Raw genomic sequence first — 55,784 nt, forward strand, 5'->3', positions numbered from 1 at the left:
CGGAACTCCGGCGGCTTGGCTGCAGGCATCACGGACTCCTCTCCCGAGGCGATCATCGCCTCAGATCAGGTGTCCGGGAAAGCGGGTCAGGCTCCGGTCGTGGACGAGGTGCGCCGCCGGGTCCAGCAGGACACCACCGGCCACCGTGGACGCAAGGGCGACCCCCTGTTCGCCATCCAGACCATCCTGCGCGCCGGCGCCGAGAACCTCACGGCCAAGCAGCAGGCCCGCCTGGCCCGGGCGATTAGAACCGACGAGGCGCACGAGGAGGTGTTCGTCGCCTGGCAGTGCGCCCAGCAACTACGAGCCGCCTACCGGGCCCGAGACCTTACCGAGGGCAGAGCGCTGGCCGAGAAGGTCATCGCCTCGTTCCACACCTGCCCCATCGGCGAAGTCGCGCGCCTCGGCCGGACCCTGCGCACATGGCGCACCGCGTTCCTGCCTACTTCACCACCGGGCGCTCGTCAAACGGCGGCACCGAAGCCATGAACGGCATCATCGAACTCCACCGCCGCCTCGCCCGCGGCTACCGCAACCGCGACAACTACCGCCTCCGCATGCTCCTCGCTGGCGGAGGACTCACCCCGTGATCCCCACCGGATCGGCGAAGAGCCCCATTGTGTAACGTTTCGATGAACAGGCTTGCGCGACAGGCGACACGATGCGATTGTTCGTGGCGAGCGGGGGACGGACCCCCGGAATCAGGGGGCAATGTTTGATGAACGGCCTTTGGCGAAGTGCGACCGCGGTTTCCGCCCTGTTCGCGATGGCAGCAATTGGTGGTGCGGCCAGCTCCTCGCCACGCGAGGTTCCGAGATCCGAAGGGCTCGCATCAACTCTGTTGGACGAGTCGCAATGCCCAGAAATCGGGGCAGTTGTCGACGTCGATGATCTCGCCGGCTCTGCCAGTCTTGAGTGCGACCACTCTGGGAGTAGCGTAATTTTTCCTGACGGCCGCTCCATGTTGATCCCTGACGAGGGCGTGCAAGTGATCGCTTCGGCCGCGACTGTGGAAGGCGAAGGCACGGTGTCGGATATCGTTGTGGAGAATCTTGGCGCAAGCGGTGTTGTTGCAGCCAAGATCGATTCCCACGGCGCCGACGGGGAGACGGTCGAAGCGTGGGGCCCCGATGCGGCCCAGGAGGACATGCTTCAAGATCTCACGACCACCACCGGCAATACGGGGGGTCCCTACACGAGCTGCAACGACGGGCTCTGGTCCCAGTCGGGCGCGCAGCGGGGACGGACGTACTCTTGGCGTTACAACGAGGCAGTTAGCTACGACGGGCTGTTCCCGGGGGTGCGCCGCGGAGGGGACGTTCTGACAAATGTCGTCAACGATTGCGGGTTCAACACGGCGCGGGTCGATCTGACAAGTTCGTACCTCGGCACGACGACCGCGGGTGCGAATATCTATGGGAACGCGACTTGTGCTCCGCGTGACGGCCAGAACACGCAGAACTTCGGTGTCCTGCCGTCGAACGTCCTCGGCGTTGCGTGCCGATGGACAAGCAGCACAGGCACACCTCTCGAGGCCGACATCGCGTATAACTCCACCAAGAAGTGGCACGCAGGGCAGGGCGCTTGCCCGGCGCAGCACTATCGCCTCAACGCGGTAGCCGCGCACGAGTTCGGCCATGTGTACGCTCTCGGACACGCCGGGACGTCCAACAACCTAATGCGGCAATCATTCTCAACCTGCTCGAAGGACGCCCGTGTTGGGTATGGCGACTTCATCGGACTCGATTATCTGTACTGAGAGGCTCTGCAGTGAATCAGAGAACCTGGAAGACCCCGAGCTTCTCCACAAGAACGCTCGCCCCTGCTGCCCTCTTGGTCGCAACCTTGGCCCTCTCTTCGTGCGCGCCAGATAAGGTGTGGCGCGATCCGCCGCTCACAGAGGAAGCAACCGATTGTCCGGCGTTGGGCGAACTTCAGCCCGAGGAGTTGGACGATCATCCGGGATGCAACTTGCAGGGTGTCACAGTCAGCGTCGGGGAGGTCGGCGGGGCCGTGGTTCCAGCAACGGGAGAAACCGTCGCTTCGGAGGCATACGGCGCTGATGGCTCCGTGAAAGGGTTCGAACTCACCAACTATGGGATCGACGGCGTTCTCTTGACTGTTCATGGAACGGCGGGTAGCGAAACGTGGGGCCCGAAGAGTGCTCTCGAGCGGGCCGCCGAGGAGGTCTCAACAAGTTAGCCTGAGTTCCACGCTGCCTACGACCGCGCCCCGCCCTTCACACATTCGAAGGGGGGTCGCGCTGGGGGCCTTCTGGTCGCTGCGGGGGTCGACATTGTCGTGCTGGTCCCCGCGTGGCCCCGGTTGCCCCGAGCACGCGGACCACTATGCTCCGGCGTCGGATCGCCGCGCGGGTGCGGCGCAATATGAGAGGCACGCCCATGACCACGACCCTGCGCGCCGCGCTGTCGGTCCTCCTCCTCGTCGGGTTCTACGTCCTCGCGCTCGGCGCCGTCGTCGGCCTCGGCGCCGCGACCGTGTGGGCGTTCTCGGAGCACGCCGGAGCCGGCGCCGCGAAGCTCGGTTTCGTCACCGTGGTCGTCGCGGTCGGCCTCGTCGTCGCGCTCGTGCGGGTCGCGCGGGCAGAGAAGCAGGGACCGGGCGGCGTGGTGCTCGCGGAGGCCGACGCGCCGGAGCTGTGGGCGACGGTCCGCGAGCTCGCGCAGGCCGCGCACACCCGCGCTCCCGACGAGATCCGGCTGGTCGCCGACGTCAACGCCGCCGTCAGCGAGGACACGCGCCTGCTCGGGCTCGTCGGCGGGACGCGCCGCCTGTACCTCGGCGTCCCGCTGCTGCAGGGCCTGTCCGCCGCGCAGCTCCGGTCGGTCCTCGCGCACGAGCTCGGCCACTACTCGCGTTCGCACACGCGCCTCGGGCCGCTCGCCTACCGGGGTCGCGAGGCGATCATGGCGACGGTCGGGCAGCTCCAGGGGAACGTCGTCGGCTGGCTGCTCAAGCAGTACGCGAAGCTCTACGTCCTCGTCTCGGCAGCGGTCAGCCGGCGCCAGGAGCTCGAGGCGGACGAGCTGTCCGTGCGCGTCGCGGGTCGCGCGACCGCCCAGGCGGCGCTGCGCGAGGTCCCGGTGATCGACGCCGCGTGGGGCTTCTACACGAGCCAGTACGTCGGGCTCGGCTGGGAGCACGGCCTCGCCCCGACGCCGGCGGGCGTCTTCGGCGGCTTCGACGAGCTCCTGCGGGGCCGGGCGGGCGACCTCGCCGAGCTCCGGTCCGACGACGCGCCGTCCGAGCAGTCCGCGTGGGACACGCACCCGTCGATCGCACGGCGCGTCGCCGCGATGGACGGCATGCCCGACGGCGGAGTGGCCACGACGGACGAGCGTCCTGCCGCCGCCCTCGTCCCCGGCTTTGCCACCTGGTCCGAGCGCGTCGCGGTCGAGGAGGTCGCGTTCGGCACGCGTGCCCAGCTCCCGTGGGACGCGCTCGTTGCCGCGGCGATGCCCATCCACGACCAGCGCACCGCGGACACCCTCTACCGCGCGGTCGGCCGTGCCGTCGGCCGCCCGCAGGGCGATCTGGCGACCCTGCTCGACCTCCTCGGCGCCGGCCGCCTCGACGCGGTCGCGCGCGACCTCGTGCCGGGGGCACCCGCCACCGAGGCGCGCGAGGCGATCACCGGCGCGATCTCCTCGGCCCTCGCGGCGGCGGCCGTCCGGTCCGGCGCGGCCCGGTGGCGCGCGTCGTGGACGGGACCGGCGACGCTCGAGACCCCCGACGGCACCGTCCTCGACCTGGCGGCGGTCGCGCGTCTCGCGACCGACCCGGCGACCACCGCGGAGGCCCGCTCCCGGCTCGACGCCCTCGGCATCGACGTCGCGGGCGCGGTCCAGCAGACCGCGCAGGCGACCGCGCACGGCGGCGACGTCGTCGGCGGACTCGCGAACGTCAAGGTGGACGGGACGTACCACGACGTCCTCGTGCTGGACGTCGGCCTCGTCCTCGCGCCGTGCCCCAAGAAGACGGAGGGCGGCAAGGCGCGGCTCGTGGAGCTCGTGCGCTCCGCGCCCGTCGCCGACCTCGCCGCACGGTACCGGTACGTGCCGTACGAGCAGATCGCCACGGCGGTGATCCGCAAGGTCACGCCCGCGCGCGTCGACCTCACGCTGCACGACGGCACGACCCTCACGCTCCACGAGACGTGGTCGGGAGAGCGGCTCACCAAGGACAGCGACGAGGCGCTCGTCGCGCACGTCGCGCCCTACGTCCGCGAGGGCGAGCCGGACGCCGTCCCCGCGGGCTGAACCAGCGCCGCCGGGCGGCCCGCCCGGCCCCGCCGAGAACGACACAGCGCGCGGACGAGAACGACCCTGGTGTCGTGATCCGTCGGATCACGGCACCAGGGTCGTGCTCGGCGCGGTGCGGGCGTCAGGCCAGGGGCTGGCGGTCCGCCCACGCGGTGAGGGTGGTGCGCGGGCCGGTGAAGAACGGCACCTCCTCGCGCACGTGGCGGCGCGCCTCGGTCGCGCGCAGCTCGCGCATGAGGTCGACGATGCGGTGCAGCTCGTCGGCCTCGAACGCGAGGATCCACTCGTAGTCGCCGAGCGCGAACGACGCGACCGTGTTGGCGCGCACGTCCGGGTAGTCCTTCGCCGCGAGGCCGTGGTCGCGCAGCATGGTGCGGCGCTCGGCGTCGGGCAGCAGGTACCAGTCGTACGAGCGCACGAACGGGTAGACGGACAGGTAGTCGCGCGGCGCCTCGCCCGCGAGGAACGCCGGAACGTGGCCCCGGTTGAACTCGGCGGGACGGTGCAGCGCCGCGTTCGACCACACGGGCTCCAGGTGCGCCCCGAGGCCGCTCGCGCGCAGGCGCTGGTAGGCGCCCTGGACGGACTCGATCGTCGGACCGTGCCACCACACCATGAGGTCGGCGTCCGAGCGCAGGCCGGCGACGTCGTACCAGCCGCGCACGACGAGGTCGCCGTCCGTCGCGGCCGGGTCGTCCCCGCCGCCGACGGCGGTCAGCGCGTCGGCCACGAGACCCGCGCGCTCGTCCGCGTCGGCGGGCAGCGGCGCCGCCGTCGCGAAGACGGACCACATCGCGTAGCGGATGGTGGTGTTGATCTGCTCGTGGTCCGCGGGGACGCGCGCGGCGTCGTTCATCGGGGGTTCCTCCTGGTCGTGCGAGATCGTCGGTACGGGGCTCAGCTGTGGATGTCCGTGCCGCACAGCACGGGGACGCCGCTCGGCTCGCCGTCGCGACGCAGGCAGCAGCCCGGCGCGCACACCGACCGGAACGCCGGGAGGTCACCGACGGTGGACTCCTCGACGTCCTCGCCGCGTGCGAGGGCCGCGCGCTCGACGAGCAGGTCGACCAGGCCGCGCACGAACGGCTCGCGCGTGCCGACGGTCCCGGCGCGGACCGCGGTCATCCCGAGCCCCGTCGCGGTCTCCATCGCCTCGGTGTCGAGGTCGTAGGCGACCTCCATGTGGTCCGACACGAACCCGATCGGCGAGAGCACGACGTCGCGGACGCCCTCCTGGGCGATCTCCTCGAGGTGGTCGTTGACGTCGGGCTCGAGCCACGGCTGGCTCGGCGGGCCCGAGCGCGAGCAGTACGCGAGGTCCCAGGCGACCTCGTGGCCGAGCCGCGCCGACACCTCGGCGACGATCACGCGCGCGAGGTCGAGGTGCTGCTCCGAGTACGTCGCGTGCGAGACGCGCGACGCGGCCTCCATGGTGTCCGGGATGGAGTGCGTGACGAACACGAGGCGCGCGGCCGCGCCGTCGCCGCCCTTCTCCGCGAGCGCCGCGTAGCCGTCGAGGACGGCGTCGACGTTCGCCTGCGCGAAGCCCGGGTGGTTGAAGTACGAGCGCACCTTGTCGAACTGCACGCCCGTCGAGCCGTCGGGCCCGAGCTGGCCGCGCCCGTCGAGCACGACCGCCAGGTCCTCGCGGTACTGGCGGCAGCCGGAGTACGACGAGTACGCCGAGGTCACGAGCGCGACCGCGTTCTTCGCGCCCCGCGCCTCGAGGTCGTCGATCGCGTCGGTCGTGTACGGCTCCCAGTTGCGGTTGCCCCAGACCACCGGCAGCTCGACGCCGCGGCGCGCGAGCTCGGCCTCGAGCGCGGCCTTGAGCGCGAGGTTCTGCTCGTTGATGGGGCTCTTGCCGCCGAACCCGTAGTAGTGCTCGCCGACTTCCTCGAGGCGCGCGTCGGGGATGCCCTTGCCCGCGGTGACGTTGCGCAGGAACGGCACGACGTCCTCGGGCTTGTTCGGGCCGCCGAACGAGTAGAGCAGGAGCGCGTCGTAGGGGCGCAGGTCAGGGGTGGGACCGGGGTCGACGGCGCTCGCGGGGGCAGCGGCGGGCTCTGCGGCCCGGCCCGTGTCGACAGCGACGTCCTGGGGGGAGAACGGGGGCATGCTCCCGATCATGGCACCTGCTCCGGGGCCCGCCCGCCGGGAATCGGACCGGGCGGACGTGACATTGACGGGACAGAGTGTCACCTCGTCCGCTTGTGTCCCCGCAGCCCCTAGACTCGGCCCGCTCGCTCCTCGGGCCGGGCACCGGGCACCGTCGCCCGCCGCGCAGAGCCGCCCGAGCCGGACCACGTGGAGGTGGAGCGGTGGCGCTCCCGGAGATCACCGAGCGCGTCGCGCTCACCCTGCCCGACGGGAGCCTCGACCGCCGGTCGGTCGGCTGGGCGCGCCAGCCGCTCGTCGACACGTCCGGCATCGCCCGCGACGGGCTGCGTCGCTGGACCCGCCACACCGGCCGGAACAAGCGCTGGGAGTACTGGGGCGTCGTCACCCCGACCCACGTCCTCGCCCTGACGGTGTCGTCGCTCGACTACGCGGCGGTGCACGAGGTGTGGGTCCTGGACCGGGAGACCGGGCGCACGTTCGGGGCTACGGCGACGGTCGTGCCGGCTCGGGGCGTCGAGCTGCCCGGCTCGCTCGGGGACGGACCCGCCCGGGCGCGCGCGAAGACCCTCGCGATCGACGTCGACGAGGTGGACGGCGGCACGCGCCTGCGCGCCCGGACCCGGGACGTCTCGTTCGACGTCGTGGCGGAGCTGCCGCCGGGGCACGAGCGGCTCGCGGTCGTCGTGCCGTGGAGCGACTCGCGGTTCCAGTACACGGTCAAGGACGTCGCGCGCCCGACGCGCGGCACGCTGTGGGTCGACGGCCGGACCGTCGACGTCCCCGCCGGGTCGTCGTGGGCGGTGCTGGACCACGGCCGCGGGCGCTGGCCGTACGACGTCCGGTGGAACTGGGGCGCGGGGTCGGGCGAGAGCCACGGGCGGGTCGTCGGGGTCCAGGTGGGCGGCCGCTGGACGGCCGGCACGGGCTCGACCGAGAACGCGGTCCACCTCGACGGGAGGATCCACCACCTCCCCGGCGAGCTCGCGTGGGACTACGACCTCGCCGACCCGCACCGGCCGTGGCGCGTGACCGGGGGCGGGCTCGACGCGACGTTCGAGCCCTTCCACACCAAGGTCACGCGCACGCACCTCGGCGTCGTGTCGTCGTCGACGGACCAGTGCTTCGGCACCTGGTCGGGCACGTTCACCCCGCCGGGTGGCGAGACGTCGGACGGGCACGACGCCGGGACGGTGCAGTTCGACGGGCTCGTCGGCTGGGCCGAGGAGGTCCACAACCGCTGGTGAGCGCCGGGTGACCCGACCCGGGTTGCCAGTGCCGACCCTGTGCCTAGCGTGGACTGCGACCGGCGGCACCGACGCCGTCGGGCGCGGCCCGCGCGCGACGGCGAACCCGTCCCCTCCGCGGCCGTGCCGGCACCGGCAGCGACGCCGGTGGGAAGGGGAGGCTCATGCAGTCACGACGAGGACAGCTCCGGGCGGGCACCACGGGGGTCGCGGCGGCCGCGGCGCTCGTGCTGCTCCTGCCGTTCGGCGGGAGCGAGCGCGGCGACGGCCAAGGCCACGGTCAGGGCCACGGGAACGACCGCGCCCGCAACGTCATCTTCATCCAGGGCGACGGGCTCGGCCTGTCGCACCGCGAGCTGATCCGGCTCGCGACGGTCGGCAAGGACGGGCAGCTCGCGATGGACTCGCTCGAGCACGCCGGCTGGACCACCACGGACTCGGCCGACCCCGAGGAGGCGGTCACCGACTCCGCCGCGGGCGCGACCGCGTTCGCGTCCGGGGTGCGGACGTACAACGGGGCGGTCGGCGTCGACGTCGACGGCAACCCGGTCCCGACCCTCCTCGAGGCGGCTCGCGGCGCGGGCAAGGCCACCGGTCTGGTCACGACGGCGCAGGTCACCGACGCGACGCCCGCGGCGTTCGGCGCGCACGTGCCCGACCGCGGCGACCAGAGCGAGATCGCGCGGCAGTTCCTCGAGAGCTCGCGGCCCGACGTCGTCCTCGGAGGCGGTGAGGACTGGTGGTTCCCGGCGGGCGAGCCGGGCGCGTGGGAGGACAACCCCGCGAAGGACCCGACCGAGCAGAGCAAGGGGACCAAGGGGAACCTCGTCGAGCGCGCGCAGGACCTCGGCTACACCTACGTGAGCGACGCCGAGGGGCTCGCGGACGCGCGCGGGCGCAAGCTGCTCGGCCTGTTCGCCAACGAGGAGATGTTCGAGCAGCGCAACGAGGGCGAGGGCGACCTGTACGAGCCGGAGGTGCCGCTCGTCGACATGACGGCCAAGGCGCTCGACGTGCTGAAGCGCGACCGTGACGGGTTCTTCCTGCTCGTCGAGGAGGAGGCGGTGGACGAGTTCGCGCACCGCAGCAACGCGACACGGACGATCCAGGCGGGGCAGGCGCTCGACGAGACCGCCGCGCTCGCGCTCGACTTCGCGGCGAAGAACCGCGGCACGCTCGTGCTCGTCGTGGGCGACCACGCCACGGGCGGGCTCGCGATCGAGAACGTCGACCCCGCGGACGAGAGCGGCGAGGGCGCCACGACCGAGGACGGCCCGTTCGACCTCGCCGGGTCGGACCTGCAGTTCACGGTCGACTGGACCACGGGCGGCCACACGGGCGAGGCCACGCCGATCACCGCGCAGGGACCGGGCGCCGAGCGGCTCGCGGGCGCGCAGCGCAACACCGACGTCCACGACGCCGTCCTGCGCGCGATGCAGGGCCGGGGCCGCGGCTGACCACGACACCGCGCGCGGTCGAGCACGACAGGGGTGCCGCTGTCCGGCGGACAACGGCACCCAGGTCGTGCTCGGCGGGAGCGGGGATCAGCCCTTGACGGCTCCTCCCAGGCCCGCGCCCTGGAGGAACATGCGCTGGAAGACGAGGAACAGGCCGACCGGGATGAGCGTGGAGATCGCGAGCGCCGCGAGGAACACGCCGAGGTCGGTCGACGCCTCGATGGACGGCAGGCGCACGGACAGCGGCTGGATCGCCGGGTCCTTGAGGACGAGCAGCGGCCAGAGGAAGTCCTTCCAGGCCGCGATGACCGCGAACACCGAGACGACGCCGATGATCGGCTTGGACATCGGCAGCACGACCGACCAGAACAGCCGGTAGGGCCCGGCGCCGTCCATGCGCGCGGCCTCGAACACCTCGCGCGGGAGGCTGTCGAAGAACCGCTGGACGAGCAGCACGTTGAACGCGCTCGCGCCCGCCGGCAGCCACACGGCCCAGAAGCTGTTGATGAGCGACCGCCCGAGCAGCGGCGGGTCGAGGATCGTCAGGTACAGCGGGACGAGCAGCACGATCGCCGGGACGAACATCGTCGACAGGACGAGCGCCTGCACGACCTTCCCGTACCTGGGCCGCAGGACGGACAGCGCGTAGCCGCCCGTCGTCGCGACGAGGATCTGCGACGTCCACGACCCGACCGCGAGCCAGATCGTGTTGAGGAAGTACCGGCTGACCTGGACGTCGTTCCACGCCTTGTCGAGGTTGTCCCACGCGATGCCGTTCGGGAAGATCGCCATCGGCGTGCGCAGGATGTCCTGCGTCGGCGTGACGGCGTACTTGGCGAGCAGCAGCATCGGGCCGAGACCTGCGACGACGAGGATCACGAGCAGCAGGACGTGCGTGGTGCCCATCCCCCACCGGATGGACGGGCGGCGCCAGTCCGCCTCGGAGAGCGCCCCGCGGTCCTCGACGCCGTCGAGCGCCTTGCGCCGCCGCGCGCGCACCTTGCGGCGCTCGGACTCGCGCCGGTTGCGGCTGGCCTCGGCGGCGCGGCGCGAGGTGCCTGTGCCGTCCGTCGGGCCCGCCGGCGTGCTGTCGGCCGTCGCCGCGGAGTCCTGCGAGACGACGCCGATCTCGCTCGGGTTGTCGGTGGGCGAGAGAGTCATGACGTGCTCCAGGACCGGGTGAGCCGGAAGTAGAGGATCGAGAAGACGGCGAGGACGGCCGCGAGCATGATCGACAGCGCGGTCGCCGCCCCGTAGTCGCCGCCGAGGCTGTTCTGGAAGGCGTAGCGGTAGATGAGCAGCAGGATCGTCAGCGTCGCGTTGTTGGGCCCGCCGCCCGTGAACAGGTAGGGCTCCAGGAAGACCTGCGCCGTGCCGATCACCTGGAGGATCAGCGTGATGAACAGGACCCCGCGCAGCGCCGGGAGCGTGACGTGCCAGATCTTGCGCCACAGCCCCGCGCCGTCCACCTCGGAGGCGTCGTAGAGCTCGGGCGGCACGCTCGTCAGGGCGGCGAGGTAGATGATGATCGTCCCGCCCGCGCCGGCCCACGTGGCGGCGAGCACGAGCGACGGCATCGCGGTCGAGGCGTCCTGGAGCCACGGGTACGGGCCGAGCCCGACCCAGCCGAGGATCGTGTTGAACACGCCCGTCGGGCTGCCGTTGTAGAAGAACTTCCACAGCAGCACGGCGACGACCGGCGGGACGACGACCGGGAGGTAGGCGAGCGCGGAGTACAGCCCGCGCGCCCGGCGGACCTCGCGCATGAGCACCGCCGCGACCAGCGGGATCGGGTACCCGAACAGCAGCGCGAGGAACGCGAAGTACAGCGTGTTCTTCACGGCCTTCCACAGGAGCGGGTCGTTCAGCACCTGGCGGAAGTTGTCGAGCCCGACGAACGTCGGGTCGCTCACGAGGTTCGTCTCCTGGAAGCTCATGATCACCGCGCGCACGATCGGGAACCACGAGAAGACCCCGAAGATCAGGATGAGCGGGAGCAGGAAGACGAGGTTGCTCAGGCCGCCGCCACGGAACCACGTCACGGGGCTGCGGCGTCGGCCGTCGCGGTCGGCCCGCGCGTGGGAGGCGGGTCCCCGTCGCGGCGGGGCGGTGGTGGCGGTCACGGGCGAACGTCCTTCGGTGCGGTGGGAGGTGCCCGACGACGCGAGGTGCGTCGCGCCGTCGGGCACCGGCGGGGTACGGGTCGGCCGGCAGGGGGCGCTGCCGGCCGACCCGGGTCTGGGGTCGCGCGGCCCGGTGCGGACCGCGCGGCCTCGGGGCGTCAGCCCTGGTCGAGCAGAGCCTGCGCCTCGGTGTTCGCCTGCTCCAGCAGCGCGTCCACGTCGGCGTTCTCGTCCGTCAGGACGGCCTGGACGACCGGGTCGAGCAGGGCGTAGATCTCCTGCGTCTTCTGCGACGGCTCACCGACGAGCGGCAGGTCGAACATCGTGTCCGTGTAGCTCGTCATCTGGTCGAGCGGGACGTTGATGTAGTCCTTGATCCACTCCTGGTTCTGCTCGTACTGCTCCTGGGAGAACATCGGCAGGACCGGGGTGCCCACGGGCTGGTTGTTCGCGACGAGCGTCTCGGCGTCGGCGACGGCGCGCTTCTCGTCGACGAGCTTCCCGAGGTAGAAGAAGTCGATCCACTTGATCGCGGCCTCCTTCTTCGACTCGTCGACGTTCGCCGGCATCGCGGCGAGCGTGCCGCCGGTGAGGACGCCCGCGTCGTCGCCCTCGAGCGGGAGCGCCGCGAGGCCGTAGGTGGCGGGGTCGATCGCGTTCGTCTGGACGAGCGACGTGAAGACGTCGGAGCCCGACGTGTACATCGCGACCTGGCCGGCCGCGAACGCCTGGTTCATCGTGCCCCAGTCGAGGAGGAAGTTGCTCCCGAGGGAGTTGTCCTCCCAGCGCATGGCCTTGAGCCACTCGAGCGCTTCCTTGGTGCCGTCGTTGGTGAGCGTCGACGTGGCCTTGCCGTCGTCGGCGACCTCCTGCGTGCGGCCACCACGAGCGAACGTGTTGACCGTGAGCTGCCAGCCGCCCGTGTTGTTCTGCGACATCTGCATGTAGCCCGCGACGCCGGGGTTGGCGTCCGCGATCTTCTTCGCGGCCTCGCGGACCTCGTCCCACGTGGCCGGCGGCTGGTCGGGGTCGAGCCCGGCCGACTCGAACAGCGCGCGGTTGTAGTGCAGGCCCACGCCGTACACGTTCTTCGCGGGGATCGCGTAGACGTGGCCGTCGGCGCCCGTCCCGGCCTCGATGATGGCCGGGTTGAACTTGTCGGCGTAGGGCAGGGTGCGGAACTGCTCGTCGAGGTCCGCGAGCTGGCCGTTCTCGACCAGCGTCTTCGCGTCGGTGAACGGGATCTCGAAGACGTCGGGCAGCGTGCCGCCGGCGAGCTGGGGGGCGAACGTCGTCGCCTTCCACTCGTACTCCTCCGGCACGATGTCGATGTCGGGGTTCGCGGCCTCGAACTCCTCGACCTGGGCGTTGAAGGCGTCGATCGCCTCCTGCTCGGAGCCCGGGAGGAGGGAGACCACCTTGAGGGTGACCTTCCCGTCGCCGTCCGAGCCGCTGCTCTCGTCGTCGCTGCCCGAGCCGCCGCTCGAGCACGCGGCGAGCGTGCTGATCGCGAGCGCCCCCGCGAGGGTGAAGGCGATCGCCTGACGTGTGGACTTCATCGTCACTCCTGTGTTCCGGTGGTGCTGGGTGTGTGCTGGGTGGGTGCTGGGTGTCCGGGCCGACCGGCTCGCGGCCCGGGGACTGTGGCGGTCAGGCCTGACGGCTCGTGCGCGGCGTCATGCGCGCAGCCAGACCGCGGTGTCGGGGGCGAGGCGCGTCGGTGGCTCCGACGCGTCCGCCCCGTGGGGGGTACCGCTGTGCAGGAGGACCTCGGCGTCCGCGGGCAGCGGCACGTCCTCGGCCCCGAGGTTGACCACGCACGTGACCGCGCGGTCGTCGTCGCCGCGGGTGTCCCCGCGGACGAAGGCGAGCACGTCGTCGCCGAGCGCGACCCCGCCGAGGGAGTCGAGCCAGCGGAACGTCTCGCCGTGCAGCGCGGGCTCCGTCCGCCGCGTCGCGAGGACATGGCGGTAGAGCGCGAGCATCGACGTCTCGTCGTCGGCCTGCGCCTCGACGGACACCTCGCCCCAGCCCGCGGGCTGGGGCAGCCAGGGCCGCGCGCCGCCGTCGGGCCCGAACCCGTTGCTCGTGCCGCCGCGCGTCCACGGGAGGGGGACGCGGCAGCCGTCACGGCCGGGGTCGACGCCGTCGGAGCGGAAGTGCATGGGGTCCTGGATCGCGTCGAGCGGCAGGTCCTCGACCTCGGGCAGGCCGAGCTCGTCGCCCTGGTAGAGGTACAGCGACCCCGGCAGCGCGGCCGAGAGCAGCGCGGCGGCGCGGGCCCGACGGCGCCCGGTCTCCAGGTCCGTCGGCGTGCCGAAGCGCTTGGCCGTGAACGCGAACGAGCTGTCCTCGCGGCCGTACCGCGTCACCGGGCGCGTCACGTCGTGGTTCGAGAGCACCCACGTCGCCGGCGCGGCGACCGGGGCGTGCGCGTCGAGCGTCGTCTGGACCGACTCCCGCAGCGCCTTCGCGTCCCACGGGCGCGCCATGAAGTCGAAGTTGAACGCCGTGTGCATCTCGTCCGGGCGCAGGTACTGGGCGAACCGGGCACGGTCCGCGAGCCACACCTCGCCGACGAGCACGCGCGGCTCCTCGTAGGAGTCGGCGACGACGCGCCAGCCGCGGTAGATGTCGTGGAGCTCGTCGCGGTCGACGTGGGGGTGCTCGCCCGGGCCGGGGTGGGCCGGGACCTCGGGCAGGGCCGGGTCCTTGACGAGCTGGGCCGCGGAGTCGATGCGGATGCCCGCGGCGCCGCGGTCGAACCAGAACCGCAGGATGTCCTCGTGCTCGCGGCGCACGTCGGGGTGGTTCCAGTTGAGGTCCGGCTGCTCGGGCGCGAACACGTGCAGGTACCACTCGCCGGGGGTGCCGTCGGGGTTCGTCGTGCGCGTCCACGTGCTGCCCTGGAACTCCGAGACCCAGCGCGTCGGGATCTGGGACCCGTCCTCGCCCTTGCCCGGGTGGAACCAGAAGCGCTCGCGCTCGGGCGATCCCGGACCTGCGGCGAGAGCGGCCTTGAACCACTCGTGCTCGGACGAGACGTGGTTGGGGACGACGTCGATGATCGTGCGGATCCCGAGCTCGCGCGCCTCAGCGATGAGCTGCTCCGCCTCGGCCAGCGTGCCGAACTGGGGGTCGATCGCGCGGTAGTCCGCGACGTCGTAGCCGCCGTCGGCCAGCGGGGACACGTACCAGGGGGTGAACCAGATCGCGTCGACCCCGAGGTCGCGCAGGTAGGTGAGGTGCTGGCGCACGCCCGCGAGGTCGCCCGTGCCGTCGCCGTTGCCGTCCGCGAAGCTGCGCACGTACACCTGGTAGATCACGGCGCTGCGCCACCAGTCGGGCGACGCCGCCCCCGGCGCCCGCACCGCCTGCGCGAGGGTCGCGTCGGGGGTGGGTTCGCCGTCGGCGACTCGGGGGTGATCGTTGCTCACCGCGTCCTCTTCCGTGAGTTCGTGGGCCGCGCGACCCGGGGGCCGCGCCTCGCCTGCTGCTGCGCACTGCGTTCGATCCGACCGGGGGACTCCCCGGGACGGTCGTCGTGCACCGGGTGCCGACCGCGCCGTCGTGGACGACTGTAACTAGACGACATGATCCGCGCAAGAATCTGACAGTGCCGTTATCGAAACGCTATCTCTTGACGTCGAGAGAACTACCGACGCTTGCGGGAGCGCCCTGGGCGCCGCGCGCCGCACCGACCACGGACCCCGAGCGCGCCGAACCCGGGGATATCGGCGGACTCGGCCCCCGTCGTGCCGACAACCCCGGGTTCGGCGACCGCGGGAGGGCACGACGACGAGGGCCCCGGTCCGGCGCGCGCGAGCGGCCGGGCCGGGGCCCTGGAGGAGTGGGTACGGACTAGGAGGCGGTGGCCTCACGGCCGGCGGTGTGCGCGGCGGCGGTCGAGCCGCGCACGACGAGCTCGGGCTCGAACAGGAGCTCGTCGCGCGAGACGTCGGCGCCCGCGATCATGCTCGCGAGCAGGTCGACGGCGGCCCGGCCCATGGGCTCGATGGGCTGGCGGACCGTGGTCAGCGCCGGGTCGGTGGAGTTCATGAGGTTCGAGTCGTCGTAGCCGACGACGGAGACGTCGCTCGGGACGTCGAGGCCCGCCCTCCGGACCGCGCGGACGGCGCCGAGGGCGAGCGGGTCGCTCGCGCACACGATCGCCGTCGCACCGGCCTCGAGCAGCCGGTTCGCGGCCGCCTGCCCGCTCTCGAGCGAGTACTGGCTGTGCACGACGAGCGCCGGGTCGAGCACGTGCCCCTGCCGCTCGGCGAACGCCTGCGCCGCGGCGAGCTTGCGCTCGGACGGCACGTGGTCGGCCGGGCCGAGCAGCAGGCCTACCTTCTCGTGGCCGAGCGAGAGCACGTGGCCGAGCGCCTGGTTCATCGCGACGAGGTCGTCGCACGAGACGCGCGGGAAGTCGAGGTCCTCGATCGAGGCGTTCATGAGCACGACCGGCAGCCCGAGCTTCTCGAGGCGGCGGAAGTGTGCGTGGTCGGCCAGGCGCTCGGCGTAGAAGCCACCCGCGAAGATCACGCCCGACACGTGCTGGCCCAGGAGGAGGTCGATGTACTCGGCCTCGGTGACGCCGCCCGCGGTCCGCGTGCACAGCACCGGCGTGAAGCCCTGCTGCGCGAGCGCACCACCGATGACCTCGGCGAACGCCGGGAAGATCGGGTTGACGAGCTCGGGGAGCACGAGTCCCACGAGGCGTCCGCGCTCGCCGCGCAGCTTGGTCGGCCGCTCGTAGCCGAGCACGTCGAGCGCGGTGAGCACCGCGTCGCGCGTCGCCTGCGACACCCCGGGCTTCCCGTTGAGCACGCGGCTCACCGTGGCCTCGCTGACACCGACCTTGGTGGCGACCTCCGCCAGACGTCTCGACATGCCGTCGACTATACGCGCGGTTGCAAGCCGCTTGCGTGAATCCGGGACCGCCGAACGCATGCTTGCGTCGCCCGACCCTCGCCGGGTCGCGAGTCCCCACCCCCGCCCCTCTCGCTCCCGCTCCCGCTCCCGCCGAGCACGACATGGGGGTCGCCATGACGCTCCTCCCGACCGCCATGTCGTTCTCGGTGCGGGTGGTGGCGTTCTCAGCGCTGGGCGGGGTGAGCGGGACGGGGAGAGGCCCGCCTTGCCCGGGGCGAGTGGGGAGTCGACGGCGGTTGCGGCTAGGCTCGTTCGGTGTCCTTCCAAAAGGTGCCCACGTCACGCTCCGAGTCCACGACGGACCCCTCCGCGGTCCTCCCCGCTCCGGTGGCGCTGACGCCCGGGGACGGCACGACCGTCGTCGCCGACGGGACGCGGGTCGTCGCCGACCCGGCGCTGCGCACAGCCGCGCGCTGGTGGCGCCGCGCCACGGAGGACGCCTTCGGCATCGACCTCGTGCCCGTCGACCCCGACGCGGACACCCCGGCACCTCGCCCCGCTGACGCTTCTCCGGAGGTACCCGCGCGGGGGTCCCACGTCGGCCAGGCCACGGTGACGTTCGCGCTCGACCGCGGCCTCCCGCCGTCGGGCTACCGCCTCACGGTCGACGCCGCCGGGGTCCGCGTGGACGCCGGTGACCTCGACGGCGCGCACGCGGCCGCGCAGACGCTCCGCCAGCTCGCCGGCCCGGCCGCGTTCCGCCGGGCGCCGGTCCCGGCCGCGCCGGTCCCGGCCGCGACGAGCGCGGCAGCGGACGACCACCACGGGCGGCTCGCGCTCCCCCACGTCACGATCACCGACCACCCCCGGTTCCCGTGGCGCGGCGTGCTGCTCGACGTCGCGCGCCACTTCCTCCCGAAGGCCGACGTGCTGCGGTTCGTCGACCTCGCCGCGGCGCACCGGCTCAACGTGCTCCAGCTCCACCTCACCGACGACCAGGGGTGGCGCATGGAGATCGCGCGCTACCCGCGCCTCACGGAGGTCGGCGCGTGGCGGCGCGAGTCGGGCGTCGGCACGTGGCGCGCCGGCGTCTTCGACGGTCGTCCGCACGGCGGCTTCTACACCCAGGACGACCTGCGCGAGATCGTCACCTACGCGCGCGAGCGGGGCGTGACGGTCGTGCCGGAGATCGACGCGCCGGGGCACGTCGAGGCGGCCGTGGCCGCGTACCCCGAGCTCGGCACGGGCAAGCGCCCGCACGAGGTCCGCACGACCTGGGGCGTGAGCACCGAGGTGCTCGACCCGTCCGAGGAGTCGCTGACGTTCTTCCGGCACGTGCTCGACGAGGTGCTCGAGGTGTTCGACGCGCCGTTCGTCGCGATCGGCGGCGACGAGGTGCCGACGACGCTGTGGCGTGAGAACCCCGCGATCGTCGCGCGTGCGGAGGCGCTCGGCCTCGACGACGTCGGCGGGCTGCACGGCTGGTTCCTCGCCCGGCTCGCGGAGCACGTCGCGTCCCGCGGGCGGCGGGCGGTCGTGTGGGACGAGGCGTTCGGTCCCGCGCTCCCCCGCGAGGTCGTCGTGACGTCGTGGCGCGGCTGGGCCGTCGGGGCGGACGCGCTCGCCGCAGGCCACGACGTGGTCATGGCCCCGGAGCAGGTCGTCTACCTCGACCACCGCGGCGGCGACGTCCCGGACGAGCCGGTGCCGGTCGGCTTCCTCACGACGCTCGACGACGTGTACGCGTTCGAGCCGCTGCCGTCGGGGCTCGTGGGCGCGCGAACGGACGAGGAACCGGGCACGAACGACGACCGGCCGGGCGTCCTGCTCGGCGGCCAGGCCGAGCTCTGGTCCGAGCACCTCGACTCCGCGCGCCGGGTCGACTACGCCGCGTTCCCGCGCCTCGCGGCGTTCGCTGAGGTCATGTGGTCGCCGGAGGCCGACCGCTCTCCGGGCTCGCCCGCGTCGCACGCGTTCCGCGAGCGCCTCGTGACGCACCACCTGCCGCGCCTCGACGCGTACGGGGTCGAGTACCGGCCGCTCGACGGCCCGCACCCCTGGCAGACCCGGCCCGGCGTCGCGGGCTGGCCGCGCGACCGCGCGGCCGAGCTCGCCGCAGGCGGCCTGCGCGGCGTCGGTGGCTGGGTCGAGGGCCGCGACGAGGACGAGGGCGGCCCCGCATGAGCGCGCTCGTGGTCCGCGGCGCCCGGCTCGTCGAGCCCGACAGCGGCGCCTCCTCCCCCGTGGACGTGACGGTCCGCGCCGGCCGGGTCGAGAGCATCTCCCCCGCCGGGTCCGCCGCTTCCGGGAGCGCCGACGTGCTCGACGCGGGCGGGCGGCTGCTGCTGCCCGGGTTCGTGGACGCGCACGTGCACGGCGAGGCGGCCGTCCTGGACGAGGACGTGCAGCTCGCGATGCTGCGCCAGGGCGTGACGAGCGTCGTCGTCGGGCAGGACGGCGTGTCCTACGCGCCCTCGCCCGCCCCGGGCGAGCGGCACACCGCGGGCGACGAGCCGTCGTCGGGCCTGCACGACGCCGCGGCCTGGGCGAGCGGGTACTTCGCCGCGATCAACGGCGAGCACCCCACGTTCCGCGGCGGGTCCGTCAGCGACCTGCTCGCGACCTACGACGGGACGACCCGGGTCAACGTCGGCTACCTCGCCCCGCACGGCACGATCCGCTACGCGGTCCTGGGCGCGGCGGCCCGCGCCGCGACGCCCGCCGAGACCTCCCGCATGCGCGCGCTGCTCACCGCCGCGCTCGACGACGGCGCGCTGGGGATGTCGACCGGCCTGGAGTACGTCCCGGCGACGTACGCCGACGAGGCCGAGCTCGTCGCCCTCGCGAGCATCCTCGCGGCCCGCGGGCTCCCCCACGTGTCGCACATGCGCGGCTACGAGGACAAGGCCGGCCCGGCGTTCGCCGAGCTCGTACGCGTCGCGCGCGCGTCGGGGGTCGCGACGCACGTCTCGCACTACCACGGCCCCGCCGCGGAGCTGCTCGGCTACGTCGACGACGCCCACGCCCAGGGCCTGGACGTCACGTTCGACTCCTACCCTTACCTGCGCGGCTGCTCCATCCTGTCGATGGTGTCCCTGCCGACCTGGCTGCCTATCGCGGACGTCGACGCGACCGTGGCGGCCCTGACAGATCCCGCCGTCCTCGACCGCCTGCACCGCGAGCACTTCCCCGCCCTCGCCGACCTGTGGCCCCGCGTCACGATGGCGGCGGTCCCCACGGGCACCGCCGCCGGTGCCCCCGAGGGCGGGCCCGCCGACACCCTGGCCTGGGCCGAGGGCATGACCCTGCCGGACGTCGCCGCCCGCCTGGGCCTGACCCCCGCCGAGGCCGCGGTGCACCTGCTCGTCGCGACGCGCCTGCGCGCCTCGTGCGTGTTCGCGCAGCCCCCGACCAACTCGCCCGAGTCCGTGCGCGCCCTGCTGCGCCACCGCGCGCACGTGGGCGGGTCCGACGCGATCTATGCCGGCGGACGCCCCCACCCGCGCGGGTGGGGCGCCTTCGCGCGCTTCCTCGCCGAGCACGTGCGTACGCTCGGGGACTGGACGTGGCACGACGCCGTCACGCACCTGTCGACCCGACCCGCCGAGCGGTTCGCGCTCGGCGGGCGCGGCATGGTCGCGCCGGGGGCGGTAGCGGACCTCGCGCTCGTCGACCCCGACCGGGTGCGCGACGAGGCGACGTACGAGGACCCGCGCCGCCCGGCGTCGGGCGTGGACGACGTGCTGGTGGCCGGCGTGCCCGTGCTGCGCGACGGCTCGCTCACCGACGCCCTGCCGGGCCGGCCGCTGCGCCCGGGCGCGGGCGTGCCGCCGGCGTGAGCCGCGACCCGTCCCCGTCCAGCACGTGAGCCCCACTCCCGAGGAGGACCCCATGACCGGCACGACGGACGACGCCGCGCGTCCCGCACCCGACCGACCCTGGGAGCGCGACGTCGTCGGGCCCCGGACCAAGGGGTTGCGGCTCGACGCCCCGGCGACCGTCGCGGACGTGCTCGCGGGCTCGCCGCGCGTCACGGACGGCGCCTTCTCCTGGCCGCTGCTCGCGCTCGACGACGCGACGCTCGACCACAACGTCGGCGTCGTCGCGCGCGTGTGCGCGGAGCGCGGGGTCGAGCACGCGCCGCACGTGAAGACCACGATGTCGCGCGCGCTCTACGCGCGGCAGGCCGCGGCGGGCGCTTGGGGGGCGACGGTCGCGACGCCGTCGCAGCTGCGCGCCGTGCGCGACTGGAGCGTCCCGCGCGTGCTGCTCGCGAACGAGCTGCTCGACCCGCGCGAGATCGCGTGGCTGCGGGACGACCTGTCGGGCCTCGACGAGGGAGCGCCCGACGAGGTGTGGCTGTGCGTGGACTCGCCGCACGGCGTCGACCTGCTCGCGCGCGGGTTCGCCGACGCGTCCGCCGCCGTCCGGGCGCGCCTCGGCGTGCTCGTCGAGCTCGGCGTCCCGGGCGGGCGCACGGGCGTGCGCAGCACCGCCGCCGCGCTCGACCTCGCGCGCGCCGTCCGCGCGTCGGGCCTGCGGCTGCTCGGCGTCACGGGGTACGAGGGCTCCGTCGCGGGCGGCACGACCGACGACGATCTCGCCGCCGTCGCCGCGTGGTGCGACGGGCTGCGCGACCTCGGTGCCGCGTTCGTCCGCGAGGGTCTCGCGGGCGTCGACGAGCCGCTCGTGCTCTCGGCGGGCGGCAGCTCGTTCCTCGACGTCGTGCTCGCCGAGCTGCCCGGGCCGGTCGCCGGCGCCGACGGTCGCGAGGTCGAGGTCCGCGTCGTCGTGCGCTCGGGCGCGTACGTCACGCACGACCACGGCTTCTACTCGCGCACCGACCCGTGGAGCCGCATCCCCGGCGCCGAGCCGCTGCGGGGCGCCGCGACCGTCTGGGGCCAGGTCCTGTCCGTCCCGGAACCGGGTCTGGCGATCTGCGGCATCGGGCGCCGCGACGTGTCGTTCGACATCGACCTGCCCGTCGCGCTGTGGCTGCGCTCGCAGTCCGACGACGGCTGGCTGCCCGCGCGCGAGCTCGCCGGGACGCGCGTGACCGCGCTCAACGACCAGCACCTCTATCTCGCGCTCGACGCCGGCGACGCGGGTGCCAGCCAGGTGACCGGCCCCGCGACCGCCCAGGTCCGCCCGGGCGACGTCGTCGGGTTCGGCATCTCCCACCCCTGCACGACGTTCGACCGCTGGCGCGTGGCCGCCGTCGTGCGCGGCGACGAGGTCGTCGACCTCGCGACCATCGATCTCTGACCATCGCCCGTGACCAGGCACAGGCACACCCAGCGACCCCGCAGAACCGAGAGGACATCATGACCAGCGAGAAGACCGCGATCTCGACCCCCGACGCACCGGCCCCCGCGCACACGTTCCACCAGGGCGTGCGCAAGGGCCCGTTCGTCCAGGTATCGGGCCAGGGCCCCGTCGACCCCGCGACGAGCGAGTACCTGTACCCCGGTGACGTCGCCGCGCAGACCACGCGCACGCTCGAGAACGTCAAGGCCATCGTCGAGGCGTCCGGCGCGACGTTCGACGACGTCGTCATGCTCCGCGTCTACCTCACGAAGCGCGAGGACTTCCCGATCATGAACGACGCGTACGGCGCGTTCGTCGCGCAGCACACCACGAAGGGCGTGCTGCCCAGCCGCACCACGGTGTTCACGGGCCTGCCGCGCGAGGAGATGCTCGTCGAGATCGACGCCTTCGCCATCACCGACTGACCCCGCCCCGCGCTGCGAGCGTGAAAAGGGCCCGGTTCTCGGTCGAGAACCGGGCCCTTTTCACGCCCACAGCAGGTCAACGGGTCAGAGCAGGTGCACGAGCAGGATGCGCAGGCCGAGCAGGACGAGCACGGCGCCGCCCGCGACCGTCGCCCAGCGGCCCAGGCGCTCGCCCACCCGCGCGCCGATCCGCACCCCGAGGCCCGACAGCACGAGCGTCACGACGCCCACGAGCGCGACGGCGGGGAGGATCGGGACGCCGAGCACCGCGAACGTGACGCCCGACGCCGCGGCGTCGATCGACGTCGCGATCGCCAGCGGGAGCAGCACGCGGTAGGCCACGCGGGGGCGCCGGGTGACGGGCGGCGCGAGCGTCGCGACGGCGGCCGGTGCGCCGAGAGCACCGCCGTCCGCGGCCGTGGCCTGCGCTCCCGCAGGTCCCTCCACGTGCTCGACGGCGAGCTCGGCCTCGTCCTGGAGACCCTCCTTGACCATGTGCGCGCCCACGAACGCGAGCATCCCGGCCGCGATCCACGGCGCGACACCGGACACCGCGTCGGCGAACCACGTCGAGAGCGCCCAGCCGGCGAGCGGCATGAAGGCCTGGAAGAGGCCGAAGAGGACCGCGACGCGCGCGGTCTCGCGCCACGTCGGGCGCCGCATCCGGGTGCCCTGCGCGAGCGCCACGGCGAACGCGTCCGCCGCGAGCGCGACGGCGATCACCACGAGCTCGAGGATTCCCACGAGAAAGCAGCCTAGAAAACGCCTTCTGAATGCGTCCAGGCACGTCGCGGTGACGCTGATCTCGGCATTTCCGGACGAGGTCGGCAGCATTCCTGGACGGGAACTCCCGCATTCCTGGATACGGGCGTCCGCAACCTCGGGTGCGGATGCCCGCGGACCGCGGAGAACCCGCGTGGGAGGCGACGCGTAGCGTGCCCGGCGGAGGTGACGATGCTCGCGACGATCGCCGTGGAGGGGTACCGGTCCCTGCGCAGCCTGGTCCTGCCGCTCGGCCGGCTCACGGTCGTGACCGGGGCCAACGGGACCGGCAAGTCGAGCCTGTACCGCGCGCTGCGCCTGCTCGCCGAGTGCGCCCTCGGGGGCGCGGTCGGGGCGGTCGCGCGCGAGGGCGGGCTGCGCTCGACGCTGTGGGCCGGGCCCGAGCAAGGCGGCAGCCGCGCGCTGCGTGACGGCGGCCCGGTGCAGGGCACTCGCCGGACCGCGCCCGTCGCGCTGCGGCTGGGGTTCGCGGGCGCGGCTCCGGGCGACCTCGGCTACGCCGTCGACCTCGGGCTGCCGCAGCACCCGGGGCCGGCGTTCGGCCTCGACCCGGAGATCAAGGTCGAGACGATCTGGTCCGGCCCGGCCCCGCGCCCCGCGACGCTCCAGGTCGAGCGGCGTGGACCCGCGGTCCGCGTGCGGGACGACGCCGGACGCTGGGTCTCCTCCCCCGCCCGGCTCCGGTCGTTCGACAGCGTGCTCACCGAGCTCGTCGACCCCGTGGGCGCGCCGGAGGTCGTCGCGGTGCGGGAGGTCCTGCGCTCGTGGCGGTTCTACGACCAGCTCCGCACCGACGCCGGCGCCCCGGCGCGCGCGCCGCAGGTCGGCACCCGCACGCCGGTCCTCGCGCACGACGGCGCGGACCTCGCCGCGGCGCTCGAGACCGTGCGGGACCTCGGCCGCGGCGACGAGCTCGACGCCGCCGTCTCCCGCGCGTTCCCCGGGAGCCGGCTCGCGGTGCACGCCGACGACGGGCGGTTCGAGCTCGCCCTCCACCAGCACGGGCTGCTCCGGCCGCTCACCGGCGCCGAGCTGAGCGACGGCACGCTGCGCTACCTGTTCCTCGTCGCCGCGCTGCTCTCGCCGCGCCCGCCCGAGCTCCTCGTGCTCAACGAGCCCGAGACGAGCCTGCACCCCGACCTGCTCCCGGCGCTCGGCGCGCTCGTGCACGCCGCGGCGCGGGAGACGCAGGTCGTCGTGGTGACCCACGCGACGCCGCTCGTCGAGGCGCTGCGGGACGCGACGGCGTCGGGAGCGGCCGACCTGCCAGGGCCCGGCGACCTCCTCGAGGTCGAGCTCGTCCGCTCGCCGTTCGGCGAGACGACGGTCGCCGGGCGCGAGGGCCTGCTCGACCAGCCGCCGTGGACGTGGCCCCGGCGGTGACACCGGCCCGCGGCCTCGGGCCCGCGGCCAGGGGTGGCCGTCAGCGCCGCGAGGCGACGTGGAGGCTCGTGACCGTCGCGGCGAGGTCGGTCAGCCGGGAGGCCGTGCGGTCGAGCAGCTCGTCGAGCTCGATGGGGCCGGGGGCGATGCTGAAGGCGGCCGCGATCCCGGCGTCGCGCGCCTGGTGGGCCGGCAGCAGGACGCGCCCTGCGAGCACGACGACCGGCGGGCGGTGCGGCGCCTCGGCGGCGAGCGCGCCCATCGCGTCGGCGACCTTGCCGTTGACCGACTGCGAGTCGAACGACCCCTCGCCCGTGACGACCAGGTCCGCACGGCGGATCGCGTCCGGCAGCCCGACGGCCTCGGCGACGAGGCGCGCGCCGGGCTCCAGCTCGGCACCGAGGACGCCGACCATCGCGGCGGGCACACCGCCCGCGGCCCCGGCGCCCGCGAGCTCCGAGACGTCGAACCCGGCCTCCTCGACGAGCACGCCGGCCCAGCGGCGCAGCGCGTCGTCGAGGAACGCGACGTCCGCCTCCTGGGCGCCCTTCTGCGGCCCGAACACGGAGGCGGCACCTCGCTCGCCGTGCAGCGGGTTGGTGACGTCGACGGCGAGGCGCCAGCGCACGTCGCGGGCGCGCGGGTGCAGCCCCGACAGGTCGAGGCGCGCGACACGCGCGAGCCCCTCGCCCCCGTCGGGCACCTGCGCGCCGGCGGCGTCGAGGAGCCGCGCGCCGAGGCCGGTGAGGATGCCCGCGCCGCCGTCGGTCGACGCCGACCCGCCCAGGCACACGATCACCTCGTCCACGCCCGCGTCGAGCACGGCCGCGGCCGCCGCCCCGGTGCCGAGGGTGTGCGCGTGCAGGGGCTGGAGCGCGACGTCGCTCACCTGCGGCAGACCGCTCGCCTCCGCGAGCTCCACGACGCCCAGCCGCCCGTCGGCGGAGACCCCGTACCGCGCGGTGCGCGGGCGGCCGATCGCGTCCACGGTCGCGACCTCGCGCGCCGGCACGCCCCACACGGCGAGGAGCGCCTCGAGCGTCCCCTCTCCGCCGTCGGCCATGGGGAGCTCGACGACCTCGGCGTCGGGGACGACGCTGCGGATCCCGGCGGCGACGGCGTGCGCGACGTCCGCGGCGCTCAGGCTGCCCTTGAACGAGTCGGGCGCGACGACGACGCGCAGCGGGCCGTCGGGGCGTGGCTGGTCGGGACCGGTCGGGGTGGTGCTCGGCGTTGAGGACACGCTCGCATCCTAGGCAGGCGGAGCCGCCCTGGTCCGCCCGGGAACGGACCGACCGGACGTGTTCCCCGCCACAGCGCTCAGGGCCGCTGCTCGGCCGTCCGCGGGTCCGGCACCGCGTCGGGGATGTCGCTCTGCGCCGCGCGCAGCCGCTCGAGGAGCTCGCCAAGCGTCGCGAGCTCGTCGTCGTCGAGCGCCCCGCCCACGTAGGTCGCGATCGCGCGCGCGTGCGCGCGGCCGGTCGCCCGCTGGAGGTCCCGGCCCGCCGGGGTGAGCCGGACGAGCGTGCCGCGCGCGTCGTCGGGCGCGGACGTCCGGTCGACCAGGCCTCGGGTCGCCAGCCGGTCCACCATGCGGCTCAGCGACGGCTGGCTGAGCAGGATGTAGACGTTGAGGTCGCGCAGGCGCATCCCCTCGTCGGGGCCCTTGGTGAGCGAGAAGAGCACGTCGTACTCGCGCAGGGTCAGGCCGTCCCAGACGGGGTCCGACTGCAGACGGCGCATGATCGTGACCTGCGCCCGGAACAGCGACTCCCACGTCTCGACCGCGAGCCGGGGGTTCGTGTGGCCGGGTCCGGTCACAGGCCCGTCGTCGTGATGGCCCTGCGCGACCATGACACCCCCGGACGGATCGATCGATGCGTTCGCATCGACCCTACCCGCTTGCGGAGAGGATCAGCGGCCGAGCCGGCGCTCGCGCTGGGAGTAGGCGCGCAGCGCGCGTAGGTAGTCCACGCGCCGGAAGTCGGGCCAGTACGCCTCGCAGAAGTAGAACTCGGAGTGCGCGCTCTGCCACAGCAGGAACCCGCCGAGGCGCTGCTCGCCCGACGTGCGGATGACGAGCTCCGGGTCCGGCTGGCCCTTGGTGTACAGGTGCTCCTCGATGTGCTCGACGTCGAGGTTCTCCGCGAGGTCCTGGAGCCGCGCGCCCGCGGCCGCCTGCTCGCGGAGGTAGGACCGCACCGCGTCGGCGATCTCGTGCCGGCCGCCGTACCCGATGGCCACGTTCACCTGGAGCCCGTCGACCGAGGCCGTGCGCTGCTGCGCCTCGCGCAGCGCGCCCGCGAGGCGCTCGGGGAGCAGGTCGAGGCGGCCCATGACCCGCAGCCGCCAGCGGCCCGAGTCGGCCAGGTCGCGCACCGCGTCCTCGATGATGTCGAGCAGCGCGGTGAGCTCCTCCTGCGAGCGCGAGAGGTTGTCGGTCGAGAGCATCCACAGCGTGACGACCTCGACGCCCTGGTCCTCGCTCCAGCCCAGGAACTCCGCGATCTTGTCCGCACCCCGGCGGTGGCCGGTCGCCGTCGACTCGCCGAACGAGCGCGCCCAGCGCCGGTTGCCGTCGAGGATGACGCCCACGTGGCGCGGCACGCTCTCGTGCGAGAGAGTCGCGGCGAGGCGACGCTCGTAGAGTCCGTAGACAGGGCGGGGCAGGCGCACGACGGTTCCTCGGCGGTGGAAGGACGGGTGTCGCCCGGCGGGCTGGTCCTTGACGGGACACGCGGGCCGAACCCGCACACGCTACCGCTCCACGTCGCCCGGACGGCAGGGCGGCGGCGGCGGTCCACGCCCCTGCCCAGGATCTTCACACCGCGGCGCCGTCCGAGGTCGTCTACCTACGCTGCCGTAACCTACGATGGCGTAGGTTGACCGGGACGGCGCCGTGCGCCGGCCCGTGGGACCGAGCACGACCCTGACCGCGCCCGATCCGGCCCGACCCCGAGGAGACGCCGTGGACCGACCGACCGACAGCGACCGCACCCCCAGCGCACCCGACGCCGGCGCCCTGGAGAGCGTCCGCGAGAGCGTGGGCGACGCCGTCGAGAAGGTCGCCGAGGCGGTCAAGCCGCGCCTGCGCGGGTGGATCCACGCCGGGACGTTCCCCTTCGTCCTCGTCGCGAGCATCGTCCTCGTCGTCGTCGCGCCGCCGGTCGCGGGCAAGGTGTCGTGCGCGATCTTCGGGCTCAGCGCGTGCCTGCTCTTCGGCACGAGCGCGGTCTACCACCGCGGCACGTGGTCGCCGCGCGTCGCCGGGGTGCTCCGGCGCGCCGACCACTCGAACATCTTCCTCATCATCGCGGGCACGTACACGCCCCTCGCCGTGCTCCTGCTCCCCCAGCGGACCGCGACGATCCTGCTCGCGATCGTGTGGGGCGGCGCCGTCCTCGGCCTCCTCGCCCGGATCCTGTGGCTCGACGCCCCGCGCTGGGTCTACGTGCCGATCTACGTCGCCCTCGGCTGGGTCGCCGTCGGGTACATGCCGCAGTTCTGGACCACGACGAACGGGCCGGCGATCGTCTGGCTCGTCGCCGCCGGCGGCCTGGCCTACACGCTCGGCGCCGTCGTCTACGGCATCAAGAAGCCGAACCCCAGCCCCCGCTGGTTCGGCTTCCACGAGATCTTCCACGTGCTCACCGTCGTCGGGTTCACGTGTCACTACGTCGCGATCATGCTCGCGGCGGTCGCCGCGCGCTGAGCCACCCCGCGCCGCCGTTCCTCGGGAGCAGCTCCCGTTCCCGGCCCTACGAGGACGCCGCCTCCCGCGGCACGACGGCGTAGCGGCGGTTGGCGAGGGACGGGTTGCGCTCGCGCACGCCCGCCAGGGCCGCGGGGTCGAGGTCGGCGCTGCGCAGCTCGGCGCGCTCGCCGAGCTCCAGGCCGACCTGACCGTCGGGCCCCACGAGGAGCGAGCGGCCGGTCACGCCCTTGCCCGCCTGCCCGACCGCGAGCACGACGGCGGTGTTCTCGATCGCCCGCGCCCGGGAGAGGGTGCGCCACTGGTCGGCCTTGAGGTCGCCCGCCGCCCACGCCGCGGGCACGACCAGCACGTCCGCACCGGCGTCGACGAGCCGCCGCGCGCTCTCGGGGAAGCGCAGGTCGTAGCACGTCATGACGCCGAAGGTCAGGTCGCCGAGGCGCAGGACGAGCGGGGGTGCCGCCGGGTCGCCGGCGTCGAGCCGGTCGGACTCGCGGTGCCCGAACGCGTCGTAGAGGTGGACCTTGCGGTACGTGCCCACGAGCTCGCCGGACGCGTCGACGGCGACCACCACGTTGACCGCACGCCCCGCCGCGCCGCCGGGCACGAGCGTGCCCGCGATCACCGCGACCCCGTGCTCCCGCGCGAGCCGGCGCAGGGTCGTCACGAACGGCCCGTCGAGCGGCTCGGCGTGCTCGACGCCCGTGCCCCGGGGGTCGAAGGCCGCCGCGTACTCGGGCAGGACGAGCAGGTCCGCGCGCACGCGCGCCGCCTCCCGGAACGCGGCTCCGACGGTGACGAGGTTGGCCGCGTGGTCGGCCGACACCTCGAGCTGGCCGATCGTGACCCGCGCCCCGGTGGCCACGGTCAGCCCTGCCGCGCGGGACCGCTGCCGGGCGCCCCGTCGGGCGCGCTGTCGTCGGGCGCGCTGCCGTCGCCCGTCGCGCCGCCGGAGGACTCGCCGTCGTCGCCGTCGCCCGGCTCCAGCGGACCGTCCGCGCCGATGCCCTGCACCTCGGCGTTGTGCCGCATGCGCCGGAGCTGGCGGGACAGCGCGAAGAACAGGCCGACGGTCGCGAGGGCCACCGCGAAGATCGCGAGGAAGCCGACGAGACCCGGGGACACGTCGTTCGGGTCGAGGTCCTCGCGCAGCGGGTCGTCCGAGGGGCTCGGCGTCGCGGTCTCGGCGACGACGTCGGCCGCCCAGCCCGGGCCGCCCGCACCGGTCGTCGCCAGGGAGTCCGCGAGGGGCGTCGTCGTGGTCACGAGGCCGCCCCCTCGCTCGCGACGAGGTCGCGGACGCCCGCGAAGAGGTCGTCCTCGGGCACCTGCGTGGGGACGCGCGACTCGGCGAGCTCGAACTCCTCGAACGGCCACACGTCGACCTCGAGGTCACGCGGGATCGCGAAGAAGAAGCCGTCGGGGTCGATCTGCGACGCGTGCGCGATGAGCGCCGCGTCGCGCTGCGCGTAGTAGCGCGCGACGTGGACGCGGGTCGTGACCTCGCGCTCGGGGATCTCCCGCGCGGACCGGGACTCGACCCAGTCGCCGAAGGGCGACTCCAGGCCGGCGCCCTGCATCGCCTCGTGCAGCGTGCGGATCCGGTTCATCGAGAAGTCGTGGTTGTAGTACAGCTTGAGCGGCGCCCAGGGGGCCGCCCCGCCCTCGCGGCGGTAGCGGTCGGGGTCGCCCGCGGCGTGGAACGCCTCGAACGCGACGCGGTGGCACATGACGTGGTCGGGGTGGGGGTAGCCACCCGACGGGTCGTACGTCGTCACGACGTGGGGCCGGAACTCGCGCACGAGCTCGACGAGCGGCGCGGCCGCCTCCTCGAGCGGGACCAGGCCGAACGAGCCCTCGGGCAGCGGGGGCAGCGGGTCGCCCTCCGGGAGCCCCGAGTCGACGAACCCGAGCCACTGCTGGCGCACCCCGAGCGCGCGCGCCGCGGACGCCATCTCGACCCGGCGCAGGGCGCGCATGCCCTCGATGCCGTCGGGCCCCTCGCCGAAGCTCGGGTTGAGGATGTCGCCGCGCTCACCGCCCGTGCACGTCGCGACGAGCACGTCGACGCCTTCGGCCGCGTAGCGGGCGGCCGTCGCGGCGCCCTTGCTCGACTCGTCGTCGGGGTGGGCGTGCACGGCCAGGAGACGGAGCGTCTCCGGCTGCTCGCGGTGGGTGGTCGATCCGGCCGCGGGTTCGGCCACTGGTCCTCCCGGGTGCGTCGTACGTCTCCTCGCACGACCGGACCTGTCGTGGGTGCACGACGAGCGCCCGGGCTCTGCGAAGATGGGTCGAGGACATGATCCCCCACCGCGCCCACACCTGACGAACCGCCGGGACCACCGGCAGGACGCCGGGTCCGCGACCGGACGCGGCGGCACCGACCACGGGACCGCACCATGACGAACGAGACCACCGCCCCGCCGCCGAGCCCGGGCGCACCCCTGCGACCGCCGGCGGGCCGCTACGGGCCCGAGCCGACCGAGCGGCGCCGCCGCCTGGCCGTCGTCGGGATCGTGCTCGTCGCGATCGTCGGGCTCGCGATCACGCTCGTCATCGGGCTGCGGTACGCGAACGAGCCGGTGCGGTTCAAGGACTTCGGCTACACCGTCGTGAGCCCGGAGCGCGTCGACGTGACGTTCGAGGTCTACATGGACCCGGGGACGACGGCGACGTGCACGCTCGACGCCCTCGCCGAGAGCTTCGCCCAGGTCGGGACGGTCGACGTGACGGTCGGCCCGGTCGAGGTCACTGAGTCCCGGTACACCGTGAGCGTGGCGACCTCCGAGCTCGCCACGACCGGCATCGTCCAGTCCTGCCGCGTCGCCCCCTGACGCGCCCCGGGGCGTCGTCCCCGCGCGCTCGCTGACCTGCGGCGTCGCTGTCGGCGCCCTGTGCTTTGCTATCCTGAGGGATTCCCGCACCCGACCGTGTGGAGCCCGAGACTGCGTGCTGGTGACAGGCACGCGCCCTCCGGGCGCCCCGGCGACCAGCGGGAGACCAGTCCTACGCGCTGCCACCCGGCCAGCGTCACCGACCCGGGCAGGCAGGCGCACCGCGAACGCACGCGCCCCGGCTGCCCGTACCCGCACGGCCGTGCGACCGACCCGGCCGTCGACCATGGAAAGGAAGGAGCGAACCGTGACCGACACCACCGTCACCTGGCTGACCCAGGAGGCGCACGACAGGCTGCAGGCCGAGCTCGCCCACCTGTCCGGCGAGGGCCGCACCGAGATCGCGGAGCGCATCGCCGCCGCGCGCGACGAGGGCGACCTCAAGGAGAACGGCGGCTACCACGCCGCACGCGAGGAGCAGGCCAAGAACGAGGCCCGCATCCGTGAGCTCACCGAGAAGCTGCGCAACGTGCAGATCGGCACGCCGCCGGACGACGGCATGGTCGAGCCCGGCATGGTCGTCACCGCGGTCGTCGCGGGCGACGAGATGACGTTCCTCCTCGGCTCGCGCGAGATCGCCGGCACGACCGACCTCGACGTGTACTCGCCGACGTCGCCGCTCGGTGCCGCGATCGGTGGCAAGACCGTCGGCGACGAGACGAGCTACGCCGCGCCGAACGGCAACGAGATCAGCGTGAAGATCGTCGCCGCGAAGCCCTTCGAGGGCTGACGCGCCACCGGCGGCCACGCCACCGGTGAGACGTGAGAAGTGGCCCCTCCGACACGTCGGAGGGGCCACTTCGCGCTTCTCGTCAGAGCCGGGGCGAGCCGCCGTCGCTGCGCTCGACGCGGTAGCCCTCGGAGCGCAGGTGCGCGACGAGCTCGTCGCAGTGCTCCGGGCCCTTCGTCTCGACCTGCATGCGCACCCACGCCTCGCCGATCGCGAGGCCCACGTCCGTGCGGTCGTGGTCGATGTGCATGATGTTGCCGCGCTTGGTCGCGATGACCTCGAGCATGCGCGCGAGGGCGCCGGGGCGGTCGTCGAGCAGCACCTGGAGCTGGATGTACCGGCCGGCCGCCGCGAGGCCGTGCCGCACGACCCGCAGCAGCACGAGCGGGTCGATGTTCCCCCCGGACAGCACGACGACGACCGGACCCTCGACCGGGTCCGCCGCGCCCGCGTCGACCGCCGCCGTCCCCGAGAGGAGTGCCGCGACGCCGGTGGCCCCGGCGGGCTCGACGAGCAGCTTCGCGCGCTCGGCGACCATGAGCAGCGACCGGGAGATCTCCTCCTCGGTCACCGTGCGGACCTCGACGCCGTGCTGCGCCAGGATCCCGAACGGCACCGCGCCGGGCGTCCCGACCGCGATGCCGTCGGCCATCGTCGCGGCGAGCCGCGCCGTCGTCGGCTCCCCCGCGGCGAGCGAGCCCGGGTAGGCGGCGGCACGCTCCGCCTGCACCCCGATCACGCGCACGTGCGGCGCCGCCTGCGCGAACGCCCCGGCGAGGCCCGCGACCAGCCCGCCGCCACCGAGCGGCGCGATCACGGTCCGGACGTCGGGCACCTGCTCGAGGATCTCCAGCGCGATCGTCGCCTGACCGGACACGACGTCGGGGTGGTCGAACGGGTGGATGAACACCGCGCCCGTCCGCTCGGCCTCCGCGCGTGCGGCGGCCAGCGTCTCGTCCACGTCGGCGCCGACGAGCCGGACCTCCGCGCCGTACTGGCGCGTCGCCGCGACCTTGGGCAGCGCGGCGTCCACCGGCATGTACACGACCGCGCGGATGCCGAGCAGACCGGCGGCGAACGCGACGCCCTGCGCGTGGTTGCCGGCGCTCGCCGCGACGACGCCGCGCGCCTTCTCGTCGTCGCTCAGGCGCGCCATGCGCACGTACGCGCCGCGCACCTTGAACGACCCCGCGCGCTGGAGGTTCTCGCACTTGAGCAGCACGCGGACGCCCGCGGCCTCGCTGATCGCGCGCGTCGTCTGGACCGGGGTGCGGTACGCGACGCCGTCGAGCAGACGGGCGGCGTCGCGGACGTCGTCGAGCGGGACCGGTACGGGTCCCGACGTCACCGCGCCTCCCCGGGCGCGTCCTCCACGGGGCCGGTGTCCTGCGGTCCGACCACGGCGGAGTCATCGCCGGCGCCCTCGCGGGCCCGACGGCGCGCGCCGACGTCCTCGAGGTCTGCCTCCGCGCGCGCGATGACCGGCGGTTGCGGGCTCCCCCGCACCACGACCCGGTCGTCCGTCCCGAGCTCGGGGAACTTGTCGTGCCCGTGCAGGTAGAGGACGACGGTGTTGAGGACCGCGGCGATGGGGACGGCGAACAGCGCGCCGACGATCCCCGCGGCGAAGCTCCCCGCCGCGACGACGAGCAGCACGGCGACCGGGTGCAGCGAGACGGCGTGGCCCATGAGGAACGGCTGGAGGATGTGGCCCTCGATCTGCTGCACGAGCAGGACGATGCCGAGCATGACCAGGGCCTGGACCCAGCCCTGCGCGACGAGAACGACGAGCACCGCGATCGAGCCCGTGACGATGGCACCGACGATCGGGATGAACGACCCGACGAACACGAGGATGCCCAGCGGCAGCGCGAGCGACGGGACGAAGAACGCGGCGCCGATCCCGATGCCGACGGCGTCGACGGCGGCCACGAGGATCTGCGTGCGCGTGTACGCGGCGAGCGTAACGATGCCGCGGCGTCCGGCCTGGTGGACGTTGTCGCGCGCGCGCAGCGGCAGCAGCCCGACGACCCACGACCAGATCGTGCGCCCGTCGAGCAGGAAGAAGAACGTGCAGAAGAGCGCGATGAGGGCGCCGGCGACCACGTGGCCGATCGTCGTCGCCGCGCCCAGCGCGCCGGAGACGATCGAGTCCTGGTTCTCCGAGACCGCGGTCCCGGCCTGGTCGAGCCAGTGCGAGATCGTCGTCGAGTCGAGGCCGAGCGGGCCGTCGGCGAGCCACTCGGTGAACTGCTCGAACCCCTCGACCGCCTGGTCGCGCAGGTCCTGGAAGCCGCTGACGATCTGCTGTCCCGCGATCGCCACGAGCCCCGCGACGACGACGATCAGCGTGATGAGCGACGCACCGGACGCGAGCCCGCGCGACATGCGCAGGTGACGCCGGAAGAACCGCTGGACGGGCGTGAGCAGCACCGTGAGCAGGAGCGCCACCGCGATGGGGACGACGATCACCTTGAGCTGCGTGACGAGCCACAGGCCCGCCGCGATCGTCAGGCCGATGAGCAGCAGCCGCCACGACCAGGCGGCGGCCGAGCGCACCGAGTCGGGCACCGCCGTCGCGCCGGGGCGCCCGGGAGGAAGCGGGTCGGGGGTCCTGTGCTGGTCGGCCTGCGCGCTCACGGGCCAACCCTAGGCGAGGGACCCTCCCCGCGCGGCGCTGAATACCCGCGCCGCGCCCGGTGTGCGCAGGATCTCCCCGCCCGGCGGGGCGTCCCGTGCTACCCCAGCGCCTGGGTGAGGTCCGCGACGAGGTCCTCGACATCCTCGATGCCGACGGAGAGACGGACGAGGTCGTCGGGGACCTCGAGCGCCGTCCCGGCGACGGAGCCGTGGGTCATGCGGCCCGGGTGCTCGATGAGCGACTCGACGCCGCCCAGGGACTCCGCGAGCGTGAAGACCTGGGTGCGCGCGCACACGTCGAGCGCCTTCGCCTCGCTGCCCGCACGGAACGACACCATGCCGCCGAACCCGCGCATCTGGCGCGCGGCGAGCTCGTGCCCGGGGTGGGACGCGAGGCCGGGGTAGATCACCTCGGTGACCGCGGGGTGGGCGGCGAGGAAGTCGGCGACGGCCGCCGCGTTCGCCTGGTGGCGGTCCATGCGCACCGCGAGCGTCTTGAGGCCGCGCAGCGTGAGCCACGCGTCGAACGGTCCGGCGACGGCGCCCGACGCGTTCTGGTGGAACCCGACCGCGCCCGCGACGTCGGTCCCGCCCGCGGGCGACACGAGCCCGCCCGGGAGCTGCGCGCCCGTCGCCACGACGAGCGCTCCCCCGACGACGTCGCTGTGCCCCCCGACGTACTTGGTCGTGGAGTGCACGACGACGTCCGCCCCGAGCGCGAGCGGCTGCTGGAGGTAGGGGGTCGCGAAGGTGTTGTCGACGACGAGCAGCGCCCCGGCGTCGTGCGCGACGCCCGCGAGCGCCTGGATGTCGCTGACCCCGAGCAGGGGGTTGGTCGGCGTCTCGACCCACACGACGCGCGTCTCGGGGCGCACCGCGGCGCGGACCGCCTCGACGTCCGTGAGGTCGACGGGCGTGTGCTCCACGCCCCACGGCCCGAACACCCGGGCGATGAGCCGGTAGGTGCCGCCGTAGGCGTCGTCGGGCACGATCACGTGGTCCCCGGGGCGCACGACGGCGCGCAGCAGCGTGTCCTCCGCGGCCAGGCCCGACGCGAAGGCGAACCCGCGCGCGGCGGGCGACCCGTCCGCCGTCGGGCCCAGGCCGCCGGACTCCGCGGCCGCGAGCGCCTCCTCGAGCGCGGTGCGCGTGGGGTTCGCGGAGCGCGAGTACTCGTAGCCACCGCGCAGCCCGCCGACGCCGTCCTGCTTGTACGTCGAGACCTGGTGGATGGGCGGCACGACGGCGCCGGTGGTCGCGTCCGGGTCCTGGCCCGCGTGGATCGCACGCGTGGAGAAGCCGGTGGTGGTCCAGTCGGGGTGCTCGCTCGGGGTGGTCACCCGACCAGCCTACGGCGCACCCACGGCGCGGAGCAGGTGGTCCTGGTCCCCTCTCGTTGCCCGGACGACCCGCGACGACCTGGTCGGCACGGCGGCGTCGCCCGGTCGGCAGCTCAGGAACACCTGTTGGCCGTGCCGCGTTCTACCCCGTGCCAGGATGATGCGTCGTGGGCCAGCGCCCCGGTCGTCCGGGCACCTCAGGAGGTAAGCGATGAACTCGATCTTCGACGCGATCTTCGGCTCGTCCGGCAAGACGACGATGATCGCCCCCGAGGACGCGCTGCCCGGGCGCCAGTCGCCCGTGCTGCAGACCCCGCGTCCCCACACCGTGCTCGGCACCTCGATCACCGGCCCGTGGCCCGAGGGCACGCGCGTGCTCTACCTGGCGATGGGCTGCTTCTGGGGCGCCGAGGAGATCTTCTGGCAGGTCCCCGGGGTGGTGAGCACCGCCGTCGGGTACATGGGCGGCACCACGCCGAACCCCACCTACGAGGAGGCGTGCACCGCGCGCACCGGCCACACCGAGACGGCGCTCGTCGCGTACGACCCCACGAAGGTCTCCGAGGAGGAGCTCCTCAAGATCTTCTGGGAGCGGCACGACCCGACGCAGGGCTACCGCCAGGGCAACGACGTCGGCACCCAGTACCGGTCCGCCGTGTACTGGACGACGCCGGAGCAGGAGCAGGCGGTCCGCGACACCGCGGCGCGCTACTCGGCGGTGCTCGAGGCCAAGGGCTACGACCCGGTGACGACCGAGATGCGCCCCGCGGCCGAGGCCGGCCCGTTCTACTACGCCGAGGACTACCACCAGCAGTACCTCGACAAGAACCCGAACGGCTACCGCTGCCACGCGACCACGGGCGTCCCGTTCCCGAGCGCCGCGTAGCACCCGCCGAGACGTGAGACGTGGCCCCTGATCCCTGCGGATCGGGGGCCACTTCTCGTCTCTCGGCCGCGGGCCCGCCCCGGTGCCGTGACCACGCCGGGGTGCGCGGCGCACCGTCCCCGACGCAGGATGGGCCCATGACGATCCCCACCCTCGGCGCCCAGGACGGCACGACGATCCCCGCGATCGGCTTCGGCACGTACAGGCTGGGTGGCGAGGAGGGGGCGGAGACGATCGCCCGCGCGATCGACGCGGGCTACCGGCTGATCGACTCCGCGTTCAGCTACGAGAACGAGGGCGCGGTCGGCGCGGCGGTGCGCCGCGCGGACGTCCCGCGCGACGACGTGATCGTCACGTCCAAGCTCCCCGGTCGCCACCACGCGCACGACGACGCGGTTCGCACCGTCGAGGAGTCGCTCTTCCGCACCGGCCTCGACCACATCGACCTGTACCTGATCCACTGGCCGAACCCGCGCGTCGGGAGGTACGTCGAGGCGTACGAGGCGCTCGTCGAGTGCCGCGAGCGCGGGCTGGTCCGCCACGTGGGCGTCTCGAACTTCCTGCCCGAGCACCTCGACGCGGTGATCGCCGCGACGGGCGTGACGCCGGTCGTCAACCAGGTCGAGCTGCACCCGTACTTCCCGCAGGCCGCGCAGCGGGCCGCCGACGCCGAGCGCGGGATCGTCACCGAGGCCTGGAGCCCGATCGGTCGCGCGAGCGACCTCCTGCGCGACCCCGTCGTCACGGCGGTGGCCGCCGCGCACGGCGTCTCCCCCGTCCAGGCGATCCTGCGCTGGCACGTGCAGCTCGGCGTCGTGCCGCTGCCCAAGGCGTCGTCGCCCGAGCGTCAGCGCGAGAACCTCGACGTCTTCTCGTTCGAGCTCACGACCCACGAGATGAACGCCCTCACGGGCCTCGCCCGGCCGGACGGTCGCACGAACGACCAGGACCCGGCGGTGTACGAGGAGCTGTGACGGCTCAGGCACGCATGCCGAGGAGCACGCGGGTGACGCGCGTGCGCCGCACCAGCAGGTCGTAGACCGCCAGCAGCACGCCGAGCGACGCCACGACGATCACCACGTACTTCGACGCGGCGGGCAGGTCCCATCCCACGACCGCGTAGGCGACCGCGACCACGACCGGCTGGTGCAGCACGTACAGCGGCAGCACCGCCGCACCGAGGTAGGCCCAGGCCCGACGTCGCCACGGACGGACCGCGACGGCGTCTCCCCGGGCGGTGCTCGTCACGCGCAGTGGCGCCGCCGCAGGAGGGGCGGCCACCGCGCGCCGTCGCGCGCCCCACCGGTCCAGGAGCCCGAGCAGCGCGAGCACCCAGCACCACCCGGCGACGCCGTAGAGGAACCGGAACGCGACCGCGCCGACCCCGCGACCCGTGAACGCGTCGACCTCGCCCGCGGGTCCGAGGAACAGCACCATCCCCACCGCGAACACCCCCAGCCCGACCAGCCCGGCCAGCGCCGCGTCCCGGCGTACCGCCGCCCGGAACCGCTCGTCGGACGCGAGCGCGAAGCCGCCGAGGAAGAAGAGGAGGTAGCCCCAGCGGCTCCAAGCAGCGAACCCCTCCTCGAGCTCGTGCGCCGCGCACACGACGCCGACGACCACCGCCGGCGCGAGCACCGCCCCTTTCGCCCCCACCGCCCGGGCGAGCCGCCCGCGCGTCCGGCGTGCGACGTCGTCGGGCACGAGGCGCACGAGTACGGCGAGCACGAGCGCCCAGGTGAGCAGCAGCACGAGGAACCACAGGTGACCCGTCTCGAAGTGCTCGCCGTCGAGCACGAACGGGACGTCCCCGGGCTGGAGCCGGACGTCGAAGAACCGCGGCCAGAACGCGAGGTACGAGCCGGTCCACGTGCCGTCCGAACGCGCCCGGAGGAACTGCGGGACGGGCAGGAGCAGCACGAGCGCGACGAGCAGCGGGACCCCGATCCGGAGCACGCGCTCCCGGACGAACCCGCCGGGCCCGCGCGACCGCACCGAGTGCCACGCCCCGATCCCCGCGATCGCGAAGAGCAGCGGCATCGCGCACACCACGACCGGCGCGACGACGAACGTCGTGAGCTCGGTGGTCTCGGCGTTCTTCACGTAGAAGTCGTCGCGCGCGTCGAACACGAGCGCGGCGTGGAACAGCACGAGGCCCACGACGACGACCGCACGGACCGCGTCGAGCTCGCGACGCCGGTCCGGTCGCTGCTCGGGCCCTCGCTCCACGCCTCGCATCATGGCACCGTGGGCGGGTGACGTCACCGGCTCTCGCCCCCGCACCCGACGCCGCCCGACCACCCTGGGCGGTCGGCTCGCCGCTCCGGCTGCTCGCCGCCGTGCTCGTCTCCGGCTCGGCGGTGCTCCTGTTCGCGGTGCACGTGCGCCCGCTCGGGTACGTACCGCTCGTGCTGGGCGTGGCGCTGGGGCTCGCCGTGGACCGCCGGCTCGGGCGCGACCTCGCGCTCGTCGGCAGCGGCATGGCGATCATCTCGACGATCTCGCTCGAGGCGGACCTGTCGGACGCCGGGATGGTGCGCTTCGCCGTCGTGCTGTCCCTCGCGGTGCTCGTGCCGTGGGCGCTCTCGCGGTTCGTGTTCCACGACGACGTCATCCGGTTCCCCGTCGCCACCGGGCGGCGCTGGACCCGGGGACAGATCGTGTACCTCGTCGTGGTCGTCCTCGCGGGGTACCTGATCCTGCCGTTCTACTTCATCGGGTCGGGCGCCTACCTCAACTGGCCGGAGATCACGGGCGGGCAGGAGATCGCACGCCTGTTCGTGGGCGTCAACGCGGTGGGCATCTGGGACGAGCTGTTCTTCGTGTGCGTCGTGTTCGCGCTGTACCGCGAGCACTTCGGCCTGTGGACGGCGAACCTGCTCCAGGCGGCGGTGTTCGTGTCGTTCCTGTGGGAGCTCGGGTACCGCGAGTGGGGACCGCTCCTCACCGTCCCGTTCGCGCTCGTGCAGGGCTGGATCTTCTCGTGGAGCAAGTCGCTCACGTACGTCGTCGCGGTGCACCTGCTGTTCGACGTCGTGGTGTTCGCGGTGCTCGTGCACGCACACCACCCGGAGCTGTTCGACGTCTTCGTCACCGCGCCGCGCTGACCGTGGCCGGGGGCCCGTGCCGTACGGTGCCCGCATGACCGGACGACGAACCGGCCCCCGCCCCGGCCTCGTTCCCCTCGTGCTCGCAGGCTTGTGCCTGCTGGGCGTGCTGTGGCTGTGGGTGCTCCCGGGCTTCCGGGTCCAGGCCGCGACGCCGTTCGGCGAGACGGCGCGCGTCGAGCTCACCGCGGGCGACCACACCGTCTACGCCGACACCGGCGCCGCCTGGAGCGAGGTCCGGTGCGAGGGCACCGGACCCGACGGCGAGGACGTCGGGCTCCGCGTCTCGATGTCTCAGCAGGACCTCCGCGTGCCCCGGCACTGGCGCGCGCAGTCCTCGTTCGCGAGCGACGCCGGCAGCGTGACCCTCACGTGCCGGTCGGAGGGCACGACGACGGACGGCACGTTCGCCGTCGGGCCGTCGGTCGACCTGTCGCAGGCCGCGCTCGGCACCGTGCTGCTCGTCGCCGCGGTGGTCCTGGGGGTCGTGGGGACCGCCCGCGCCCGACGCCGTCCCTGAGGCTCCTCAGGCGGGCCGCGCCAGGAGGACCTTGCGGACGCCGTCCACGCGGCACGCCGCGGTGACCGCGACCGTCGCCGGACCGGCGAGGACCGTCACGGCCGCGACGACGACCGCCACCCCGACGGCCGCACCCGCGACGACGTCGTGCGGGAAGTGCACGCCCTCGGCGACCCTCGCCGTGGCGACCGCGACGGCGAGCGCCACGGGCAGCACGACCCACACCGCGACCTCGCGCAGCGGCGACCGGTAGGCGTGCCGCGCGGGTACCGCCCCGGGGACGCGCACGGCGGGCGCACCGGCCAGGACGACCGCCGTCGCGAGGGCGAACGCGATGGCGGTGTGGTTGCTCGGGAACGACCAGTCCCCCGCGGCAGGGCAGTGCGCGACCTCGACGAGCTCCCAGCACCCTCGGGGCTGGCGGACCAGGGACTTGACGGCCTCGCTCGCCGCGTAGGCCGCGACGGCGCCCACCCCGGCGACGAGCGTCGTCGCGACGGCGGACGCGCCCGCGCGACGCGAGCGCCACGCGACGACCGCGCACAGCCCGAGGAGCACGAGCACCCCGCCCTCCGCGACGAGCCCGGACCCGGGCAGCTCCGCGGTCCGCGCCGTGACCGCGAGGTAGAGCGCCTCGCTCGGGCCCCGCAGGAGCCGCGCGACCAGCACGACGAAGGCCGCCCCGACCAGCCACGACACCGCGACGAGGACCTGGCCCGCGACCCGCGACGACGCGCCCTCTGGCGGCTCCGGCAGCACGCGCGGACGGGTCGCGGCGGGGGCGTCGGGGCGGTCGAGCAGGGTCGAGGGACGGGACGAATCGGGCGGGGTCATCGCACGAGGGTAAGCCGGGTGAACGGCAGGTGAACATCCGCCCCACGGGGGATGTCCGCCGTCGGCCGTCCCCCCGGGGCCGGACCTACCGCGCGTCGGGGGTGTCGTCGGCCGGGACGTAGAACGCCGTCGTGGCGGCGACGCGCGCGGCGACCTCGTCCGCACCCAGCCCGTCCGCCTCCGCGAGCGCCGCTCCCCACGCCTCGCTGCTCGCGACGTTGAACGCGCGCAGCTCGGGGCTCGCGAGGACCTCCTCGGGATCGAGCGGTCCGGCCCCGTCGAGGTGCAGCCCGAGGCCCAGCAGCGCGCCGTCCCAGCCGACGCCGACGGCCCCCGGGCCGTACACGTCCCACATCTCCGGCGGCACGACGGCGGTGTGCTCGAGCGTGAGGGTCGTGCCGCCGTCGGGCGCGGGCGCGAGGCGGAGCTCGACGACCGACGAGTCCTCCGGTGTCGGCGGGCCCATGACCCAGGTGAGCCGGAGGAGGTTCGGCGCGTCGCACGCGCGGATCTCTCCGCCCGCGTTGCCCTCGACCTGGTAGGTGCCGCCCACCCGGAAGTCGCCCGTGACCGGCAGGAACCAGCGCGGGATGCGCTCGGGGTCGGTGACGGCGTCCCACACGTCCTCGACGTCGGCGGGGTAGGTCCGCTCGATCGTCAGGACGCGGGCCTCGCCCGCGGGGAGCGTTCCCGTCCCGAGGGAGCGTCGCGCGGACTCGAGCTCGGCGATGAAGTCCTTCATGCTGTCCTCCTGGTGGTGTCGGTCGGGCGTCCGGCGCCCTCGTCGGCGGCCGCGGCGCGTCGCCGCTCGCGGGCGCCGCGAGCGAGCTCGGTGCCGAGCGCGTCGAGCCGCTGCTCCCAGAACCGGCGCAGGCCCGCCGCCCAGTCCTCGACCTCGTCGAGCGCCGCGGGGTCGAGCGCGTAGAGGCGTCGGGTCCCCTCGGGCCGCACGGTCGCGAAGCCGCTCGTCCGCAGCACCTTGAGGTGCTGGGACACGGCCGGCTGGCTGATCCCGAACTCCTCGCCCACGAGCGCGGCGAGCTCCCCCGCCGGTCGCTCGCCCTGGGCGAGGTGCTCGAGCAACCGGCGCCGGACCGGGTCGCCGAGGACGTCGAACGCTTCCATGACGACCATGTTTCATTGGTTACTTATATAAGTCAAGACCTATCGAGAGTCGTCGCCATGACGCGCTGCGGGCCGGCGCTCCCGCCGAGGTAGGCGCCGCGGTCCGCCAGGCCCGCCCGGGCGTAGGCGCGGCGCCCCGCGGCGTTGCGCTCGTTGACCGTGAGGACCAGGGCGGCGTACGGGGTGGCCCGACGGCGCACGCGCGCCAGGTCCGCGACCGCGCCGGGGAGCAGGGCCGTCACGCGCGAGCCGACCCCCGCGCCCTGCGCGGCGACGTCGACGAGGAATCCACGGAAGAGCACCACGTCCGCCGAGGCGGCACCACCGAGCAGCGCCACGACCTCGTCGGGCGCACCGCCCGGGTGCAGCACCCCGAGCGCGACGACCTCGCCCCCGGCGGCCCGGGCGACCAGGAGGTGCCGGTCGGGGTCCGCCAGGGCCGCGTCCACGACGTCCGCGGCCGGCGGGACGAACGCGTCCTGCCCGGGACCGAGCCGCAGCGCGCGGGCGGCCGACAGGAGGTCGTCGCGATCGGCTGTGGGCACGGTGTCGAGCAGCACGAGCTCGAGCGGGAGCTCGGCGCGGGGGTCCGACGACGGCGGGTCCGAGACCGCACGGGCCCCGGGCCGGGCGGTCACCGCCGCTTCCCGCCCTTCCCGCGCGAGCCGCGTCCCTTCGAGGGGCCACCGCGCCCCTGCTTCCCGGCACCGGCACGCCCGCTGCGCGACCCTCCCCGGCCGCCGGAGCCACCGCGCGAGCCCTGGTTCGCGGGTCCGCCGCGGCCGCCCTGCGCACGGGGCGTCGCGGTCTCCTCGGGCACGGCCACGGCGCGGCGACCCCGCGAGCTGTTGACGGTGCGGCCCCGCACGATCCCGACCATCTCCTCGACCAGCTCGTCGTCGCGGTCCGCGACCCACGCCAGTGCGACCGGGGCGGTCGGCGCGTCGTCGAGCCGCCGGTACGTCACGTCCTTGCGGTGGTGCAGGCGCGCGAGCGACTGGGGCACGACCGCCACCCCGACGTTCGCCGCGACGAGCACGACGGCGTCGCCCGTCGTCGCCGGACGCTCGACCGCCGGCCGGCCCGGGGGCTCCGGGGCGTCGTCCGCGGCGCCGGGCTCGCCCGCCCACGGCACGACGTCGTCGAGCGGGCGCAGCAGCACGTCGTCGGCGAGGTCCGCGAGCGCGACCGGCTCCTCGGGCTCGAGCGCGGCGAGCAGGTGGTCGCGCGAGACGAGCACGACCGGCGCTTCCTCGTAGAGCCGGATCGCGCTGAGCACGTCGCGGTCGACCGGCAGGCGGAGGATCGCGGCGTCGGCCTCCCCGTCGCGCAGCGCGCGCTCGGCGTCGCCCGCCTCGACGGCGACGAGGTCGAGCGGCACGTCGGCGAGGCGCTCGCGCCAGGTGCGCACCCACTTCGCCGGGGTCGCGCCCGGCACGTACGCGAGCCGGAACCGCCGCACCGCACCGCCGTCGTCGGGGGTCTCGCCGTTCGTCACCTCGGGGGCCGTGCCCGCGTCGTCGTCCACCCGACCAGCCTAGGCGCGCCGCCGACACCCGACCGGCCGACTACCCTGGAGCCCATGACCCCCAAGCAGTCCGCGCAGACCATGAAGCCCGCCACCGCGGCGAAGAAGCTCGGGGTGTACCTGCCCGCCACGCCGCCGGAGTTCCAGGAGGGCACGATCACGCGGGCCCAGCTCGAGGAGCTCGAGAAGAACCCGCCGGAGTGGCTCGCGGACCTGCGCCGCAACGGCCCCCACCCGCGACCCGTCGTCGCGGGGCGCCTGGGCGTCTCCATCTCCGGCCTCACGCGCGGCGGGCTCACCGAGCCGCTGACGACGGAGGAGATCGACGCGCTGCGCCAGGACCCGCCCGCGTGGCTCGCGACCGAGCGCGAGGTGCAGAAGAAGGTCCGCGCCGAGGAGGAGCGGCTCGCCGCGGCCCGCACCAAGAAGGGCTGAGCGCACGCCGCGCCCTCCGGGCCCTGTGGTCTAGCCTGCCGGGATGCTGCGCATCTCCGACGTCACCTTCCTCGTCCGCGACCTCGACGAGGCGATCGCGTTCTTCGTCGACGCCATCGGGTTCGCCGTCCGCCAGGACGAGGTGGTCGGCGGGTCGTGGCGGCGCGTCGTCGTCGGGCCGGACGACGGTGGCACCGGCCTCGTCCTCGTCCCCACGACGGGAGACGTCCTGGGACGGCAGGCCGACGGTGACGTCGCGCTGTTCCTCGAGACGGACGACTTCGCCGTCCAGCACGCACGCATGCTCGCGCACGGCGTGGTGTTCCGCGAGGAGCCGCGGCACGAGCCCTACGGCACGGTCGCGGTGTTCGAGGACCTGCACGGCATGCCGTGGGACCTCGTCGAACCGCCTCTCAGCACCTGAGCCGCCCGGAGCGTCACTCCACGGGCGCGGCCTCGCCCACGCCGGCGGACCGGGCGGCGGCCCGGTCGGTGTGCCCGAGCGCGAGGTCCGGTGCGACGGCGTCGCGCACGCGCCGCTTGAGGTCGGGGATCTCGGGGAACCCGCCGTCGGCCTTGCGGTCCCACAGCAGCACGGGACCGTCTCCGGCGTCGAGCGTGACGCGGAAGACGCCGTCCGTCCCCGGCACCAGCGCGACCTCGCCGAGACGGGTGCGGAACGTCTGGAGCAGCTCCTGGGCGACCCACGCGGCACGCAGGAGCCACCGGCACTGCGTGCAGTACTCGACCGCGACGCGCGCCGTCCCGCGCGGCGGGTCGGTGGGCGCGGGCGTCTCGGGACCGGGCAGCCCGGCGTCGTCCGTCATGGCGCTCAGCCTACGGTCGGGCGCGTCGTCTCAGGTGCCCCGTTCCGCGGGCAGCCGCCCGCTCGCGACGGCCGCCTCGAGCGCGGCGAAGTCCTGCTCGACGACGTCCGCGTACGCGCACGACCAGCGCGCGATCGCGTCGTCGAACGCGTCGGAGCGGCCGAGGTACCCGTGGGCCACGCGGGTGCCGGGCGACTGGCTGTGCGCGCGGGCGAGCACGCGCCCGCAGAGCTCGCCGTACCGGACGAACTGCGCGGCGGAGAGCCGGTCGAGCTCGACCGACCCCTTCATGTCGCGGAACTGCCGCCAGAAGAAGTCGACGCGGGGCCGCCCCGTGCGACCCGGCGCCTCGACCGTGGTCCAGCCGAGGAACGGGTCCGACTGCGCCTGGAGGATCCGCTGGGCGGCGACGACGCGTCGCCCCTGGGCGGGCACGCTCCCTGCCGGCACCAGACCCGAGGGCAGCGCGTCGACCATCCCGCCGTAGGTCGCCAGCACGGACCTCGTCGCCTCCTTCACCTGGAGCACGAGCGGTTCCCCCGCGGGCCCCTCGAGCAGCACGATGTAGCAGCGGGTGCCCACGCTGCCGACCCCCACCACGCGCAGCACGAAGTCGACGACCGTGAACTGGCTCAGCAGCAGGCGCGCGTCCGCGCGCAGCGGCTCGCGGTACGCCTCGAACAGGGTCGTGAGCTCGTCCAGGCTCGCCGTGTCCACGTGCTGCGTGACGGGCGGCTGGTCGACGATCCGGGTCCGCCCGTCGGCGGACAGCGCCGTGATCTTCTGGACCACCTGCTCCGACGTACGACGGCGGGCCTTCTTCAGGGTGCGCTTCAGCTCCAGCCGCCCCTCCTTGAGCAGGAGCGGCTCGATGAGCTCCGCGTCGACCTGGAAGGCGTACCGGTCCAACGCGCTGCGGTCGTACGCGGCGGCGACCGCCTCCCGGTAGCCGCGCGCCGCACCCCGCGCCGCCTCGCGGCACTGCTCCTCCGACATGCCCTTGTCCCGTCCCCCCACGTGCATGCTCGCGGAGAGCCGCTTGACGTCCCACTCCCACGGCGCGTCGGACGCCTCGTCGAAGTCGTTGAGGTCGAACAGGACGCGCCGCTCGGGCGACGCGAACAGGCCGAAGTTCGAGACGTGCGCGTCGCCGCACGCGACGACGTGCACCCCGGTCCGCGGACCGTCGCGCAGGTCATGGGCCATCGTGGCCGCCGTCCCGCGGTAGAACGCGAACGGCGACTCGAGCATGCGCCCGATCCGCAGCGGGACGAGGTCCTGGAGCCGGTCGCGGTTCTGCTCCTCGATGATCGCGACGGGGTCGCGCTCCGGGAGGAGCAGCTCCCCCTGGGTGCGGCGCGGCACCCTGTCGCGCAGGGCGCGCCCCGCCGCGCGGGACTCGGCCAGGGTTCGCGGGACGTCCACGGGTGCCTCCTCGCTGTCCGGGAACCGCACAGTAGCGCTCGCGGCGGCGCACGGCACGGCGACGCCGGGTGAGGTTCGGCGGAGCGACGGCGCAGGCGCGACCGGGCGGGGAGCGTCGTGCCGTCGGGGAGACTGGACCGGTGACGACCTCCCCGCCCGACCTCGCCGCGCTGCTCGCGCGCCTGCGTACCGACGACACCGGCCCGGGCCGCGAGGACGCCCCGGTCGCCGTGGACCCCGTCGACCGGCTGCTGCTCGACCTCCTGCTCGACGAGGCCGCGCCGCGGCTCGCGGGCGCCGGGCCGGGGGCCGTGGCGGTCGTCGACGACCGGTACGGGGCCCTCACGCTCGGCGCCGCCCTGCTCACCGCCACGGCGACGACCGAGGACGGTCCGGCGTCGGGAGACGGGCGCGCTGCGAGGGCGCGCGTCCACCAGGACGCCTGCACGGCGGAGGCCGCGCTCGACGCGAACGCGGCGGCGCTCGGCCTGACCGGCGCGTACGTGCGCCACGTCCTCGGGACCGGTCTGCTCGCCGGGGCGCGCGTCGTGCTGCTGCGCCTGCCCCGCAGCCTCGCGGCGCTGCGCGACGTCGCGGAGCACGTCGCGCGCGAGGCCGACCCGGACGTGGTGCTGCTGGCGGGCGGACGCGTCAAGCACATGACCCGCGCCATGAACGACGTCCTCGGCGAGTCGTTCGCGGACGTGCGCGCGAGCCTCGCGCGCGGCAAGTCCCGCGTGCTCGTCGCGTCGTCGCCGCGCCCCGCGCACGACGGGTTCACCTACCCCGTGACGGCCGACCTGCCCGACGTCGGGCTGCGGGTCGCGGCGTTCGGGGCCGCCTTCGCGGGCGCCGGCCTGGACCTCGGCACGCGGTCCCTGCTCGAGCAGCTCGGCGCCGCCGCCCCGGACGGGTCGGCGCCCGGGGGCACGGGGCCACGCGACGTCGTCGACCTCGGCTGCGGGACGGGGCTGCTCGCCACGTGGGCGGCCCGGCGCTGGCCGGAGGCGCACGTCGTCGCGGCGGACCGCTCCGACGCGGCGGTGCGGTCGGCGGCGCTCACGGCGCGGGAGAACGGGGTCGGCGACCGGGTGCGCACGGTGCGCGACGACGCGGGCGCGACGCTGGCCGACGCGAGCGCCGACGTCGTGCTGCTCAACCCGCCGTTCCACGACGGCGCAGCCCTGCGCACCGACGCGGCGCACCGCATGTTCGCGACGGCGGGGCGGGTCCTGCGGCCAGGCGGGGAGCTGTGGTGCGTGTGGAACTCGCACCTGCGCTACCGGCCGGCGCTGGAGCGCGCGGTCGGGCCGACGACCCAGGTCGCGCGCGGCCCGCGGTTCACCGTCACCCGCTCCACGCGCCGCTGAGTGCTGGGTCTTCGTCGTCGGGACGGCTCGGCGGCGACGAAGACCCGGCACTCAGCGCGGAGGTGTCACTGGACGTCGACGACGTCCACCACGAAGACGAGCGTGTCCGTGCCCGCGATGCCGGCCTGCGGCACGCCGCGCTGGCCGTAGCCGTGCTCCGGCGGGATCGAGAGCAGCACGCGCGAGCCGACGTTCTGGCCGACGAGGCCCTTGTCCCAGCCGCCGATCACGGCGCCGACGCCGATCGGGAACGCGATGGTGTCGCCGCGGTCGTAGGAGTTGTCGAACACGTGGCCGCCCCACGCCTGGCCGAGGTAGTGCACGACGATGTTGCGCCCCGACGTGACGGCCGGGCCGTCGCCCTCGCTGAGCACGACGACCTGGAGACCGCTGGGCGCGTCCGTCTCCGGGAACGTGAGCGTCGGCTTGTCGCCGAAGGATCCGGATGCGGTCGGAAGGGTGGGCTGGTCGGTCACGAGGTTGCCTCTCGTCGGGTGCAGGAAAGGCCGCGCGGACGCGGGTCTCCCTACCCTACGCGGGTCGCTCCGAGGCGGCCGGGGGTGTCCTCCACCCGCCCTCTTGCGAACTTTGGCTAATGGCATTAGCCTTGGGGCTATGAACACGAGCCAGCGATCCACCGTGCACCACCTCACCCGGGCCGAGGGGCGCCTCGCCTACACCGACGAGGGCGACGGGCCCCTCGTCGTCGCCTCGCCCGGCATGGGCGACCTGCGCGCCACCTACGACGACGTCGCCCCGCACCTCGTGGCCGCGGGCTACCGCGTGGTCGTCGTGGACCTGCGCGGCCACGGCGACAGCGACACCACGTTCTCGACCCACGGCGACGAGGCGACGGCGTCCGACTACGTCGCGCTCGTCGAGCACCTGGACGCGGGCCCCGCCGTCCTGCTGGGGAGCTCCATGGCGGCGTCGGCCGCCGTGATCGCCGCGGCCGAGCGCCCCGACCTCGTGCGCGGGCTCGTCCTCCTCGACGGGTTCCTGCGCGAGCCGTCGTCGCCCGCGAAGCTCCGTGCGATGCGCGCGCTCTACCGCCTCGCGCTCGCCCGGCCGTGGGGCGCCGCGTTCTGGGCGTCGTTCTACGGGTCGCTGAACAAGGGCCGCACGCCCGCGCGCCTCGCCGCGCACCAGGCTGCGATCCGCGCCAACCTCTCCGAGCCGGGGCGCCTGCGCTCCTTCCGGGACCTCACCCTCCAGCTCGACCACCGCGTCGTCGAGCCGCGCGTCGCGCACGTCGAGGCACCCGCGCTCGCGATCTTCGGCGCGCTCGACCCCGACTACGCAGACCCCGCGGCAGAGGCCGCGTGGGCCCAGGAGTCGCTCGGTGCGACGACCCTCGTGCTGCCCGAGGTGGGCCACTACCCCCAGCTCCAGGCGCCGGAGGAGGTCGTGGCCGCGACGCTCGCGTTCCTCGCCGACCTGCCCGACGCCGCCGCGCGCCCGAGCGACGCGCGCGCCGAGGGGTCGGAGAGCACCCGTGGCTAGGGCGGGGCTCTCGCACGCGGCGGTCGTGCGGATCGCCGTCGACCTCGTCGACGCGGGCGGCCCGACCGGCTTCGCCGACCTCACGCTCGCGAAGGTCGCCGCGCAGGCGGGCGTCGCGACGCCGAGCCTGTACAAGCACGTCGGGTCGCTCGCGGCCCTGCGGCGCGAGGTCGTCGTCGTGTCGGTCGAGGACTACACGCGGGCGCTCACCGACGCGACGGTCGGGCTCGCCGGGCCCGACGCCGTCGCCGCCCTCGCGCACGCGACCCGGCGCTACGCCCGCGCGCACCCGGGCCGGTACGCCGCGGTCCAGGTGGCGCCCGACCCCGACGACCCCGCCGACGCCGCGCTGTCCGCGGCGGCCGGGCGCAGCGTCCAGGTCGTCGGCGCGGTGCTGCGCGGCTTCGCCCTCCCCGAGGACCGCACGATCGACGCGATCCGGTCCGTGCGCGCCAGCCTGCACGGATTCGTCGCGCTCGAGCTCGGCGGCGGCTTCCGGCTCCCCGACGACCTGGACGAGAGCTTCGAGCTCCACGTCCGCTCGATGCTCGCCGGTCTCGCGGCGCTCACCGGCGGCTCCTGACCGCGCGCGCCCGTCCTGGACCGCACACCGGACCGGGCGGACACCCACCTGTTCCCGCGAACCCCCGGAGGCTCCCATGAGCTCGACCACCACCGCAGCGCCCGCCACGCCTACGTCGTCGACCTCGACCCGACGCCTGACCGCCGCCGCGCTCGTCGCAGCGGGTACGGGCTTCGTCCTGTTCCCCGTGCTGCGACCCTGGCCGGACGAGGCGCACCCGACCGCCGAGCTCGCCGCCGCGTTCGCGTCCGACCGCTGGGTCGTCGCGCACCTGTGCGGCATCCTGGCGATCGGCCTGCTCGCCCCGGCGCTCCTGGGCCTACGATCGACGGTCGCCGCCCGGGCCCCACGGCGCACGGCCGATCTGCTCGCGTCCGCGACGGGACTCGTCTGGGCGGGTGGATTCCTCGCCGCGCTCTTCTTCGGTGCGGAGATGTTCGGCATCCAGGCGATCGCGAGCGCGGCGACCTCCACGAGCGACCCCGCCGCCACGGGGTTTCTCGACGTCGTGACGGACCTGCGCGCGGGACCCCTCGCCGTCACGCTCTTCGGCGCGGGGCTGATCCTCCTTGCCGCAGGCGGCCTGCTCGCCGCCGTCGCGCTCCGCGGCGTCGCGCGCTGGTGGTTCACCCTGCCGTTCACCCTCGGCCTCGTCCTGCTGCTGCCGCAGTTCTGGGGCGGTCCCGGACTGAGGGTCGCGCACGGCGTCCTGCTCGGCGCCGGGTGCGTGCTGCTCGCCGTCGTGGCTCTTCGCCGACCACGACCCTGATCGCTGCCGAGCACGACACGGGGTCGCCATCCACGGGATGACGACCCCCTGGTCGTGCTCGGCAGGTGCCGGGGAGAGTCAGCGCGCGGCGACGAACCCCAGGAGGTCGTGCCGCGTGAGGACGCCGACCGGGTCGCCGTCCTCGACGACGAGCAGCGCGTCGGCATCGTGCAGCGCGGCCCGGACGGCCTCGACGCCCTCGCCCGCGCCGATGAGCGGGAACCGGGGCTCCATGTGCTGGTCCACGCGGTCGGCGAGGGAGGCGCGGCCGGAGAACACGGCGTCGAGCAGCTCGCGCTCGCTCACCGACCCCGCGACCTCGCCGCTCTTCACCGGCGGCTCGGCGCCCACGACCGGCATCTGGGAGACGCCGTACTCGCGCAGGATCTCGATCGCGTCGCGCACGGTCTCGCTCGGGTGCGTGTGCACGAGGTCGGGCAGGCGCCCGTCCTTGGCGCGCAGCACGTCGCCCGCGGTCACGCCCTCCTCGTCGGGCAGGAACCCGTACGACCGCATCCAGGCGTCGTTGAAGATCTTCGACAGGTAGCCGCGCCCGCTGTCGGGCAGCAGGACAACGATCACGGCCCGGTCCGCGGCCTCCGGGTCCTCCTCCTCGAGCCGGCGCGCGAGCCGCAGCGTCGCCTCGACGGCCATGCCGCACGACCCGCCGACGAGCAGGCCCTCCTCGCGCGCGAGGCGCCGCGTCATCGCGAACGAGTCCGCGTCCGTGACGGGGATGACCTCGTCGGGGACCGTCGGGTCGTAGGCGGCCGGCCAGAAGTCCTCCCCCACGCCCTCGACGAGGTACGGGCGCCCGTCGCCCCCGGAGTACACCGAGCCCGCCGGGTCGGCGCCGACGACGCGCACGCGACCGCCCTCGGCCTCCGCGCGGTCCGCCGAGACGTCCTTGAGGTAGCGCCCGGTGCCGGTGATCGTGCCACCCGTGCCGACGCCCGCGACGAAGTGGGTCACGCGGCCGTCCGTGTCCGCCCACACCTCCGGTCCGGTGGACTCGTAGTGCGACGCCGGGCCGTTCGGGTTCGCGTACTGGTTCGGCTTCCATGCCCCCGGGATCTCGCGGACGAGGCGGTCCGACACGGAGTAGTAGGAGTCCGGGTGGTCCGGCGCGACGGCGGTCGGCGTCACGACGACGCGCGCGCCGTACGCGCGCAGCACGTCCCGCTTGTCCTGGCTCACCTTGTCCGGGCAGACGAACACGCAGTCGTACCCCTTGCGCTGCGCGACGAGCGCGAGGCCGACGCCGGTGTTGCCGGAGGTGGGCTCGACGATCGTGCCGCCCGGCGCCAGCTCTCCCGACGCCTCCGCGGCCTCGACCATCTTCAGCGCGATGCGGTCCTTCACCGAGCCGCCGGGGTTGACGTACTCGACCTTGGCGAGGATCGTCGCGCTGAGGCCTTCGGTGACACGGGACAGCCGGACGAGCGGGGTACCGCCGACGAGCTCCGAGACGTGCTCTGCGTATCTCATGCCTCGATCATCCCCGATCCGCGCGGCGCCGTGCGTCGTTCGACACCTCGGCGGCACGAGGGAGGGAATTTCCGTACGGTGTACAGCGTTGAGCCCTCCGACTGCCCCGACCGAGAGGTGACCCGTGCCCGAGACGACCACCGCCGCCCCGCACCCGAGCGCCCCCGCGACGGCGCTCCCCGACCTGCCCGGCGTCGCCGCCCAGGCCGAGCGCCTCGTCGCGCTCGGCGTCCACGAGCTCGCGGGTCTGACGTCCGACGCGCTCCGCGCCGCCGCGACCGGGCTCGCCGGGACCGCGCCCGCCGGGTCGCTGCTCGTCGTCGACCCGCGGCTCGCGCCGCCGTCGGCCCTCGCTCCCCTCCTGCGGCTCCCGGCGCGCGACGGCGAGAAGGAGGGCTTCGTCGTCGTCGACATGACGGACGTCGACCGGTTCGCGCCGATCGAGGGCGTCGAGGTCCCCGACGGACCGCTCTACGTGGTCGCGGGCCCGGACCGAGGCGACGACCTGGCGAACTGGTCGCCGGACGAGGCGCTGCCCGAGCTCACCGCCCGGGGCCGGACGCCGATGCTGCTGCACGAGGGCATCCACTGGGCGCTCCAGGCGCCGAGCGTCCTCACGCGCAACCTCTGCTACATGACGATCGGGTCGCGCCTGCGCACGCCCGACGGCCGTCTCGACGCCCGCACCCCGGCGCTGTGGATCTCGAACGGCACGGGGCGCGACGGGCGCGAGCGCCGCGGCGCGCCGAAGGTCGGCTGGTGCTGGGCGGGCAACCGCCACACCTGGCTCGGCTTCGCCTCGACCACGGGCCGCCTCCCCGCCTGACCCTGCTGAGTGCATGAAAGAGTCGCGGCGGAGACCTCCGACCGCGACTCTTTCACGCACTCACGGGATGGCGGGGTGAGGCGGTCAGCCGACGAAGCCCAGGAGGGCGACGAGGACCACGACGACGCCGAGGACGACGACGAGGAGCGGCCGGTCGGAGGCCTCACGCGCGGCGAGGCGACCGAGCCCGCCGCCGATCGCCGCGGTGACGCCGACGACGGCGGCCGCGCCCGCGACGAGTGCTCCCCCGCCGCTCGCACCGGCGTCGGCGAGCTGCCGCGCGAGCCCGCCGGCGAGCAGCGACCCCCACAGCGCACCCGCGACGAGACCGAGCGTGGCGAACACCAGCGCGGCCCGGCGCTCGGACGCGTCGCGCGTGATCCGGGTGCCGAGCCAGGCCACCGCGGCGCCCGCGGTCGGCACGCTGAGCAGGATGAGGAGCGCCGCGAACGCGAGCCACGCGGGCGGCGCGCCGGAGACGACCATGTAGAGGACCTGGACGCCGAGCATCGCCGCCGCGGCGACGACCAGGCCGGCGAGAAAGACCGGCACCCGCGGCGGGACGTCCGCCGCGGGTGCCGGTTCACGGGTGCTGCGCGCCACCGTCAGTCGCTGCTCTGCAGGATCGCGAAGAGGCGCAGGAACTCGAGGTAGAGCCAGATCAGCGTGACGAGCAGGCCGAACGCGGCCGACCACGCGAACTTGGCCGGCACACCGCCCTCGACGCCGCGCTTGATCGAGTCGAAGTCGACGATGAGCGACGCCGCCGCCAGGCCGACGCCGATGACGCTGGCGATGATGCCCCACCCGCTGTAGAGCCCCCAGCCGCCGAGGACGCCCGTCATGATGAGCACGACGTTCACCAGCGAGAAGACCAGGTAGCCGACCATCGCGATGAGCAGCCAGCGCATGAACTTCGGCGTGACCCGCACGCGGCCGGACTTGAACAGGAACAGCGCGGCGGCGAACGTCGCGACCGTGGCCACGACGGCCGACGGCACGACGCCGTTCCACGCCGTCTCGTAGAAGCGGCTGATGCCGCCGAGGAACAGGCCCTGCGCGAGCGTGTACAGCACGATGAGCGCGGGGCTCGGGTTCCGCTTGAACGAGTTCACCAGGCCGAGCACGAGGCCGACGACGGCGCCGATGATCCACAGCGCCGGCATCTGCGGCGTGACCATCCACGATCCCGCGCCGACCACCACGAGCAGGGCGAGCAGGCCGCCCGTCTTCATGATGACGTCGTCGTAGGTCAGGCGCTTGGTGTCCGCGGTCGTCGCCGACGGCGCGTTGTACATCGCGTCGAGCGACGCGGCGTCGGCGGTCTGGGCGCCGTAGGCACCCCACTGCGCGCCCTGCTGCTGGGGCGGCGTGCCGTAGGCAGGGCCCTGCCCCTGCGGCGGCGGGCTCCCGTAGGCGGGACCGGCCTGCGTGGCCGCCCCACCGCGCTGGTTCTTCGGATCACCGAAGACCGCGCTGTTGTTGAAGACGGGGTTGCTCATGAGCTCCTCCTGGTCGCGGCGTCCACTACCTCTCAGCGGGCCTCGTCATCGGCGTCTCGCCTCGAGTCGGGTGTCGCTGGCCTGTGTTCATCCTAGGGAACGTGCGAGCCGTGGCCACTGTTCCCGCCGGTTTTTCGCCCCGAGACGGCGAAGTCCCGACCAGCGGACCACCCGACGACGTGCCACGTACGCCGCGCGGTGTACGCCGCCCGGCCCACACCCCGGGCAAGATACGTCGCACGGGGGCCGCCCGACGTCGTGCACGTCCCTAGGCTCGAGACGTACCTCGCGGAGAGGACCCCGGTCAGACCGGTGCGACCCTCGCCCCGCGAGCACCAGAACCATCCCGGACGAACGACCCTCGGAGGGGCGAAGTCATGATCGAAGCACGCGGCCTGACCAAGCGGTACGGGCCCAAGACCGCGGTGGACGGCATCTCGTTCACCGTGCGTCCCGGGACCGTCACCGGCTTCCTCGGCCCCAACGGCGCCGGCAAGTCCACGACCATGCGCATGATCATGGGTCTGGACCGTCCGACCGCGGGGACCGTCACCGTCAACGGGCGCCCGTACGCGCAGCACCGCTCCCCCCTCACCGAGGTGGGCGCGCTGCTCGACGCGAAGGCGGTCCACACCGGGCGCACCGCCTACAACCACCTCCTCGCGATGGCCGCGACGCACGGCATCCCGACCAAGCGCGTGGACGAGGTCATCGAGATGACCGGCCTCCAGTCGGTCGCGAAGAAGCGCGTCGGCGGCTTCTCGCTCGGCATGGGCCAGCGCCTGGGCATCGCGTCCGCCCTGCTCGGCGACCCCAAGACGCTCATCCTCGACGAGCCCGTCAACGGCCTCGACCCCGAGGGCGTCCTGTGGGTGCGCAACCTCGCCAAGTACCTCGCGTCGGAGGGCCGCACGGTCTTCCTGTCGAGCCACCTCATGAGCGAGGTCGCCCTCACGGCCGACCACATCATCGTCATCGGCAAGGGCCGGATCATCGCGGACGCCCCGGTGAGCGACATCGTCAACGGCGCGCAGCAGCGCACGGTCCGCGTCCGCACGCCGCACGCGACGCAGCTCGCCGAGATCCTCACGAGCGACGGCGCGACCGTCACGAGCGACGAGCCGAGCCTGCTCGTGGTCACCGGCGCGGACGCGCCCGGGATCGGCGAGCTCGCCGCCGCGAAGGGCTTCGTCCTGCACGAGCTCACGCCCGTCACGTCGACGCTCGAGGACGCCTACATGGCCCTCACGGCCGACTCGGTCGAGTACCAGACCGAGTCCGCGCAGATCCACATCGGCCACGGCGCGGCGGGTGCGCCCGCGAGTGCGCCGGCCCCCACCGACTCCCTCGAAGGAGCGCAGCGATGAGCGCCACGACCCTCGCCCCGGGCGCCACCAGCCCGACGGCGTCCCGCACCTCCCCCTACCGCCTCACCTTCGGCCACGTGCTCCGCTCGGAGTGGATCAAGTTCCGCTCGCTGCGCTCCACGTGGTGGACGCTCGGCATCACCATCGCGGTCATGGTGGGCTTCTCCCTCATGTTCGCGGCCGTCGTGTCCTCGATGGACTCGGCGGGCGTCTCGGCCGAGGAGGCCGGGATGGGCGCGTCCGACGGCGTCGGCGTCATGGTCATCACGGTCGGCTACTCGTTCGCGCAGCTCGCCGTCGCGGTGCTCGGCGCGCTCACCGTCACGGGCGAGTACTCCACCGGCATGATCCGCTCCACGCTCTCCGCCGTCC

General features: G+C 74.2%; 55 protein-coding genes and 1 pseudogene (1 of these 56 running past the window's edge). 27 read left to right on the top strand and 29 right to left on the bottom strand.

The window, feature by feature from the left end; all coding sequences use genetic code 11:
* From ACFVN3_RS17865 to ACFVN3_RS17880, 4 genes and pseudogenes are all read left to right on the top strand, one after another.
* A pseudogene (locus tag ACFVN3_RS17865) lies at positions 1-590 on the top strand (transposase); the annotation flags it as partial.
* 371 nt (positions 591-961) lie between these two features.
* Positions 962-1,759 carry a matrixin family metalloprotease gene (locus ACFVN3_RS17870; RefSeq protein WP_378234298.1) on the top strand — a complete coding sequence of 266 codons (798 nt, stop codon included), beginning with the start codon at positions 962-964 and terminating at the stop codon, positions 1,757-1,759.
* Between the two features lie 11 nt (positions 1,760-1,770).
* Positions 1,771-2,202: a hypothetical protein gene (locus ACFVN3_RS17875; RefSeq protein ID WP_378234299.1), complete on the top strand. Its 432-nt coding sequence runs from the start codon at positions 1,771-1,773 to the stop codon at positions 2,200-2,202.
* A gap of 200 nt (positions 2,203-2,402) precedes the next feature.
* Positions 2,403-4,280 (top strand): M48 family metallopeptidase, encoded by a 1,878-nt coding sequence (locus tag ACFVN3_RS17880; protein WP_378234300.1) that lies wholly within the window; start codon positions 2,403-2,405, stop codon positions 4,278-4,280.
* Positions 4,281-4,404: 124 nt separating this feature from the next.
* On the opposite strand, the gene hemQ is transcribed toward ACFVN3_RS17880, so the two are convergent.
* On the bottom strand, positions 4,405-5,139 hold the full coding sequence (hemQ, locus tag ACFVN3_RS17885) for a hydrogen peroxide-dependent heme synthase (RefSeq protein ID WP_378234301.1): 735 nt from the start codon (positions 5,137-5,139) through the stop codon (positions 4,405-4,407).
* 41 nt (positions 5,140-5,180) lie between these two features.
* A complete protein-coding gene (locus ACFVN3_RS17890; protein ID WP_378234303.1) occupies positions 5,181-6,401 on the bottom strand; it encodes a ferrochelatase in 1,221 nt (406 codons plus the stop codon).
* 203 nt (positions 6,402-6,604) lie between these two features.
* Between ACFVN3_RS17890 and ACFVN3_RS17895 the strand changes: the two genes are divergently transcribed.
* Together ACFVN3_RS17895 and ACFVN3_RS17900 are read left to right on the top strand one after the other, a co-directional pair.
* Positions 6,605-7,648, top strand: a complete 1,044-nt coding sequence (locus tag ACFVN3_RS17895) for a DUF2804 domain-containing protein (protein ID WP_378234304.1) — start codon at positions 6,605-6,607, stop codon at positions 7,646-7,648.
* Positions 7,649-7,812: 164 nt separating this feature from the next.
* Positions 7,813-9,105, top strand: a complete 1,293-nt coding sequence (locus tag ACFVN3_RS17900; RefSeq protein WP_378234305.1) for an alkaline phosphatase — start codon at positions 7,813-7,815, stop codon at positions 9,103-9,105.
* Between the two features lie 87 nt (positions 9,106-9,192).
* Here ACFVN3_RS17900 and ACFVN3_RS17905 read toward each other — a convergent pair whose 3' ends face one another.
* From ACFVN3_RS17905 to ACFVN3_RS17925, 5 genes are all read right to left on the bottom strand, one after another.
* Positions 9,193-10,266, bottom strand: a complete 1,074-nt coding sequence (locus ACFVN3_RS17905; RefSeq protein WP_378234307.1) for a carbohydrate ABC transporter permease — start codon at positions 10,264-10,266, stop codon at positions 9,193-9,195.
* Positions 10,263-11,228 carry a carbohydrate ABC transporter permease gene (locus tag ACFVN3_RS17910; RefSeq protein WP_172820007.1) on the bottom strand — a complete coding sequence of 322 codons (966 nt, stop codon included), beginning with the start codon at positions 11,226-11,228 and terminating at the stop codon, positions 10,263-10,265. Before ACFVN3_RS17910 ends, ACFVN3_RS17905 begins: the two co-directional genes overlap by 4 nt.
* A 158-nt stretch (positions 11,229-11,386) precedes the next feature.
* Complete coding sequence (locus ACFVN3_RS17915; RefSeq protein WP_378234309.1) at positions 11,387-12,787, bottom strand: ABC transporter substrate-binding protein; 1,401 nt, start codon at positions 12,785-12,787, stop codon at positions 11,387-11,389.
* Between the two features lie 117 nt (positions 12,788-12,904).
* Positions 12,905-14,599: a glycoside hydrolase family 13 protein gene (locus tag ACFVN3_RS17920; protein ID WP_378234364.1), complete on the bottom strand. Its 1,695-nt coding sequence runs from the start codon at positions 14,597-14,599 to the stop codon at positions 12,905-12,907.
* Positions 14,600-15,089: 490 nt separating this feature from the next.
* Positions 15,090-16,121 (bottom strand): LacI family DNA-binding transcriptional regulator, encoded by a 1,032-nt coding sequence (locus ACFVN3_RS17925; protein ID WP_378234310.1) that lies wholly within the window; start codon positions 16,119-16,121, stop codon positions 15,090-15,092.
* A gap of 297 nt (positions 16,122-16,418) precedes the next feature.
* Here ACFVN3_RS17925 and ACFVN3_RS17930 point away from each other — a divergent pair, with 297 nt between their 5' ends.
* From ACFVN3_RS17930 to ACFVN3_RS17945, 4 genes are read left to right on the top strand one after another with little or no spacing between them, the layout of a single operon-like run.
* The gene (locus tag ACFVN3_RS17930; RefSeq protein WP_378234311.1) at positions 16,419-18,287 is read left to right on the top strand and encodes a beta-N-acetylhexosaminidase; all 1,869 of its coding nucleotides are present in this window, start codon (positions 16,419-16,421) and stop codon (positions 18,285-18,287) included.
* On the top strand, positions 18,284-19,942 hold the full coding sequence (locus ACFVN3_RS17935) for an amidohydrolase family protein (protein ID WP_378234312.1): 1,659 nt from the start codon (positions 18,284-18,286) through the stop codon (positions 19,940-19,942). The genes ACFVN3_RS17930 and ACFVN3_RS17935 overlap by 4 nt, the downstream gene beginning before the upstream one ends.
* A 52-nt stretch (positions 19,943-19,994) precedes the next feature.
* On the top strand, positions 19,995-21,368 hold the full coding sequence (locus ACFVN3_RS17940) for an alanine racemase (protein ID WP_378234313.1): 1,374 nt from the start codon (positions 19,995-19,997) through the stop codon (positions 21,366-21,368).
* A gap of 59 nt (positions 21,369-21,427) precedes the next feature.
* Positions 21,428-21,835 (top strand): RidA family protein, encoded by a 408-nt coding sequence (locus tag ACFVN3_RS17945; RefSeq protein WP_378234314.1) that lies wholly within the window; start codon positions 21,428-21,430, stop codon positions 21,833-21,835.
* An 84-nt stretch (positions 21,836-21,919) separates the two neighbouring features.
* Here the strand turns inward: ACFVN3_RS17945 and ACFVN3_RS17950 are convergent, their stop codons facing one another.
* A complete protein-coding gene (locus ACFVN3_RS17950) occupies positions 21,920-22,579 on the bottom strand; it encodes a manganese efflux pump MntP family protein (protein ID WP_378234315.1) in 660 nt (219 codons plus the stop codon).
* A gap of 210 nt (positions 22,580-22,789) precedes the next feature.
* On the opposite strand from ACFVN3_RS17950, the gene ACFVN3_RS17955 reads away from it, so the two are divergent.
* Positions 22,790-24,001 carry an AAA family ATPase gene (locus ACFVN3_RS17955; protein WP_378234316.1) on the top strand — a complete coding sequence of 404 codons (1,212 nt, stop codon included), beginning with the start codon at positions 22,790-22,792 and terminating at the stop codon, positions 23,999-24,001.
* A gap of 40 nt (positions 24,002-24,041) precedes the next feature.
* Here ACFVN3_RS17955 and ACFVN3_RS17960 read toward each other — a convergent pair whose 3' ends face one another.
* The 3 genes from ACFVN3_RS17960 to ACFVN3_RS17970 form a co-directional block, all read right to left on the bottom strand.
* Complete coding sequence (locus ACFVN3_RS17960; protein WP_378234317.1) at positions 24,042-25,244, bottom strand: glycerate kinase; 1,203 nt, start codon at positions 25,242-25,244, stop codon at positions 24,042-24,044.
* Positions 25,245-25,321: 77 nt separating this feature from the next.
* Positions 25,322-25,822: a MarR family winged helix-turn-helix transcriptional regulator gene (locus tag ACFVN3_RS17965; protein ID WP_378234318.1), complete on the bottom strand. Its 501-nt coding sequence runs from the start codon at positions 25,820-25,822 to the stop codon at positions 25,322-25,324.
* 93 nt (positions 25,823-25,915) lie between these two features.
* Entirely contained in the window at positions 25,916-26,677 is a 762-nt protein-coding gene (locus ACFVN3_RS17970; protein ID WP_378234319.1) for an isoprenyl transferase, read from the bottom strand.
* 292 nt (positions 26,678-26,969) lie between these two features.
* Here ACFVN3_RS17970 and ACFVN3_RS17975 point away from each other — a divergent pair, with 292 nt between their 5' ends.
* Positions 26,970-27,713, top strand: coding sequence for a hemolysin III family protein (locus tag ACFVN3_RS17975; RefSeq protein ID WP_378234320.1), 744 nt, complete (start codon positions 26,970-26,972; stop codon positions 27,711-27,713).
* A 46-nt stretch (positions 27,714-27,759) separates the two neighbouring features.
* On the opposite strand, the gene ACFVN3_RS17980 is transcribed toward ACFVN3_RS17975, so the two are convergent.
* The 3 genes from ACFVN3_RS17980 to mca are packed head-to-tail and all read right to left on the bottom strand — an operon-like array spanning position 27,760 to position 29,917.
* On the bottom strand, positions 27,760-28,578 hold the full coding sequence (locus ACFVN3_RS17980) for a carbon-nitrogen hydrolase family protein (protein ID WP_378234321.1): 819 nt from the start codon (positions 28,576-28,578) through the stop codon (positions 27,760-27,762).
* Positions 28,579-28,580: 2 nt separating this feature from the next.
* A complete protein-coding gene (locus ACFVN3_RS17985) occupies positions 28,581-28,979 on the bottom strand; it encodes a hypothetical protein (protein WP_378234322.1) in 399 nt (132 codons plus the stop codon).
* Complete coding sequence (mca, locus tag ACFVN3_RS17990) at positions 28,976-29,917, bottom strand: mycothiol conjugate amidase Mca (RefSeq protein ID WP_378234323.1); 942 nt, start codon at positions 29,915-29,917, stop codon at positions 28,976-28,978. Before mca ends, ACFVN3_RS17985 begins: the two co-directional genes overlap by 4 nt.
* Positions 29,918-30,112: 195 nt before the next feature.
* On the opposite strand from mca, the gene ACFVN3_RS17995 reads away from it, so the two are divergent.
* Together ACFVN3_RS17995 and greA are read left to right on the top strand one after the other, a co-directional pair.
* Positions 30,113-30,547 (top strand): DUF4307 domain-containing protein, encoded by a 435-nt coding sequence (locus tag ACFVN3_RS17995; RefSeq protein WP_378234325.1) that lies wholly within the window; start codon positions 30,113-30,115, stop codon positions 30,545-30,547.
* Between the two features lie 307 nt (positions 30,548-30,854).
* Complete coding sequence (gene greA / locus ACFVN3_RS18000; protein WP_378234326.1) at positions 30,855-31,337, top strand: transcription elongation factor GreA; 483 nt, start codon at positions 30,855-30,857, stop codon at positions 31,335-31,337.
* Positions 31,338-31,419: 82 nt separating this feature from the next.
* Here greA and ilvA read toward each other — a convergent pair whose 3' ends face one another.
* The 3 genes from ilvA to ACFVN3_RS18015 all read right to left on the bottom strand — a co-directional run bounded on the left by ilvA (position 31,420) and on the right by ACFVN3_RS18015 (position 35,317).
* Positions 31,420-32,685 carry a threonine ammonia-lyase gene (gene ilvA / locus ACFVN3_RS18005; protein ID WP_378234327.1) on the bottom strand — a complete coding sequence of 422 codons (1,266 nt, stop codon included), beginning with the start codon at positions 32,683-32,685 and terminating at the stop codon, positions 31,420-31,422.
* Positions 32,682-33,977: an AI-2E family transporter gene (locus ACFVN3_RS18010; RefSeq protein WP_378234328.1), complete on the bottom strand. Its 1,296-nt coding sequence runs from the start codon at positions 33,975-33,977 to the stop codon at positions 32,682-32,684. Before ACFVN3_RS18010 ends, ilvA begins: the two co-directional genes overlap by 4 nt.
* Before the next feature lie 98 nt (positions 33,978-34,075).
* The gene (locus tag ACFVN3_RS18015) at positions 34,076-35,317 is read right to left on the bottom strand and encodes a cystathionine gamma-synthase (protein ID WP_378234329.1); all 1,242 of its coding nucleotides are present in this window, start codon (positions 35,315-35,317) and stop codon (positions 34,076-34,078) included.
* A 211-nt stretch (positions 35,318-35,528) separates the two neighbouring features.
* Here ACFVN3_RS18015 and msrA point away from each other — a divergent pair, with 211 nt between their 5' ends.
* Together msrA and ACFVN3_RS18025 are read left to right on the top strand one after the other, a co-directional pair.
* Positions 35,529-36,203: a peptide-methionine (S)-S-oxide reductase MsrA gene (gene msrA, locus ACFVN3_RS18020; RefSeq protein WP_047232060.1), complete on the top strand. Its 675-nt coding sequence runs from the start codon at positions 35,529-35,531 to the stop codon at positions 36,201-36,203.
* 137 nt (positions 36,204-36,340) lie between these two features.
* Complete coding sequence (locus ACFVN3_RS18025) at positions 36,341-37,177, top strand: aldo/keto reductase (RefSeq protein WP_378234330.1); 837 nt, start codon at positions 36,341-36,343, stop codon at positions 37,175-37,177.
* Positions 37,178-37,181: 4 nt separating this feature from the next.
* On the opposite strand, the gene ACFVN3_RS18030 is transcribed toward ACFVN3_RS18025, so the two are convergent.
* Positions 37,182-38,432: an acyltransferase family protein gene (locus tag ACFVN3_RS18030; protein ID WP_378234331.1), complete on the bottom strand. Its 1,251-nt coding sequence runs from the start codon at positions 38,430-38,432 to the stop codon at positions 37,182-37,184.
* Positions 38,433-38,458: 26 nt separating this feature from the next.
* On the opposite strand from ACFVN3_RS18030, the gene ACFVN3_RS18035 reads away from it, so the two are divergent.
* Positions 38,459-39,310: a type II CAAX prenyl endopeptidase Rce1 family protein gene (locus ACFVN3_RS18035; RefSeq protein WP_378234332.1), complete on the top strand. Its 852-nt coding sequence runs from the start codon at positions 38,459-38,461 to the stop codon at positions 39,308-39,310.
* Positions 39,311-39,344: 34 nt separating this feature from the next.
* A complete protein-coding gene (locus tag ACFVN3_RS18040) occupies positions 39,345-39,830 on the top strand; it encodes a hypothetical protein (RefSeq protein WP_378234333.1) in 486 nt (161 codons plus the stop codon).
* Between the two features lie 6 nt (positions 39,831-39,836).
* Here ACFVN3_RS18040 and ACFVN3_RS18045 read toward each other — a convergent pair whose 3' ends face one another.
* From ACFVN3_RS18045 to ACFVN3_RS18065, 5 genes are all read right to left on the bottom strand, one after another.
* Entirely contained in the window at positions 39,837-40,664 is an 828-nt protein-coding gene (locus ACFVN3_RS18045) for a phosphatase PAP2 family protein (RefSeq protein WP_378234334.1), read from the bottom strand.
* A gap of 85 nt (positions 40,665-40,749) precedes the next feature.
* The gene (locus ACFVN3_RS18050) at positions 40,750-41,406 is read right to left on the bottom strand and encodes an SRPBCC family protein (protein WP_378234335.1); all 657 of its coding nucleotides are present in this window, start codon (positions 41,404-41,406) and stop codon (positions 40,750-40,752) included.
* Positions 41,403-41,798 carry an ArsR/SmtB family transcription factor gene (locus tag ACFVN3_RS18055; RefSeq protein ID WP_378234337.1) on the bottom strand — a complete coding sequence of 132 codons (396 nt, stop codon included), beginning with the start codon at positions 41,796-41,798 and terminating at the stop codon, positions 41,403-41,405. Before ACFVN3_RS18055 ends, ACFVN3_RS18050 begins: the two co-directional genes overlap by 4 nt.
* A 23-nt stretch (positions 41,799-41,821) precedes the next feature.
* Positions 41,822-42,427, bottom strand: a complete 606-nt coding sequence (locus ACFVN3_RS18060) for a GNAT family N-acetyltransferase (RefSeq protein WP_378234338.1) — start codon at positions 42,425-42,427, stop codon at positions 41,822-41,824.
* On the bottom strand, positions 42,424-43,317 hold the full coding sequence (locus tag ACFVN3_RS18065; RefSeq protein ID WP_378234339.1) for a LysR substrate-binding domain-containing protein: 894 nt from the start codon (positions 43,315-43,317) through the stop codon (positions 42,424-42,426). Before ACFVN3_RS18065 ends, ACFVN3_RS18060 begins: the two co-directional genes overlap by 4 nt.
* A gap of 54 nt (positions 43,318-43,371) precedes the next feature.
* Here ACFVN3_RS18065 and ACFVN3_RS18070 point away from each other — a divergent pair, with 54 nt between their 5' ends.
* Entirely contained in the window at positions 43,372-43,752 is a 381-nt protein-coding gene (locus ACFVN3_RS18070) for a DUF5997 family protein (protein ID WP_378234340.1), read from the top strand.
* 43 nt (positions 43,753-43,795) lie between these two features.
* Complete coding sequence (locus ACFVN3_RS18075; protein ID WP_378234341.1) at positions 43,796-44,176, top strand: VOC family protein; 381 nt, start codon at positions 43,796-43,798, stop codon at positions 44,174-44,176.
* A gap of 13 nt (positions 44,177-44,189) precedes the next feature.
* On the opposite strand, the gene ACFVN3_RS18080 is transcribed toward ACFVN3_RS18075, so the two are convergent.
* Together ACFVN3_RS18080 and ACFVN3_RS18085 are read right to left on the bottom strand one after the other, a co-directional pair.
* The gene (locus tag ACFVN3_RS18080; protein WP_378234342.1) at positions 44,190-44,579 is read right to left on the bottom strand and encodes a SelT/SelW/SelH family protein; all 390 of its coding nucleotides are present in this window, start codon (positions 44,577-44,579) and stop codon (positions 44,190-44,192) included.
* Positions 44,580-44,609: 30 nt separating this feature from the next.
* A complete protein-coding gene (locus tag ACFVN3_RS18085; protein WP_378234343.1) occupies positions 44,610-46,004 on the bottom strand; it encodes a DUF2252 domain-containing protein in 1,395 nt (464 codons plus the stop codon).
* A gap of 140 nt (positions 46,005-46,144) precedes the next feature.
* On the opposite strand from ACFVN3_RS18085, the gene ACFVN3_RS18090 reads away from it, so the two are divergent.
* A complete protein-coding gene (locus ACFVN3_RS18090) occupies positions 46,145-47,374 on the top strand; it encodes a class I SAM-dependent methyltransferase (RefSeq protein WP_378234344.1) in 1,230 nt (409 codons plus the stop codon).
* Between the two features lie 65 nt (positions 47,375-47,439).
* Here the strand turns inward: ACFVN3_RS18090 and ACFVN3_RS18095 are convergent, their stop codons facing one another.
* Positions 47,440-47,850, bottom strand: coding sequence for an FKBP-type peptidyl-prolyl cis-trans isomerase (locus ACFVN3_RS18095; RefSeq protein ID WP_087469658.1), 411 nt, complete (start codon positions 47,848-47,850; stop codon positions 47,440-47,442).
* A gap of 139 nt (positions 47,851-47,989) precedes the next feature.
* On the opposite strand from ACFVN3_RS18095, the gene ACFVN3_RS18100 reads away from it, so the two are divergent.
* From ACFVN3_RS18100 to ACFVN3_RS18110, 3 genes are all read left to right on the top strand, one after another.
* Entirely contained in the window at positions 47,990-48,877 is an 888-nt protein-coding gene (locus ACFVN3_RS18100; protein WP_378234345.1) for an alpha/beta fold hydrolase, read from the top strand.
* Positions 48,870-49,460: a TetR/AcrR family transcriptional regulator gene (locus ACFVN3_RS18105; RefSeq protein ID WP_378234346.1), complete on the top strand. Its 591-nt coding sequence runs from the start codon at positions 48,870-48,872 to the stop codon at positions 49,458-49,460. Before ACFVN3_RS18100 ends, ACFVN3_RS18105 begins: the two co-directional genes overlap by 8 nt.
* A 76-nt stretch (positions 49,461-49,536) precedes the next feature.
* A complete protein-coding gene (locus ACFVN3_RS18110; RefSeq protein WP_378234347.1) occupies positions 49,537-50,229 on the top strand; it encodes a hypothetical protein in 693 nt (230 codons plus the stop codon).
* 78 nt (positions 50,230-50,307) lie between these two features.
* On the opposite strand, the gene ACFVN3_RS18115 is transcribed toward ACFVN3_RS18110, so the two are convergent.
* The gene (locus ACFVN3_RS18115) at positions 50,308-51,717 is read right to left on the bottom strand and encodes a cystathionine beta-synthase (RefSeq protein WP_378234348.1); all 1,410 of its coding nucleotides are present in this window, start codon (positions 51,715-51,717) and stop codon (positions 50,308-50,310) included.
* Between the two features lie 124 nt (positions 51,718-51,841).
* Between ACFVN3_RS18115 and ACFVN3_RS18120 the strand changes: the two genes are divergently transcribed.
* Positions 51,842-52,543 carry a DUF5701 family protein gene (locus tag ACFVN3_RS18120; RefSeq protein WP_378234349.1) on the top strand — a complete coding sequence of 234 codons (702 nt, stop codon included), beginning with the start codon at positions 51,842-51,844 and terminating at the stop codon, positions 52,541-52,543.
* A gap of 84 nt (positions 52,544-52,627) precedes the next feature.
* On the opposite strand, the gene ACFVN3_RS18125 is transcribed toward ACFVN3_RS18120, so the two are convergent.
* Together ACFVN3_RS18125 and ACFVN3_RS18130 are read right to left on the bottom strand one after the other, a co-directional pair.
* A complete protein-coding gene (locus ACFVN3_RS18125; protein ID WP_378234350.1) occupies positions 52,628-53,146 on the bottom strand; it encodes a hypothetical protein in 519 nt (172 codons plus the stop codon).
* 2 nt (positions 53,147-53,148) lie between these two features.
* The gene (locus ACFVN3_RS18130; protein ID WP_378234351.1) at positions 53,149-54,045 is read right to left on the bottom strand and encodes a Bax inhibitor-1/YccA family protein; all 897 of its coding nucleotides are present in this window, start codon (positions 54,043-54,045) and stop codon (positions 53,149-53,151) included.
* Between the two features lie 377 nt (positions 54,046-54,422).
* Here ACFVN3_RS18130 and ACFVN3_RS18135 point away from each other — a divergent pair, with 377 nt between their 5' ends.
* Both ACFVN3_RS18135 and ACFVN3_RS18140 read left to right on the top strand, forming a co-directional pair.
* Positions 54,423-55,412: an ABC transporter ATP-binding protein gene (locus ACFVN3_RS18135; protein WP_378234352.1), complete on the top strand. Its 990-nt coding sequence runs from the start codon at positions 54,423-54,425 to the stop codon at positions 55,410-55,412.
* On the top strand, positions 55,409-55,784 hold the 5' portion of the coding sequence (locus ACFVN3_RS18140) for an ABC transporter permease subunit (protein WP_378234353.1). The gene runs 497 nt beyond the window's last position; 376 of the gene's 873 nt are visible here — the first part of the coding sequence; it begins with the start codon at positions 55,409-55,411; its stop codon lies off the right edge, out of view. Before ACFVN3_RS18135 ends, ACFVN3_RS18140 begins: the two co-directional genes overlap by 4 nt.

Source organism: Cellulosimicrobium sp. NPDC057862 (genome assembly GCF_042797035.1).
In the GTDB taxonomy this organism is placed as follows: domain Bacteria; phylum Actinomycetota; class Actinomycetes; order Actinomycetales; family Cellulomonadaceae; genus Cellulosimicrobium.

What these genes read in the sequence shown, in the direction of transcription:
- ACFVN3_RS17870 (WP_378234298.1), top strand. Translation starts at nt 962, where the DNA reads ATGTTGATCCCTGACGAGGGCGTGCAAGTGATCGCTTCGGCCGCGACT.
- ACFVN3_RS17880 (WP_378234300.1), top strand. Translation starts at nt 2,403, where the DNA reads ATGACCACGACCCTGCGCGCCGCGCTGTCGGTCCTCCTCCTCGTCGGG.
- hemQ (WP_378234301.1), bottom strand. Translation starts at nt 5,139, where the DNA reads ATGAACGACGCCGCGCGCGTCCCCGCGGACCACGAGCAGATCAACACC.
- ACFVN3_RS17890 (WP_378234303.1), bottom strand. Translation starts at nt 6,401, where the DNA reads ATGCCCCCGTTCTCCCCCCAGGACGTCGCTGTCGACACGGGCCGGGCC.
- ACFVN3_RS17900 (WP_378234305.1), top strand. Translation starts at nt 7,813, where the DNA reads ATGCAGTCACGACGAGGACAGCTCCGGGCGGGCACCACGGGGGTCGCG.
- ACFVN3_RS17905 (WP_378234307.1), bottom strand. Translation starts at nt 10,266, where the DNA reads ATGACTCTCTCGCCCACCGACAACCCGAGCGAGATCGGCGTCGTCTCG.
- ACFVN3_RS17915 (WP_378234309.1), bottom strand. Translation starts at nt 12,787, where the DNA reads ATGAAGTCCACACGTCAGGCGATCGCCTTCACCCTCGCGGGGGCGCTC.
- ACFVN3_RS17925 (WP_378234310.1), bottom strand. Translation starts at nt 16,121, where the DNA reads ATGTCGAGACGTCTGGCGGAGGTCGCCACCAAGGTCGGTGTCAGCGAG.
- ACFVN3_RS17935 (WP_378234312.1), top strand. Translation starts at nt 18,284, where the DNA reads ATGAGCGCGCTCGTGGTCCGCGGCGCCCGGCTCGTCGAGCCCGACAGC.
- ACFVN3_RS17940 (WP_378234313.1), top strand. Translation starts at nt 19,995, where the DNA reads ATGACCGGCACGACGGACGACGCCGCGCGTCCCGCACCCGACCGACCC.
- ACFVN3_RS17945 (WP_378234314.1), top strand. Translation starts at nt 21,428, where the DNA reads ATGACCAGCGAGAAGACCGCGATCTCGACCCCCGACGCACCGGCCCCC.
- ACFVN3_RS17955 (WP_378234316.1), top strand. Translation starts at nt 22,790, where the DNA reads ATGCTCGCGACGATCGCCGTGGAGGGGTACCGGTCCCTGCGCAGCCTG.
- ACFVN3_RS17995 (WP_378234325.1), top strand. Translation starts at nt 30,113, where the DNA reads ATGACGAACGAGACCACCGCCCCGCCGCCGAGCCCGGGCGCACCCCTG.
- msrA (WP_047232060.1), top strand. Translation starts at nt 35,529, where the DNA reads ATGAACTCGATCTTCGACGCGATCTTCGGCTCGTCCGGCAAGACGACG.
- ACFVN3_RS18025 (WP_378234330.1), top strand. Translation starts at nt 36,341, where the DNA reads ATGACGATCCCCACCCTCGGCGCCCAGGACGGCACGACGATCCCCGCG.
- ACFVN3_RS18040 (WP_378234333.1), top strand. Translation starts at nt 39,345, where the DNA reads ATGACCGGACGACGAACCGGCCCCCGCCCCGGCCTCGTTCCCCTCGTG.
- ACFVN3_RS18045 (WP_378234334.1), bottom strand. Translation starts at nt 40,664, where the DNA reads ATGACCCCGCCCGATTCGTCCCGTCCCTCGACCCTGCTCGACCGCCCC.
- ACFVN3_RS18050 (WP_378234335.1), bottom strand. Translation starts at nt 41,406, where the DNA reads ATGAAGGACTTCATCGCCGAGCTCGAGTCCGCGCGACGCTCCCTCGGG.
- ACFVN3_RS18055 (WP_378234337.1), bottom strand. Translation starts at nt 41,798, where the DNA reads ATGGTCGTCATGGAAGCGTTCGACGTCCTCGGCGACCCGGTCCGGCGC.
- ACFVN3_RS18070 (WP_378234340.1), top strand. Translation starts at nt 43,372, where the DNA reads ATGACCCCCAAGCAGTCCGCGCAGACCATGAAGCCCGCCACCGCGGCG.
- ACFVN3_RS18075 (WP_378234341.1), top strand. Translation starts at nt 43,796, where the DNA reads ATGCTGCGCATCTCCGACGTCACCTTCCTCGTCCGCGACCTCGACGAG.
- ACFVN3_RS18080 (WP_378234342.1), bottom strand. Translation starts at nt 44,579, where the DNA reads ATGACGGACGACGCCGGGCTGCCCGGTCCCGAGACGCCCGCGCCCACC.
- ACFVN3_RS18100 (WP_378234345.1), top strand. Translation starts at nt 47,990, where the DNA reads ATGAACACGAGCCAGCGATCCACCGTGCACCACCTCACCCGGGCCGAG.
- ACFVN3_RS18110 (WP_378234347.1), top strand. Translation starts at nt 49,537, where the DNA reads ATGAGCTCGACCACCACCGCAGCGCCCGCCACGCCTACGTCGTCGACC.
- ACFVN3_RS18115 (WP_378234348.1), bottom strand. Translation starts at nt 51,717, where the DNA reads ATGAGATACGCAGAGCACGTCTCGGAGCTCGTCGGCGGTACCCCGCTC.
- ACFVN3_RS18130 (WP_378234351.1), bottom strand. Translation starts at nt 54,045, where the DNA reads ATGAGCAACCCCGTCTTCAACAACAGCGCGGTCTTCGGTGATCCGAAG.
- ACFVN3_RS18135 (WP_378234352.1), top strand. Translation starts at nt 54,423, where the DNA reads ATGATCGAAGCACGCGGCCTGACCAAGCGGTACGGGCCCAAGACCGCG.